The sequence below is a fragment of the Arthrobacter sp. CAN_A2 genome, from assembly GCF_015752045.1.
In the GTDB taxonomy this organism is placed as follows: Bacteria; Actinomycetota; Actinomycetes; order Actinomycetales; family Micrococcaceae; genus Arthrobacter_D.
This window is the reverse complement of the sequence record NZ_JADOUS010000009.1, coordinates 115,344-166,455: the sequence shown is the minus strand read 5'-3', so window position 1 is coordinate 166,455 and position 51,112 is coordinate 115,344. Positions and strand designations below refer to the sequence as shown.

Annotated in this window: 54 protein-coding genes and 1 pseudogene (1 of these 55 running past the window's edge); 24 read left to right on the top strand and 31 right to left on the bottom strand. The window is 67.8% G+C overall.

Annotation, left to right across the window (positions count from 1 at the left end; translation table 11 throughout):
* Positions 1 to 182, top strand: a pseudogene (locus tag IWX63_RS13305) (IS30 family transposase); the annotation flags it as partial.
* Complete coding sequence (locus tag IWX63_RS13300) at positions 163 to 1,209, top strand: MFS transporter (protein WP_199278640.1); 1,047 nt, start codon at positions 163 to 165, stop codon at positions 1,207 to 1,209. The pseudogene IWX63_RS13305 and the gene IWX63_RS13300, both read left to right, overlap by 20 nt.
* A 218-nt stretch (positions 1,210 to 1,427) precedes the next feature.
* Here IWX63_RS13300 and IWX63_RS13295 read toward each other — a convergent pair whose 3' ends face one another.
* The 3 genes from IWX63_RS13295 to IWX63_RS13285 all read right to left on the bottom strand — a co-directional run bounded on the left by IWX63_RS13295 (position 1,428) and on the right by IWX63_RS13285 (position 2,834).
* On the bottom strand, positions 1,428 to 1,748 hold the full coding sequence (locus IWX63_RS13295) for an MmcQ/YjbR family DNA-binding protein (RefSeq protein ID WP_199278639.1): 321 nt from the start codon (positions 1,746 to 1,748) through the stop codon (positions 1,428 to 1,430).
* A 2-nt stretch (positions 1,749 to 1,750) separates the two neighbouring features.
* Entirely contained in the window at positions 1,751 to 2,326 is a 576-nt protein-coding gene (locus IWX63_RS13290; RefSeq protein ID WP_199278638.1) for a YdeI/OmpD-associated family protein, read from the bottom strand.
* Between the two features lie 76 nt (positions 2,327 to 2,402).
* Positions 2,403 to 2,834 (bottom strand): DUF6958 family protein, encoded by a 432-nt coding sequence (locus IWX63_RS13285; protein WP_199278637.1) that lies wholly within the window; start codon positions 2,832 to 2,834, stop codon positions 2,403 to 2,405.
* Between the two features lie 308 nt (positions 2,835 to 3,142).
* Between IWX63_RS13285 and IWX63_RS13280 the strand changes: the two genes are divergently transcribed.
* Positions 3,143 to 3,574, top strand: coding sequence for a MarR family winged helix-turn-helix transcriptional regulator (locus IWX63_RS13280; protein WP_199278636.1), 432 nt, complete (start codon positions 3,143 to 3,145; stop codon positions 3,572 to 3,574).
* 56 nt (positions 3,575 to 3,630) lie between these two features.
* Here the strand turns inward: IWX63_RS13280 and IWX63_RS13275 are convergent, their stop codons facing one another.
* From IWX63_RS13275 to IWX63_RS13265, 3 genes are all read right to left on the bottom strand, one after another.
* On the bottom strand, positions 3,631 to 4,320 hold the full coding sequence (locus tag IWX63_RS13275; protein WP_199278635.1) for a GAP family protein: 690 nt from the start codon (positions 4,318 to 4,320) through the stop codon (positions 3,631 to 3,633).
* Complete coding sequence (locus IWX63_RS13270) at positions 4,293 to 4,802, bottom strand: TetR/AcrR family transcriptional regulator (RefSeq protein WP_199278634.1); 510 nt, start codon at positions 4,800 to 4,802, stop codon at positions 4,293 to 4,295. The genes IWX63_RS13275 and IWX63_RS13270 overlap by 28 nt, the downstream gene beginning before the upstream one ends.
* Before the next feature lie 594 nt (positions 4,803 to 5,396).
* Complete coding sequence (locus IWX63_RS13265) at positions 5,397 to 5,564, bottom strand: hypothetical protein (RefSeq protein ID WP_199278633.1); 168 nt, start codon at positions 5,562 to 5,564, stop codon at positions 5,397 to 5,399.
* Positions 5,565 to 5,625: 61 nt separating this feature from the next.
* Between IWX63_RS13265 and IWX63_RS13260 the strand changes: the two genes are divergently transcribed.
* The 3 genes from IWX63_RS13260 (at position 5,626) to IWX63_RS13250 (ending at position 8,507) form a co-directional block, all read left to right on the top strand.
* The gene (locus IWX63_RS13260) at positions 5,626 to 5,997 is read left to right on the top strand and encodes a 2-dehydropantoate 2-reductase N-terminal domain-containing protein (protein ID WP_199278632.1); all 372 of its coding nucleotides are present in this window, start codon (positions 5,626 to 5,628) and stop codon (positions 5,995 to 5,997) included.
* A 163-nt stretch (positions 5,998 to 6,160) separates the two neighbouring features.
* Positions 6,161 to 7,369 carry a cysteine desulfurase-like protein gene (locus tag IWX63_RS13255; RefSeq protein WP_199278631.1) on the top strand — a complete coding sequence of 403 codons (1,209 nt, stop codon included), beginning with the start codon at positions 6,161 to 6,163 and terminating at the stop codon, positions 7,367 to 7,369.
* An 805-nt stretch (positions 7,370 to 8,174) separates the two neighbouring features.
* A complete protein-coding gene (locus IWX63_RS13250; RefSeq protein ID WP_199278630.1) occupies positions 8,175 to 8,507 on the top strand; it encodes a hypothetical protein in 333 nt (110 codons plus the stop codon).
* Positions 8,508 to 8,558: 51 nt separating this feature from the next.
* Here the strand turns inward: IWX63_RS13250 and IWX63_RS13245 are convergent, their stop codons facing one another.
* The 3 genes from IWX63_RS13245 to IWX63_RS13235 form a co-directional block, all read right to left on the bottom strand.
* Positions 8,559 to 8,972 carry a hypothetical protein gene (locus IWX63_RS13245; protein ID WP_199278629.1) on the bottom strand — a complete coding sequence of 138 codons (414 nt, stop codon included), beginning with the start codon at positions 8,970 to 8,972 and terminating at the stop codon, positions 8,559 to 8,561.
* 308 nt (positions 8,973 to 9,280) lie between these two features.
* Entirely contained in the window at positions 9,281 to 11,032 is a 1,752-nt protein-coding gene (locus IWX63_RS13240; RefSeq protein ID WP_199278628.1) for an alkaline phosphatase D family protein, read from the bottom strand.
* A complete protein-coding gene (locus IWX63_RS13235) occupies positions 11,029 to 11,217 on the bottom strand; it encodes a hypothetical protein (RefSeq protein ID WP_199278627.1) in 189 nt (62 codons plus the stop codon). Before IWX63_RS13235 ends, IWX63_RS13240 begins: the two co-directional genes overlap by 4 nt.
* 82 nt (positions 11,218 to 11,299) lie before the next feature.
* On the opposite strand from IWX63_RS13235, the gene IWX63_RS13230 reads away from it, so the two are divergent.
* The 4 genes from IWX63_RS13230 to IWX63_RS13215 all read left to right on the top strand — a co-directional run bounded on the left by IWX63_RS13230 (position 11,300) and on the right by IWX63_RS13215 (position 16,635).
* Complete coding sequence (locus IWX63_RS13230) at positions 11,300 to 11,977, top strand: hypothetical protein (protein ID WP_199278626.1); 678 nt, start codon at positions 11,300 to 11,302, stop codon at positions 11,975 to 11,977.
* Positions 11,978 to 12,307: 330 nt separating this feature from the next.
* On the top strand, positions 12,308 to 13,072 hold the full coding sequence (locus IWX63_RS13225) for an IclR family transcriptional regulator (RefSeq protein ID WP_199278625.1): 765 nt from the start codon (positions 12,308 to 12,310) through the stop codon (positions 13,070 to 13,072).
* Positions 13,073 to 13,399: 327 nt separating this feature from the next.
* The gene (locus IWX63_RS13220; protein ID WP_199278624.1) at positions 13,400 to 14,770 is read left to right on the top strand and encodes an FAD-binding oxidoreductase; all 1,371 of its coding nucleotides are present in this window, start codon (positions 13,400 to 13,402) and stop codon (positions 14,768 to 14,770) included.
* A gap of 80 nt (positions 14,771 to 14,850) precedes the next feature.
* A complete protein-coding gene (locus IWX63_RS13215) occupies positions 14,851 to 16,635 on the top strand; it encodes an L-lactate permease (protein WP_334685864.1) in 1,785 nt (594 codons plus the stop codon).
* A gap of 52 nt (positions 16,636 to 16,687) precedes the next feature.
* Here IWX63_RS13215 and IWX63_RS13210 read toward each other — a convergent pair whose 3' ends face one another.
* From IWX63_RS13210 to IWX63_RS13190, 5 genes are all read right to left on the bottom strand, one after another.
* Positions 16,688 to 17,029 carry a GlcG/HbpS family heme-binding protein gene (locus IWX63_RS13210; RefSeq protein ID WP_199278622.1) on the bottom strand — a complete coding sequence of 114 codons (342 nt, stop codon included), beginning with the start codon at positions 17,027 to 17,029 and terminating at the stop codon, positions 16,688 to 16,690.
* Between the two features lie 134 nt (positions 17,030 to 17,163).
* Positions 17,164 to 17,589, bottom strand: a complete 426-nt coding sequence (locus tag IWX63_RS13205) for a GlcG/HbpS family heme-binding protein (RefSeq protein WP_334685863.1) — start codon at positions 17,587 to 17,589, stop codon at positions 17,164 to 17,166.
* Positions 17,586 to 19,772: a malate synthase G gene (locus IWX63_RS13200; protein ID WP_199278621.1), complete on the bottom strand. Its 2,187-nt coding sequence runs from the start codon at positions 19,770 to 19,772 to the stop codon at positions 17,586 to 17,588. Before IWX63_RS13200 ends, IWX63_RS13205 begins: the two co-directional genes overlap by 4 nt.
* Before the next feature lie 456 nt (positions 19,773 to 20,228).
* Positions 20,229 to 21,293 (bottom strand): glutaminase A, encoded by a 1,065-nt coding sequence (gene glsA / locus IWX63_RS13195; protein ID WP_334685862.1) that lies wholly within the window; start codon positions 21,291 to 21,293, stop codon positions 20,229 to 20,231.
* Positions 21,293 to 21,538, bottom strand: coding sequence for a LapA family protein (locus IWX63_RS13190; protein ID WP_199278620.1), 246 nt, complete (start codon positions 21,536 to 21,538; stop codon positions 21,293 to 21,295). The genes glsA and IWX63_RS13190 overlap by 1 nt, the downstream gene beginning before the upstream one ends.
* A 249-nt stretch (positions 21,539 to 21,787) precedes the next feature.
* Here IWX63_RS13190 and IWX63_RS13185 point away from each other — a divergent pair, with 249 nt between their 5' ends.
* Positions 21,788 to 23,188, top strand: a complete 1,401-nt coding sequence (locus IWX63_RS13185) for a hypothetical protein (protein WP_199278619.1) — start codon at positions 21,788 to 21,790, stop codon at positions 23,186 to 23,188.
* Between the two features lie 35 nt (positions 23,189 to 23,223).
* The gene (locus IWX63_RS13180; RefSeq protein WP_199278618.1) at positions 23,224 to 24,201 is read left to right on the top strand and encodes a helix-turn-helix transcriptional regulator; all 978 of its coding nucleotides are present in this window, start codon (positions 23,224 to 23,226) and stop codon (positions 24,199 to 24,201) included.
* On the opposite strand, the gene IWX63_RS13175 is transcribed toward IWX63_RS13180, so the two are convergent.
* The 6 genes from IWX63_RS13175 to IWX63_RS13150 form a co-directional block, all read right to left on the bottom strand.
* Complete coding sequence (locus tag IWX63_RS13175) at positions 24,166 to 25,185, bottom strand: hypothetical protein (protein WP_199278617.1); 1,020 nt, start codon at positions 25,183 to 25,185, stop codon at positions 24,166 to 24,168. The two genes, IWX63_RS13180 and IWX63_RS13175, sit on opposite strands and share 36 nt — an antisense overlap.
* A 193-nt stretch (positions 25,186 to 25,378) precedes the next feature.
* Entirely contained in the window at positions 25,379 to 25,951 is a 573-nt protein-coding gene (locus IWX63_RS13170) for an MOSC domain-containing protein (RefSeq protein WP_199278616.1), read from the bottom strand.
* Positions 25,952 to 26,737: 786 nt separating this feature from the next.
* Complete coding sequence (locus tag IWX63_RS13165; protein ID WP_199278615.1) at positions 26,738 to 26,908, bottom strand: hypothetical protein; 171 nt, start codon at positions 26,906 to 26,908, stop codon at positions 26,738 to 26,740.
* A gap of 454 nt (positions 26,909 to 27,362) precedes the next feature.
* Positions 27,363 to 29,243: a heavy metal translocating P-type ATPase gene (locus tag IWX63_RS13160; protein WP_334685861.1), complete on the bottom strand. Its 1,881-nt coding sequence runs from the start codon at positions 29,241 to 29,243 to the stop codon at positions 27,363 to 27,365.
* Positions 29,244 to 29,402: 159 nt separating this feature from the next.
* A complete protein-coding gene (locus tag IWX63_RS13155) occupies positions 29,403 to 30,044 on the bottom strand; it encodes an NADPH-dependent F420 reductase (RefSeq protein WP_199278614.1) in 642 nt (213 codons plus the stop codon).
* A gap of 145 nt (positions 30,045 to 30,189) precedes the next feature.
* Positions 30,190 to 30,459, bottom strand: coding sequence for a BON domain-containing protein (locus IWX63_RS13150; protein ID WP_199278613.1), 270 nt, complete (start codon positions 30,457 to 30,459; stop codon positions 30,190 to 30,192).
* 179 nt (positions 30,460 to 30,638) lie between these two features.
* Here IWX63_RS13150 and IWX63_RS13145 point away from each other — a divergent pair, with 179 nt between their 5' ends.
* Both IWX63_RS13145 and IWX63_RS13140 read left to right on the top strand, forming a co-directional pair.
* Positions 30,639 to 30,920 (top strand): hypothetical protein, encoded by a 282-nt coding sequence (locus tag IWX63_RS13145; RefSeq protein ID WP_199278612.1) that lies wholly within the window; start codon positions 30,639 to 30,641, stop codon positions 30,918 to 30,920.
* Positions 30,921 to 31,042: 122 nt separating this feature from the next.
* Positions 31,043 to 31,351 carry a hypothetical protein gene (locus IWX63_RS13140; RefSeq protein WP_199278611.1) on the top strand — a complete coding sequence of 103 codons (309 nt, stop codon included), beginning with the start codon at positions 31,043 to 31,045 and terminating at the stop codon, positions 31,349 to 31,351.
* A gap of 133 nt (positions 31,352 to 31,484) precedes the next feature.
* Here the strand turns inward: IWX63_RS13140 and IWX63_RS13135 are convergent, their stop codons facing one another.
* The gene (locus IWX63_RS13135; protein WP_199278610.1) at positions 31,485 to 31,799 is read right to left on the bottom strand and encodes a hypothetical protein; all 315 of its coding nucleotides are present in this window, start codon (positions 31,797 to 31,799) and stop codon (positions 31,485 to 31,487) included.
* An 11-nt stretch (positions 31,800 to 31,810) separates the two neighbouring features.
* The gene (locus tag IWX63_RS13130; protein WP_199278609.1) at positions 31,811 to 32,260 is read right to left on the bottom strand and encodes a pyridoxamine 5'-phosphate oxidase family protein; all 450 of its coding nucleotides are present in this window, start codon (positions 32,258 to 32,260) and stop codon (positions 31,811 to 31,813) included.
* A gap of 245 nt (positions 32,261 to 32,505) precedes the next feature.
* Between IWX63_RS13130 and IWX63_RS13125 the strand changes: the two genes are divergently transcribed.
* Together IWX63_RS13125 and IWX63_RS13120 are read left to right on the top strand one after the other, a co-directional pair.
* Positions 32,506 to 33,588, top strand: a complete 1,083-nt coding sequence (locus IWX63_RS13125; protein WP_199278608.1) for an NAD(P)-dependent alcohol dehydrogenase — start codon at positions 32,506 to 32,508, stop codon at positions 33,586 to 33,588.
* On the top strand, positions 33,585 to 34,508 hold the full coding sequence (locus IWX63_RS13120; protein ID WP_199278607.1) for a universal stress protein: 924 nt from the start codon (positions 33,585 to 33,587) through the stop codon (positions 34,506 to 34,508). The genes IWX63_RS13125 and IWX63_RS13120 overlap by 4 nt, the downstream gene beginning before the upstream one ends.
* Here IWX63_RS13120 and IWX63_RS13115 read toward each other — a convergent pair.
* A complete protein-coding gene (locus tag IWX63_RS13115; protein WP_199278606.1) occupies positions 34,438 to 34,887 on the bottom strand; it encodes a pyridoxamine 5'-phosphate oxidase family protein in 450 nt (149 codons plus the stop codon). The genes IWX63_RS13120 and IWX63_RS13115 overlap by 71 nt on opposite strands.
* Positions 34,888 to 35,029: 142 nt before the next feature.
* Between IWX63_RS13115 and IWX63_RS13110 the strand changes: the two genes are divergently transcribed.
* Complete coding sequence (locus tag IWX63_RS13110) at positions 35,030 to 36,712, top strand: GAF domain-containing sensor histidine kinase (protein WP_199278605.1); 1,683 nt, start codon at positions 35,030 to 35,032, stop codon at positions 36,710 to 36,712.
* On the opposite strand, the gene IWX63_RS13105 is transcribed toward IWX63_RS13110, so the two are convergent.
* Positions 36,660 to 37,349, bottom strand: a complete 690-nt coding sequence (locus IWX63_RS13105; protein ID WP_199278604.1) for a response regulator — start codon at positions 37,347 to 37,349, stop codon at positions 36,660 to 36,662. The genes IWX63_RS13110 and IWX63_RS13105 overlap by 53 nt on opposite strands.
* A 205-nt stretch (positions 37,350 to 37,554) precedes the next feature.
* Between IWX63_RS13105 and IWX63_RS13100 the strand changes: the two genes are divergently transcribed.
* Together IWX63_RS13100 and IWX63_RS13095 are read left to right on the top strand one after the other, a co-directional pair.
* Positions 37,555 to 38,049, top strand: a complete 495-nt coding sequence (locus IWX63_RS13100; protein WP_199278603.1) for a universal stress protein — start codon at positions 37,555 to 37,557, stop codon at positions 38,047 to 38,049.
* Positions 38,046 to 38,912, top strand: a complete 867-nt coding sequence (locus IWX63_RS13095) for a universal stress protein (RefSeq protein WP_199278602.1) — start codon at positions 38,046 to 38,048, stop codon at positions 38,910 to 38,912. Before IWX63_RS13100 ends, IWX63_RS13095 begins: the two co-directional genes overlap by 4 nt.
* Position 38,913: 1 nt before the next feature.
* On the opposite strand, the gene IWX63_RS13090 is transcribed toward IWX63_RS13095, so the two are convergent.
* From IWX63_RS13090 to IWX63_RS13070, 5 genes are all read right to left on the bottom strand, one after another.
* A complete protein-coding gene (locus IWX63_RS13090) occupies positions 38,914 to 39,813 on the bottom strand; it encodes a hypothetical protein (protein WP_199278601.1) in 900 nt (299 codons plus the stop codon).
* Complete coding sequence (locus IWX63_RS13085; RefSeq protein ID WP_334685860.1) at positions 39,810 to 41,357, bottom strand: DUF4389 domain-containing protein; 1,548 nt, start codon at positions 41,355 to 41,357, stop codon at positions 39,810 to 39,812. Before IWX63_RS13085 ends, IWX63_RS13090 begins: the two co-directional genes overlap by 4 nt.
* A gap of 75 nt (positions 41,358 to 41,432) precedes the next feature.
* A complete protein-coding gene (locus IWX63_RS13080; protein WP_199278600.1) occupies positions 41,433 to 41,651 on the bottom strand; it encodes a hypothetical protein in 219 nt (72 codons plus the stop codon).
* A 206-nt stretch (positions 41,652 to 41,857) separates the two neighbouring features.
* Entirely contained in the window at positions 41,858 to 42,994 is a 1,137-nt protein-coding gene (locus IWX63_RS13075; RefSeq protein ID WP_199278599.1) for a lycopene cyclase family protein, read from the bottom strand.
* Positions 42,995 to 43,084: 90 nt separating this feature from the next.
* Positions 43,085 to 43,594 carry a universal stress protein gene (locus IWX63_RS13070; RefSeq protein WP_199278598.1) on the bottom strand — a complete coding sequence of 170 codons (510 nt, stop codon included), beginning with the start codon at positions 43,592 to 43,594 and terminating at the stop codon, positions 43,085 to 43,087.
* Between the two features lie 247 nt (positions 43,595 to 43,841).
* On the opposite strand from IWX63_RS13070, the gene IWX63_RS13065 reads away from it, so the two are divergent.
* From IWX63_RS13065 to IWX63_RS13055, 3 genes are all read left to right on the top strand, one after another.
* On the top strand, positions 43,842 to 44,057 hold the full coding sequence (locus IWX63_RS13065) for an AsnC family protein (RefSeq protein ID WP_199278597.1): 216 nt from the start codon (positions 43,842 to 43,844) through the stop codon (positions 44,055 to 44,057).
* Between the two features lie 76 nt (positions 44,058 to 44,133).
* On the top strand, positions 44,134 to 44,352 hold the full coding sequence (locus IWX63_RS13060; RefSeq protein WP_199278596.1) for a hypothetical protein: 219 nt from the start codon (positions 44,134 to 44,136) through the stop codon (positions 44,350 to 44,352).
* Positions 44,353 to 44,363: 11 nt separating this feature from the next.
* Complete coding sequence (locus IWX63_RS13055; RefSeq protein ID WP_199278595.1) at positions 44,364 to 44,828, top strand: Clp protease N-terminal domain-containing protein; 465 nt, start codon at positions 44,364 to 44,366, stop codon at positions 44,826 to 44,828.
* Between the two features lie 156 nt (positions 44,829 to 44,984).
* On the opposite strand, the gene IWX63_RS13050 is transcribed toward IWX63_RS13055, so the two are convergent.
* A complete protein-coding gene (locus IWX63_RS13050) occupies positions 44,985 to 47,372 on the bottom strand; it encodes an ATP-binding cassette domain-containing protein (RefSeq protein ID WP_199278594.1) in 2,388 nt (795 codons plus the stop codon).
* Positions 47,373 to 47,537: 165 nt separating this feature from the next.
* Between IWX63_RS13050 and IWX63_RS13045 the strand changes: the two genes are divergently transcribed.
* Positions 47,538 to 48,194, top strand: a complete 657-nt coding sequence (locus IWX63_RS13045; protein WP_199278593.1) for a peptide deformylase — start codon at positions 47,538 to 47,540, stop codon at positions 48,192 to 48,194.
* An 18-nt stretch (positions 48,195 to 48,212) separates the two neighbouring features.
* Here IWX63_RS13045 and IWX63_RS13040 read toward each other — a convergent pair whose 3' ends face one another.
* Positions 48,213 to 50,264 (bottom strand): S9 family peptidase, encoded by a 2,052-nt coding sequence (locus IWX63_RS13040; RefSeq protein WP_199278592.1) that lies wholly within the window; start codon positions 50,262 to 50,264, stop codon positions 48,213 to 48,215.
* Between the two features lie 69 nt (positions 50,265 to 50,333).
* On the opposite strand from IWX63_RS13040, the gene IWX63_RS13035 reads away from it, so the two are divergent.
* On the top strand, positions 50,334 to 51,112 hold the 5' portion of the coding sequence (locus tag IWX63_RS13035) for a putative RNA methyltransferase (protein WP_199278591.1). It continues 112 nt past the right edge of the window; the window shows 779 of its 891 coding nt (coding positions 1–779); its start codon is at positions 50,334 to 50,336; its stop codon lies off the right edge, out of view.

The window sequence follows — 51,112 nt, the reverse complement described above, 5'->3', positions numbered from 1 at the left end:
AGAACACCAACAGGCTGATCCGCGAATACCTACCCAAAGGCGTCGAGATCACCAGCCACCAGCCCTACCTCGACGCCATCGCCGACGAGCTCAACGACCGACCCCGAGCCACCCTGGGCTACCTCACTCCCCGGGAAGTCTTCACTCGACTACTCACCGACAATGTTGCTTCCACCGGTTGACACCAAGCTGGCCATGGTTGTTTATGCCGTACTGCGTTCGGGGGAGTGGGGATGGGTGCAGCCCAAGCCCGGCGCCCCAACGGTCCTGGGTCTGTCCCCCGTGGTGTGGCTGCTGATCGCCGGGATGCTCGTCCTGTATATGTTTCTGCGCAGGACATCGCATCTTGCCGCAGTGGGCGGCGAGCCGCTGGTCGACCCCGGACTATTCCGGAACCAGCGTCTCACCGGCGGCCTCAGCATATTCTTCGCTCAATTCCTCGTGCAGGCCGGGGTGTTCTTCACCATTCCTCTGTTCCTGTCCGTGGTGTTGGAATTGAGCGCGCTGGAGACCGGGATCAGGATCCTCCCGCTGTCCGTAGCATTGATTCTGGCCGCAGCGGGAATCCCGAAGGTTCTGCCTCATGCAAACCCGCGCCGTGTCATCCGGCTGGGGCTGATGCTGATGATCGTCGGCATTCTCATCCTCGTGGGGGGCATGGACCCGGGGGCCGACGCAGGCATTGTTGCGATCCCGATGCTGCTGATGGGCTTTGGGCTCGGGGCGCTGTCGTCGCAGTTGGGCGCCATCACGGTCTCGGCGGTCCCGGACTCGCAGAGCGCGGAAGTCGGCGGGCTGCAAAATACTGCCACCAACCTTGGGGCCTCCCTGGGGACCGCGCTGATCGGATCGGTGCTCATCGCGACCCTGAGTACCTCGTTCATGGCCGGCATCCAGAATAATCCCGCTGTTCCGAGCTCGGTGCAGGAGGAAGCCTCGGTCCAGCTGGCCAGTGGCATCCCGTTCATTTCCGATACGCAGCTCCAGGAAGCGCTGGACAATGCCGACATCGACCAGGAGACCGCTGATGCCATCATGGCTGTCAACTCGGACTCCCGGCTGGAAGCCCTGCGGATGGCGCTGGCTCTGGCCGCCCTGCTGGCGACCGCCGCACTGTTTCTGACCGGACGCCTCCCCGAAGAGGCCGTCGGAGTGCCAGACCAGGCCCCGCGCCGCGCGGAGCCCACCGAACCCGCCAAGCCCCACTAAGTCTCCATTCCCCGACGGCGACCGATGGGCAGGGACCGCATCGTCGATCACTCAAGAGCATCAGAGGGTTGACCGTTTCCGGCTTTCGGGCCACCCGGACCGGGGTCGGAGGCTCTGGGGCTCGGCTATCACCTGAGCTACCGGCCCGGGAGTCAAGCCCGTTCCGTGCGACCCATGATGCGCTGGGCGTTCTCGGCACGACGCTTCAACCGCCGGTGTCAGCTGCCGCCCGCGAGGCGGTAGGACTCGGTCAATAGTTCCTCGAGTTCGTCGCGGTCGATTCTGCTCAGGACCACGAGGACCTTGTCGTGATCTCCTCTGCCGTAGGGGTGCACGAGGAATGTGTCTGGCTGCGAACCGATGAGCGCGCGGCTTTCGGCGGATCTGATGCTCAGGGTCCCTTCGTCGTACATCCGGGCGAACATGGTGCGGGCGAACCAGGCGGGACGCCGCCAACTGACCTTCTCGACCACGTCGTGGAAGGCGAGGCAAAGTGCCCGGACATCGGATTCGATCAGAGGCGTCGGCACGTCTGGCATGGTCAACTCCCCGGCAGTTTTTCCCCGCGTGCGGCAAGGCCGGCCATGGTCGTGATGCGCTTGGCCCTCGTCGTCGGGGTTCTCGCGAGTTTGATCCACCGCAGGCTGAATCGCTTACTGGCCGGTGGGATGATGGCGAAGTAGTCCGCTGCACCCGGTCTGGCCGCAAGAGCTTCGGCGAGGTCCTGCGGGATGACGAGGTCATCGACGTCGTCCATGAACGTCCATAGACCGCTCGCCTTGCCCTTCTCGACCGACCGGACCCCTGCTGGGTGCATGCGGCCCTGCTCGGTGAGGGCAGCGACACGTTCCTTGTAGCTGCGGGCCCAGTGCTGCGCGCGCCGCGGGGTGATCAGCTGCATGGTCCGCTCGTCGTCGAGCTTCCTTGCGATTCCGTCGATCCACCCGAAGCACAGGAGCTCGTCGAGGACCTCGGACTTCGACACGTAGCGGGCGCCGGCGTCCTTCTTGAATGTCACCACCCACACGCCCGCCTCCTGACCGTGATGTTCGGCCAGCCAGCGACGCAAGTCCTCAGCTGACTCCACCTGCACCTTCTCGAAGCTTTCCGTCTTCACCACCACAGCTGATACAACTCGCCGTCATCGCTCACAAAGCCCGTCGTGGGAGCAGCTGACGAAGAGTGAAAATACTTCATGGGGATGATCTCCTTCCTCCGGATTGGGATTCGTATGGGTCGCTGGGCTTGGTGGGTGTTCTGCGGACGCGTTGGGGCGAGCTCTTGGGGACTCGCTGGACGAGTCCACGGGCTTCGAGGTCCACCTTGGTATAGCGGACGTAGTTGGAGAGCCGTCCGTTGGGGAAGGCCGGGTGGGACCCGAGTCTGGCTTGTGCTTCGTTGACGATGACCTGCAGGGGCACGGTGCCGTCGTCGGCGGCGAAGCCGTCGATCGTGGTCAGGATGACGTCGACGAGCAGCTCGTACTGTTCGACTGCGATGGTCCAGCCGTCCAGGCCGTCGGGCCTGGTCGCGTTGAACATCTGCACGCGGCCACGCTTCCGGGCGAGTCCATCTTCGGCCCATGCCCGTGGGGTGACGGCTGCCGAGTGCGGGTCAGCGGACATGTGGGGCCTCCACGAGGTCCTTGAGTTGCTGCAAGTCCTTCACGTGCAGCGGCTGGATCGAGCGCCGCAGCAATCTGTTCGCCAAGGGTTTGATGATGAGGGGTACGGGAGGTTCATCCCGTCACCGTCAACCCGGCAGGTGAACCCGGTGGCTTCCGGCCACGCAGACCACTGCATCAGGGTGTGCTGATCACGAACGGCCTGGTAGACGCTGTCCCTGGGTGTTTCGATCGTGATGGTCTCGGTCCACTGCATGACACTCCTCGAACCAAGTAGTCAATAGATTTGACTGTAATATAGTCGAGCTGATGGACTTTGACACTCAGGATCCTTTGCTTCTGGCCTGCAGGGCACTCGGGGCGGCCTTCGACGCGCATGACGCACTCGTTGCCCAGCACCTGGGGGTATCACGGACCGAGCTCAGGCTCCTCAATCGGCTGGAGGGCGGGCCGAGTTCCCAGGTTGACCTCGCGCACCACCTGCACGTCACCCGCGCGGCGGTGACCATTATCGTTGATCGGCTGGCTGCCGCAGGTCTTGTCGTCCGCGCCCCGTCATCGGCGGATCGCAGGGTCAACCTCGTGACACTGACAGCGAAGACATGGCAGGTACTGGGCCAGCACTATCGCCCTGCCGGCCAGCGTGTCCTCGCACTCACCGAGACGATGTCGGTAACCGACGCGGATCGCCTGACAGGCCACCTCAAAGCAATCACGGCTGCACTCGGTTCCGGCCCCTGAACATGAGCCCGCTGCCGCCGGAGGATCCTTCACGGCGATTGTTTCGCGCTGTGTGATCAGGGCCGGAGGGCGAGGGTGAGGACTGCGGCGGCGAGGGCGAAGAAGGTGAGCGCTGCCGGGATGGAGCGTTTGATGGTGCCCGTGGAGAACCGGTCCAGGACTTTCCGGAGGCGTGTCCTGACCTTGCTGCCGTGGGCCATGCCGAGGGCGAGCAGGATCAGGCACGGGATGCAGTAGACGAATGCGTAGCCGGCGAGGACGGACAAGCCGACGGGGATGGCGACGTCCGCGGCGACCATGCGTTCGATGGCGATGAAGTAGGGAAACGCGTTGGGCAGATCGGCGCCGGTGATGATGATGCCGAGCGGGAAAGCCGTCCACACCCCGAACCAGGGTGGCAGGTCGATCCCTTTTCTTTCCCGGTCCTTGAAACGGCGGAACCCGGCGACCGCGACGGTGATGGCCGCGATGAGGAACACTGCGCGGCGGAGCCAGACGAGTCCTTCGCCGACTGCGTCCGCAGCGGCGCTGGCGCCGAGGAGGATCACCATGTTGAGGGCGAAGACCGTGCTCATCGCCCCGAGGACGAACGTCACGGCCGATCCGACAGGCCGATGGCTGACGGTGAGCAGGATGAGGGTGATGACGACGATGGTCGCAGGGTTCAGTGAATCAGCCAGGGCGAGGCCGACGATACCGGCGAGCAGGCCACCGCCGATCACTTCGTGGACCGGCGATCCAGCCACTGCAGGATCGAGTCGACGCTGGGCACAGCGTCGTTGTCGGTGAGGCTGTTCAGCAGCATCCCGTCACCCAGGAGGCGGATGATCGAGGCCGCCACCGGGTCTCCTGCTTCGACGGCGAACAAGTGTTCCCACCGCCGGGCGGCCTCAGCCGCCAGTTGCAGAAGCGTATCGGTCGACGAGGTCCGATCGGTGAGCAGGATCGACATCGCCCGGTAAAGAGCCGCCTCCTCAGGGGACGATGACAGGCGCAACCAGGTCTCCACCACCGTGCCGCGCTCGGCGGCCGCCGACAGTGCCTGGTCCAAGTCCTGCATCACCTGCACCGCGATGCCTTCCACCAGGGCGGTGCGTGAGGTGAAGTGGTGCATCAGGCCACCCTTGGACACCCCCGCCTCGCGTGCGATCACGCCCAGTGACGGCACCGACCCGGTTTCGATCGCCAGTCGTCGAACGGTCTGCAGGATGTGTTCCTTGTTGCTCACGCATCCACGCTACCACCAAACCCGACCGACCGGTCGGGTTGAAAAAAGATTCCCAATATCCTCGCCGAATCACAGAAGGGTCGGCTGCCTAGCGCGATCTGAAGTGCGACCCGGGGGTATCCCGGGGGAGCGGTTGATGGGAAGAAGAAAGATACTCGGCGTGCGGCAGTAGCAGTTGCACGAAGCGCTCGATGGTCCCGTCCCTGTTCGCCTCCGGTCTTACCGGAGCGGTGATCTGTTCGAGGATGAAGCCATTGATCGCGGGGTGGAGGAGTCCGCTTCGGAGTCCGCTTCCTTCCTCACCCGCGATGACCTGATGAAGGGAGCGTGGGAGTTTGTGAAGAGGTTCTACGAACCCGGAAGAATCGGGGACGACTTCCCTGATCTCGTGCCGGCTCGTATCCGCCGCCTGGAGGGCTGCTGACGGATCGCTGTGGGAACGACCTATGGGGGTCAGTCACATGACCCACCCGGAACGACCGACCCGTTGGTACGGCCACCGGCGTGGACAAGCGAGAACGTCAGTCGATGGTCAAGACTCGGATCGCCCGCTCGAACAGCCCTACCGCGATGGCTTCGAGCGCAGCTTTGTGATCAGCATCGCTGTCCTTCGGAGACGGAATGACGGCTGATATTCGCGCTCACGATGAAAGTCTTCACTTCGCCGGTCGGTTGCTTGATCGGCGCGTGGACGATTTGTACCAGGCTTACGACATCACGGCGCAGCTCGAACTGGGTGTCGACTACCTTGTAGCTACTCATCCGGCCATTGTTCAGCACACACGATCCGCTTTCGAACCGCCGCACGTCCTCGTCAGAGGACATGAGCGACACCGAACGGTACCAGTCACGACGGTCGCTCACCGTGCAGATCATGGTGATGTGTGAGGGGTTCGTCCTGTTGTTCGCCATCACGGAGAAGGAGGTCATCACGACAGCCGACACGGCGCCCGTCTTCGATCTCGTGCTCATCACGGTAAGGGGGACAGCCTTCTCTGCCGCAGTCATCGACGTCCACCCGTTCGTCGACGTGAACGCGCGCATCCTCCCGATCTTCAACGGCCTGGTGCATAACGACCCCCTCCAGGCGGCATATCGGACAAATGGACGTTCATCGCCGCTTGACCGGACCTGGATCGTCCTTCACCACATCGCGGTACCGGGAACTCACCGCAGGACGGACATCGGAGGCTGACAACATCCTCGGCGACTACGTACTCCGGGCCCACGGCGCTGCAGCAACCCACTCCGCTCCTCGGCCTGACACTCATCGCGATTGGAGCGAACCTCTCGAACTGATCCACGACGGCTCTCGCGCGCCGTTTTCCGTATCGACCGTCACCTGAGAAAGTAACGACATGACCTTGGACATCGCGGCCTTCCGCACCCATTTCCCCGCACTGCTCACCGGCACCGCATATTTCGACGGTCCCGGCGGAACGCAGGCCCCCACCGTCGTGGGAGCCGCGATGGCCGACGCCATCACCGGGCCGCTGTCCAACCGCGGCTTCGGTATGGGCTCGGAGAGCAACGCCGAATCGGCGGTCGGCGGATTCCGGGCGGCGATGGCTGACCTGCTCGGGGCGCATCCTCGCGGCGTCGTCTATGGGCGGAGCGCAACGCAGCTCGCCTACGACTTCTCCCGCCACCTCGCCAAGACCTGGCAGCCGGGTGACGAGGTCGTAGTGTCACGCCTGGATCATGACTCCAATATCCGCCCCTGGGTGCAAGCAGCCGCCTCGGTCGGCGCCACTGTGCGCTGGATCGATTTCGACCCGCACACCACGGAGATCGATGAAGCGTCCGTCGCGGCCGCGATCACCGAGCGCACGAAGCTGGTAGCGATCACCGCCGCGTCGAACCTGCTCGGCACCAAGCCGCCGGTGCGCCGCATCGCCGATGCCGCCCACACGGTCGGCGCACTGGTCTACGTGGACGGAGTGCACTACACCGCTCATGCGGCGGTCGACGTGGAGGCGTTGGGATCTGACTTCTTCGCCTGTTCGCCCTACAAATTCCTCGGGCCTCATTGCGGTGTTCTGGTGGCCGACCCGGATCTGCTGGAGTCACTGCAGCCGGACAAGCTGCTGCCGTCCACGAACGAGGTTCCTGAGCGGTTCGAGTTCGGTACCCTCCCGTACGAGATTATGGCAGGAGCCACGGCGGCCGTGGATTTCCTCGCTTCGATCGCGCCCGGCGCCGCAACCGGCCGCCGTGCGCGCCTTCTCGAATCCTTTCACGTAGTCGATGAGTACGAGCTGGCGTTGCGCTCCCGCATCGAGGCAGGGCTGACCGAACTGGGGGACGCCGTCACGCTGCACTCAAGAGCCCAGGATCGGACACCGACACTGCTGGTGACGTTCCCGGGCCTGTCCTCCGTGAACGCCTACCGCTTCCTTGTGGAACGGAACATTCTCGCGCCGGCCGGCTCTTTCTACGCGTACGAGGCTTTCCGTCGCCTCAATCTCGAGGACAGCGCCGCCCTGCGAGTCGGTTTGGCGCCGTACAACAACGAGGACGACGTCGACCGCCTACTGGCCGCGCTCGGCGAGTTCGTTGCTTCATAGCGTGGGCGGAGGGTCTTCGCGTTGCACGGATCGTGCGCCGCTGCCGGCGACGACGGGCAAAATGCCGCCGGTTCGGTCATTTCGTGCAACGAGGGTTCCATGGACGGTTGTTTCGTGAACGCGCTACATCTGCTGAGCGGCGGCCCGCAGCGCTGTCACGACGGGTGCAGTTCCGTCTTCCGTTGCGAGCATTGCTGACAGTTGGCGTGCTCGTGTGGCGTAGGCCGGCGTCGTGGTGGCCTGCGTGATGGCGTTGGCCAGCCGTTCGGTGGTGAGTTCCTTGTAGGGGACCGGTTGCGGGCCCGCGCCAAGGGACGTGATCCGTGCGGCCCAGAACGGTTGGCGCGCTGACCGTCGGCACACCGGCGCGCAGCCCCGCCGCGGCGGTCCCCGCTCCCGCATGGTGGACGACAGCGGCCATCTGCGGGAACAGCCATTCGTGCGGCACGTCTCCGATGCTGATGGCATCGGGCCCGGAGACACCTTCCACGCCCTGGAGTACCGCGCGAACCCCTGCACGGTGCGCGGTGTCGAGCATGAAGTCGGCGTCCAGGGCCGCGCTGCTACCGAAGCCGATGAACACCGGGGGCGGTCCGTCCGCGATGAAGTCCACCAGTTCTGCAGGTGGCCGCCAGCCCGGCTCGACGTCCGGCCACCAGTAGCCGGTCATGGTGAGTCCGGACCGCCAGTCCGCCGGGCGCGGGAAGATCGTAGGGCTGAAGCCGTGAAGAACGGGACTGTCGGCTTTCCTTCGGCCACGGTCGGCCGCGGACCAACCTCCCTGGGCAGTACACCTAGCACGTCCATGGACGAGGCGTACGCCGCAGTCGACGAGGTGTTGGGGTGCGATGCCGGGCCGGCAGGTGAGCCGATCGTGCCGGCAGACGGAGGCGCGCTGACATCCGAACAGAAGTTGTGCTCGGAGAACGTGCAGATAGATCTGTACCCGGATGAGGACTCCCTCCAGAAGGCCCTCGAGATTTGGAGTGGCTCGAATCAGGGTGAGGTGCACCTCGCCCGAGGCAGTAACTGGATGGTGGCTGATATAACCGACGTGGCAACCGGCGAACCGACGACCTGGGACATCGAAGGGCTAGCAGATGAACTGAATGGGGAGTACTCCGTAACCGGCGCATAAGCACGCTCGACGGTCGCACAGGGATCGGCTACCGGCGCGCGCCGGTCGAGATCAGCCCTGCGGGATGTTCCTGGGTGGGGGCTCATCCTTGTTTGACGGCTTCTGCGTCCCGAGGATCAGGAATGTGATGCCCACACTGAAGAACGCAATCCAGGACGTCGTCCCGGAAAACATCATCGCAATTGCAAGAACAAGGAATACGATCCCGATCGGCAGAAACGCTTTGCCCCCGCCCCGCATTCGGCTGTTTGACTTCGACACTGGTTTTCCTTCACCGTTCATCTGGCCGACGCTACGTCGGTAACCGGAGGCGCGCAATGTTGCGGGCATCAAGGTCACTGCGGCAGAGCGCACTCCACGAGATCCTCGTGCGACACGACGCTGGTCGGTCCTTTGATACTGAGACACCGACTCGATGAGCATTTCGCCGAACGACGCCTCCTGAGCGTTCAAGATGCGTGGCATGGTGGCCGCCAGTGTGAGATCTAGAAGCCGACACTCGATTCGCCTTGTTGTCCGGCGTGGGTGACGTGCCAGAGGACATCGGGTCGGCAAGCCATCCCTCTCCGCGGGGACAACCGCGGATTTCGAATTCTGCGCATAGCGATACGCAACTGCGACGAGTTGGATCCGGCGATTTGTCCCGATAGTCGGCATCGGTAATCCCGCAGGGGTGCCACCCGAGGATGAGTCGAGAGCGCCGGTGGAACAGGTACTGAATGGCTTAGAGACACACGCACTCGAACCAGGGGACACGGCGCTGGAGGCACTTCCTACTTTCGCCGTCCTCTCCGTGCCCGAGTGCCCTTGGACGTCGAGAGCGCGGCCTCGGGCACAGCTTCCCCTCCCGACACATTTTCGGATCCACGCCGCGGCACTGTCATGGCGGCCACCTCCTCGAGCCGGGGGTGGAGATGGTCGTCGCCGTCCACCGTCCCCGCCTGCCACGACAGCGTGAGCCCGTCCGCGGTGTCCTCGAGCGACGCGAGGTTGTTGTCGAACCATGGTCCCCTGATGTTCCGCCAGCGGAACGGCGGGTTGGTAACCTTCACGGAGCGCGCCACGAAGGCCCCGAGAGGTGCCGCCACGGCGTAGGAGAGGATGGCGGTGGAGGAGCGCAGGAGCCGCGGCAGCGGATTGCGGATCGGGGAGCAGACCACCTGGAGGATGCGACTGCCCGACGTCCTGTCCACTTCCGCGACGTACGAGAAGTGGACGTCTCCCGACAGGAAGGTCACCGTCTCCGGTGCCCGGCCCCGGTTGCCGTCCGCCACGTCCGTCGCCATGAGGGCCACGGCACGGAAGCTGTTCTGGAAGGCGGCCCAGTGTTCGAGATCCATGCCCTGCCGTAGCTTCTCACCCAGCCGTGCGCCCCGCGCGCCCCACGCACCCTGTGCGAGGGCCTCGTCCCACGACTCGATGTGATGCAGCCCCAGCGGCAGGAGGAACGGCAGCGAGGTTCCCACCAGCAGGTGCCGGAATCCGCCCACCATCCTGTGATCCAGCCACGCCGTCTCCTCCTCGCTGAGCAGGGCCCGCGCATCGGGCGTGAGCACGCGGGATACGCGGGAGTCGACCACGATCAGGCGCGTGTCGTCGAAGTCGCGGCAGTAGCTCCAGCGGTAGCTGGCCGGGTCCTTGTCCGCCCGGTCGGCGAAGGCGTCGAGCTCCTCGCTCAGGTCGAGCTCGGCGGCGTCGTGATGGTTGACGATCCGTTGCCAGATGCGGTCCTCGGCGCGCCCGTCCGGTGACAGGTTGCCGAGGTGCTGGTACACCCAATATGACGCCAGGCCCGCGACGATCCGATCCTGCCACCAGGAGGTGGCCTCCATTTCCTGCTTCCAGGAGGTGGAGGCGTTCCAGTCATCGCGGATGTCGTGGTCGTCGAAGATCATGGCACTGGGAAGGGTGGACAGCAACCAGCGGTTGGCACTGTCGGACCAGGCCAGGTTGTACAGGTGGGCGTACTCCTCGTAGTCCTTCAGCTCGGCGCCGGGGTCCTCCCCGATGTCCCTCCGCCCGCGGATGAACTGCTGCATCTCCTCACTGGTGGAATCGGCGTACACCTGGTCGCCGAGGAAAAGAATCAGGTCCGGCCGCGGCGAACTGTCGTCCTTCATCCGGTTGAGCGCGTACGCACGCATGGCATCGATGCCATGGGTCCGATTGCCCTCCTTGGTGTGGGGGACGCTCGTGCGGCAGGACCCGAAAACCAGTCGCAGGGGCTTCCCCGGGGTGCGCGTCGCAATGCTCGACGGCGGGAATTCTGGAACCGATGCCGGGTCCGGCCAGGTCTGGTGTCCGTCGATCTCCACCGTGTAGGGGGTGACGCTTCCCGGCTCGAGTCCGTCCACCTCGACGAGCGCGTAGTGGTGCCCGTGGACCGCGAACGTGCGTGCTTCCCAGGATCGCTGGGCGGCCCGGACGACGACGTGTTCCGCGGTGCCGACCTCCACCCAGATACTTGCCGAGGTTTCGTCGACGTACCGCAGCATGGGGCCAAGGACCAGGGGAGTCGGTGTCATACGTATGTTCTACCCTTCTGCCCTCCGGCCCGCAGGTCGATGTCGAAAAGCCTGCCTTCGTGGTGGTCTGAGCGGTCCATGGCGATGCCCTCCGCCCAGGCGTCCATGATGTCGAGGAACCGGACGACCTCCTCGGAGTAGGCCTGGAACCTCGGTGTCGCCGATCGGATCCTCGAGGAAGACATCCGATGCGTCGGGTCCGGTCCTGGTGAATCTCATCCGGCAGAGGTGAGTCGCGGCGGTCAGGTGTCGCCGTACGTTCAGCGCATGACTGACATGAGTGAGACGACGACGATCCGGGTCGAGGGTATGCGTGCCTATCCGCAGGGGGAGTTGTTCTTCCTGACGAAGGCGAAGGATGGTTTCGATGCCCTGGTGTACAACACCACGGGACGCGGACCCTGTCCGGACGAGCAATTCGCGGCGATCGACGTCGAGGCGCTGGCGGCGGAGCACGGGTGCGACCAGGTGTGGAGGAACCCACGCCGTTTCTGGATGATGGACGTGCTGACCATCGACCTGGTGGGTGAGCCTGCCACCTTCGGTGGCGTGCCGTTCAACCTGGTGGCCAGGATGCACATGCCGGCCGGGTTCGACCCCGGCAAGGACCAGTCCGCCTTCGCCTATCACCGGGCGAAGATCCAGCGGGTGAACGTGTACGAGTTCCTCGCCGGCCGACCCGTGTACCTGCTGCGTGACCCCGATGAAGTCACCTGGGTGATGCAGACGTACACCAACCACGTCGCCCACGACCTCACCGAGAGCGACCTGTCCGGCCTCGGGAACCGCCTGGACCTACCCGCGGGATGGGAATTCCGCACGGTGACCCTTTCGGAGGACCTGGCCATCACCACGACAGGTGTGGCGGACATCGTCCCCGACGGACTCGCCAACATGTATCAAGGACTCATCAACGGGGTCGGCACCTTCGACCCGTGGCGCTGAGGGGTCCGCAGGTGAGGTCGACACCCGGATAGACGTGAGGTGCGGAGGACCTGCACCAGATGCGACTTCGCCCGGACGCACGGACGTGCCGCGATCAGGGTGCTGGCCTGCGATCGGCTTGCTGAGCAGCGCACCCGGTCCCCACCGCGTGGAACGACGGGCTCGACGACGTTCTGCGGGTCATGGGCCCAGTCGGGGTTGTTGCACATGAATCGGAACGGGACCATCCTGTAGTCCTTTCGGTTGCGTTCATCGTCCGGGAGAATTCCACGATATGGATATGCTGGCATCAGACATCAGTTACGCGCAGGACACAGGTCAGGAGCAGGGATGACGGAGGCACCGGTCAAGAGTGGAGGCGTACAGTCCGTCGAGCGTGTCTTCGAACTCCTCGAGCTGATCAACGACGCCGGGGGCGAGGTCACCTTGAGCGAGCTCGCAGCTTCCACCGATCTTCCGCTGCCCACCATCCACCGATTGCTCCGCACACTGGTCGGCAAGGGCTATGTCCGTCAGCTGCCGAACCGCAGGTATGTCCTCGGCCCGCGACTGATCCGTCTTGGGGAGGGCGCGAACAGACAGTTCGGCGCCCTCGCTCGCCCGCAGCTCAAACACCTGGTCGATGCTCTCGGGGAGACGGCCAACATGGCTGTGCTGGACTCCGACATGGTCGTCTACATAGCGCAGGTGCCGTCGCCGCACTCCATGCGGATGTTCACAGAGGTCGGCCGCCGTGCCCACACCCATGACACGGGGGTAGGAAAGGCGATCCTGGCCCAACTGGATGACGAGGCGGTGCGACGGATCGTCCACCGTGCAGGCATGCCCACGCCGACGACGAAGAGCATCGCGTCGATCGATGCACTGCTCGACGAACTGGCCGTCGTCCGCAGGCGGGGGTACGCAGTCGACGACGGCGAGCAGGAGCTCGGCGTCCGGTGTTTCGCCGTTGCCGTGCCCGACTCCCCGACCCCGACGGCCATCTCCGTCTCCGGCCCCATCTCGCGGGTGGATGAAGATTTCGCCCAACGTGTGGTTCCTCTGCTGACCACTGCCGCACAGGCCATCTCCGGCGATCTCAACGTCGCCGACTAGGTATGGCAGGGCACCGGACCCTGCAGCCCTGCAGGGTCCGGGTTCGTATCCGGGGGAATCTCCCACGCGGTCGAACGGTCCTCCCTGGACGCTCGTCGCGCCCATCGACCGCTCGGCGACGGTGGGTGGCTCGGACCATTGACATCCGCCACCTTCACCCCTAGCGTTTTCGTCAGATAGAAGCCATATTCCGTGATGCGGAAGTGGCTGCTATGAATGCTTGCCACCCCTGGCTGCGAGGGTCCGTCCTTGCAGGCGCGGTCCGGTGGCCTCGGCCCCTGACAGGCGCGGCCCATGGCAGACGCACTACGTCAAAGGAGACGATCGATGATCAGCAATACCGTCGCCCACAGCCTGCCCGAGGTTTTCACAGCGCTACCCCGGTTCACCCGGGATCCCCGGGAGCTCGCGCTCGTCCGCACCGACCGGTCCGGCTATGTGCCGCCGACCCTGCCGGACGGGGTGGTCCAGGCCGAGTCGGTCGAGGACGTGATGGAAACGCTCAAGCTGGCGAACAAGCATCGCATTCCCATCGTCCCGCGCGGAGCGGGAACCGGTCTTGCCGCAGGTGCCGCCGCCAGGGCCGGTGAGATCGTCCTCGATGTGCGGCGGATGAACCGAATCCTGCGTATCGACCCCATCGAGCAGATCGCCGTCGTGGAGCCGGGGGTCCTCAACGCCGAACTCAATGCAGCGGCCGCGCTGCACGGCCTGTTCTACGCTCCGGATCCGGCCAGCACCGCCATCTGCTCCATCGGCGGCAACATCGCGACCAACGCCGGCGGAATGCGTTGCGCGAAGTACGGGGTGACCCGTGAATCGGTGCTCAGCCTCACGGTGGTCCTGGCTGATGGCCGTGTCCTGGTCACCGGCACCCAGACCATCAAGGCCGTCACCGGCTATGACCTGAACGCACTGTTCATCGGCTCGGAGGGCACCCTCGGCGTCGTCGTCGAGGCGACGCTCCGGCTGCGCCCGGCGCCGGTAGCAACCGCCACCCTCGCCGCCTACTTCGAGACCGTGGAAGCAGCGGCGGCGGCCGCCTCGGCCGTGGTCGCGGCGCGGGCTACCCCCTCGGTGCTCGAACTCGTGGACGGACCCACCCTCGGCGCGATCGATCGCGCCACCGGAACCGACCACCGCCGGCGCGGTGAGGCTTTCCTGCTGGCTCAGACCGATGGATTCGGCGCCGGGATCGAGCGCGACGTGGTGTTGAGGGCCATCGAGCCCTTCGCGGAATCGGTCATGATCGCCGACGATCCGGCGGAGGCGGAAGCCCTCATCCAGGCGCGCCGGGACGCGATCCCCTCGCTCGAGAAGCTGGGCCGGACGTCCATCGGCGACGTCGGGGTACCCCGCAATCGGCTTGCGGAGATCGTGACGGGGATCCAGCGCATCTCAGAGGACACCGGCGTCGACCTCTACACGGTCGCTCACGCCGCGGACGGCAACCTGCACCCGATGATCGTCGTCGACGAGAACGAATCCATCACGGATGGCGCGCCGAAACTGGCGATGGGCCGGATCTTCGAGCTCGCCCAGAGCCTCGGCGGCACCCTGACCGGCGAACACGGGGTCGGGCTGCTCAAGCGCGACTGGTTCACGGCGGAGGTCGGTGAGGTCTCGCGCGACATCCAGCACCGGATCAAGCACGCTCTCGACCCGCAGAACATCCTGAATCCGGGCAAAGCCATCTGACCTCGGGCACCCTGCCCACCAGCTGTACCTCATCCCTGCCCTACCACGGTCAGAAAGGCCTTTCTGTGGACAATCTCGCTGTGCTTAGTCTCTTGGCGCTGTCACCCATCCTCCTGGTGGGCGTGCTCCTGGCCGGGTTCCGCTGGCCCGCGAAATACGCGATGCCCGTCGGCTACGTCGTCGCCGTCGTCGTGGCGCTGGTGGTGTGGCGCGTGAGCTTCAACGGGGTGATGGCCGCGACCATCGAGGGCCTGATCGTCGCCGTGACCCTTCTCTACATCGTCTTCGGCGCCCTCCTGTTGCTTTCAACGCTCACCGTGGGAGGAGCGATGGCGACGATCCGGGCCGGTTTCGACAACATCTCGGCCGACCGACGGGTCCAGGCCATCATCATCGGGTGGCTCTTCGGCTCGTTCATCGAAGGCGCCTCGGGTTTCGGTACCCCGGCCGCCGTGGTGGCTCCCCTTCTGCTGGCGATGGGCTTCCCCGCGATGGCCGCCGTCATGGTCGGCCTGATCATCCAGAGCACCCCGGTCAGCTTCGGAGCGGTGGGCACGCCCATCCTCGTGGGTGTGGGCAACGGCCTGGGCGGCGACCCGGCGGTGGCCGAGCGCGCGAGTGTTCTCGGGCTGACGATGCCTGAGTTCATCTCGGAGATCGGCTTCAGTGTGGCGGTCATCCACGCGATCGTCGGCATCCTGATCCCGCTGATCCTGGTGACCATGCTCACCGGCTTCTTCGGCCCCGAGCGGCGATTCCGCGACGGGCTCGTGGTCTGGCCGTTCGCCGTCTACGCGTCCCTCGCCATGACCGTCCCCTACGTCTTGGTGGCCCGGATCCTCGGACCGGAGTTCCCGTCCCTCTTCGGCGGCCTCATCGGGCTGGTGCTGGTCATGTTCACCTCGAGCCGCGGCTTCCTGATGCCGAAGGACACCTTCGACTTCGGCCCCCGCGCGTCCTGGCCGGAGCGCTGGATGGGTACCATCGAACCTGCCGCAGCGACCGAGATCTCGACCCGGATGAGCCTGGTGCGGGCTTGGGCGCCGTACGCCCTCATGGCGGTCCTCCTCGTGGCTACCCGGGTCATCGCACCGTTGAAGGAGTTCCTGACAGGGATACAGATTCCCTTCGCGGGAATCCTCGGCACGGAAATCACCACGAACATTCAGCCCTTCTACTCACCGGCCTTCCTCCTCATCCTGGCGTCGGTCTTCGCCTTCCTGCTGCATCGTATGAAGGGCCCCCAGATTGCTCAGAGCCTGGCGATCTCCGGACGCCAGCTTGCTGGTACGGCCGCGGCGCTGCTCTTCGCCGTTCCGCTTGTGCGGGTCCTCATCCAATCGGGCCCGGCCCTCAACGAGTCCGGACTCGCCAGCATGCCGGTGACCCTCGCGGAGGGTGCCGCCGCGATCTCGGGCAGCTCCTGGCCCCTGATCGCACCGTGGATCGGAGCGCTCGGAGCCTTTGTCGCCGGGTCCAACACCGTGTCCAACCTGACGTTCGCCCAGTTCCAGTTCTCGACCGGCGCGGGGATCGGCGTTCCGCCTGAATTGGTGGTTGCTGCCCAGGCCGTGGGCGGAGCCGGCGGTAATCCGGTGGCCATCCACAACATCGTCGCTGCCGCGGCCACCGTGGGCCTCCTCGGTCGCGAGGGGGACCTGCTGAGGAAGACCGTCCTCGTGACGATGTACTACTGCGCCATGAGCGGCGCGATCGCGTACATCTTCATCTACGGGCTCGGTTTCAATCCTGGCACCATCCTCCTGGCACTGCTCATCGTGGGCCTGGCCCTGCTGGCCCGGGTCCTGATGCGCAAGAACGTACCTCTGGAGGAGCAGAGCCGCGTCGGGTCCCCGACGGCGTGAGCTCGCAGTCATGAGGGTGACCAGGGGGCGCCGCGACGTGTGACACCTCGGATCACTCCCGCAGCCCGAGCGCGGGAACAGATCGGGCGCGAGAACGACGAGAGGAGGGAACCGGAGTGATCCGGTTCCCTCCTCTCGTCTGTGGGACGAAGCGTCGGGCCTGGGCGCTCAGGCCGACCGCCGCGGCGGTGATGGAGGACGCCTGCTGCTCCGCGCGCTCCATGACGGCCCGCGACCCCATGCCGAGGGCCAACGCTCCGTAGGCCTTGCCGTGCGCGATCTCGAAGCGGTTGCTCGACGCGCCGTCCTGGCGGGCAGCGGCGGTGACGTGACCACCGGCGTCGAGCACGACGACGGTCAGCGGCTTGAAGCCGCGCTGCCGGCCCGCGTCCATCTGGGGGCGCGCCGACGTGTGACACCTTCGATGACTCCCGCGGCCCGAGCGCGGGAACAGCTCGAGCGGAGAACGACGAGGGGGAGGGAACCGGAGTGATCCGGTTCCCTCCCCCTCGTCTGTGGGAGGAAGCGTCAGACCTGGGCGCTCAGGCCGGCCGCCTCGATCGCCGTCGACGCCGCAGTCTCGTCGTTGTCGGAACTGTCACCGCTGATACCGACGGCACCCAGGACCGTACCGCCGTCATCGCGGACCAGGACACCACCGGGGACCGGGATGAGCCGACCTCCCAGGGTGGCAGACGCGGCGGTGATGAAGTACGCCTGCTGCTCCGCGCGCTCCATGATGGCCCGTGACCCCATGCCGAGGGCCAACGCTCCGTAGGCCTTGCCGTGCGCGATCTCGAAGCGGTTGTTCGACGCGCCGTCCTGGCGGGCAGCGGCGGTGACGTGACCACCGGCGTCGAGCACGACGACGGTCAGCGGCTTGAAGCCGTGCTGCCGGCCCGCGTCCAGGGCGTCGGCGATGATCGATTGGGCGATTGTCAGTGTCAGGGTCATGATGCGGTCCTCGTCATGGTGTCGGTGTGCTTGTGCAGGGAACGCCGGCGATGCAGGATCGGCTCGGTGTACCCCGAGGGCTGCGCGGCGCCGTCGAGAACGAGCTCGCGGGCTGCGAGGAACGCTTCGGTATCGAAGGCCGGGGACATGGGCGTGTAGGTGGGATCGGCGGCGTTCTGCTCGTCGACCACCGCCGCCATCCGGCGCAGGGAAGCCTCCACGTCGTCCTCGGTCACGACGCCGTGCAGGAGCCAGTTGGCAATGTGCTGCGAACTGATCCGGCAGGTGGCGCGGTCCTCCATCAGCGCCGTGCCGTGGAGGTCCGGCACCTTGGAACACCCGACGCCGTCGTTGACCCACCGCACGATGTAGCCGAGCGTGCTCTGGATATTGTTGTCCAGCTCGTTGCGGCGGTCCTCTGCGCTCCAGCTTCCCGGATCACCGACCGGGATAGTGAGGAGCTGCCGCGGCGTCGAGCGGCGCTTCCCGGCCAGCTCCGCCTGTCGGGCGTCCACATCGATCTCGTGGTAGTGCATGACGTGGAGGGTCGCAGCCGTGGGGGAGGGGACCCAGGCGCAGTCCGCTCCGGCGAGCGGATGAGCGACCTTCTGTACCAGCATGTCGGCCATGTTGTCCGGAGCCGCCCACATGCCCTTCCCGATCTGGGCCCGCCCCTTGAATCCGCACTCGAGCCCGACGTCGACGTTGGCGTCCTCATAGGCCCTGATCCAGCTGGAATTGCGCATGTCGGCCTTGCGGACCATGGGACCAGCGAGCATCGAGGTGTGGATCTCGTCGCCGGTACGGTCCAGGAATCCGGTGTTGATGAACGCGACGCGGTCCCGGGCTTCCCAGATGCACGCCTTCAGGTTGGCGGAGGTGCGGCGCTCCTCGTCCATGATGCCGATTTTCAGCGTGAGCGGTTCGAGACCCAGCACGTCCTCGGTCCCGGCCAACAGGGCGCAGGCGACGGCGACCTCGGCAGGCCCGTGCATCTTGGGCTTCACGATGTATACCGATCCGGCCTGTGAGTTGTGCCCGGCATGTGCGCCCCGAAGGTCGTGCACGGAGCCGAGGCCGGTGAAGAGGGCATCGAGGATTTCCTCGGGCACCGGATCGCCGGCAGCATCGAGCACGGCGTCACTGGTCATCAGGTGGCCCACCTGGCGGATGAGAAGCAGTGAACGGCCCGGCAGGGTCAAATCGGAACCGTCGGTCGCCGTGTAGAGGCGGTCGGGGTTGAGTCGCCGGGTGTAGCTGCCCGTACCCGTTGCAATCTCAGCGGTCAGGGTTCCCTGCATCAGCTGCAGCCAGTTGCGGTAACCCGACACCTTGTCTCCGGCATCGACAGCTGCCACGGAGTCCTCGAGGTCCATGATGGTCGTTATCGCGGACTCGAGCACGATGTCCTTCACCCCGGCAAGGTCGCGGGAGCCTATGGTGTGGCTCCGGTCGATCTGGATCTCCACGTGCAGTCCGTGGTGTGCGAGCAGCACCGACTCGGGCGCGTCCGGTGTTCCCCGGTAGCCGGCGAACTGCCCCGGCTCTGCCAGCGCCGTCGGACCGCCCGGCGTCTCCGCGACCAGAGCCCGGTCCGCTATCCGGTATCCGGTGACATCGGCATGGGACCCACCTGCCAGCGGAAGGTACTGATCCAGGAACTCCCGACCGCGTGCGACAACGGCGGCACCCCGGACCGGGTTGTAGCCGCGCGTCTTCTCGCGGCCCTCGTCCTCGTCGATAGCGTCGGTGCCGTACAGCGCATCGTAGAGCGAGCCCCACCGGGCGTTCGCGGCATTGGCGGCGAACCGGGCGTTCAGGAGCGGGACCACCAGCTGCGGGCCCGAGACCGTCGCGATCTCCGGGTCGACGCGATCGGTCGTGATGCTGAAGTCTCCGGGCTCGTCGACCAGATAGCCGATCGAGCGCAGGAATTCCTCGTAGGCGTCCTGATCCAGGGGTGTGCTGTCGGCCGAGCGGTGGTACTCGTCGATCTGCTGCTGCATCCGGTCCCGGGTGGCCAGGAGTTCCTGCACCCGTGGCGAGAACTCCGTGATGAGAGCGGCGGCGCCCGTCCAGAACGCCTCGGCCTCGAGCCTCGTGCCGGGCAGGGCTTCATCCCGGACGAAGGCGTAGAGCTCTTCGGCGACATTGATCCCGTTGGTCTCCACGTACTTCGGCATACTACCTACCCTCTTGCTTCTCATGATGCGGAAAATAAATATCAATATGTAAAATTTAGTCAGCGCATTCCGGGCTGTCAATGTCGAGGCCGGCCGCCGGCCCGGTCATGTGCCACGCGGACAGGGCCGAAGCGGGGGCGACCGCACCAGCACGGTGTCCGGCAGCACCCCGAACGCCGCCACGAAGGCGATCTACGCCAGGAACACATTCGGGATCACCCCCACCGCCGGGAAGCGCGCGGCCAGTGCTACTCCCTGGGCCAGCAATACGCGACCACCGCCGCGATGGACCAGGAGCGAGTGTCGGCCCTGAGCCTCCGTCGAAGATCGTGGCGATGTGGTTGATGACAGGTGCGCCACCCGGTGTGGCGCACCTGATTCGCCCGGACCGATGGTGTCGGCGTCGACGTGGAGTCGGGTCCTGCGCAGCGCCGGGCGCATCCCGCCGCCTGCGGCTCAGGGGGTCTGCGTCCCGGGCGCTGGGGCAGGCTCCGGAGCGGACGCGAAGACGTTGAGGCCGAGACTCCGGGACAGGCTCCGGATGGCGTGCTGACCACGGATGCTGTTACCGGCGGGGTCGAGTCTCGGCGAGTAGGTGGCCATCCCGCCCTTGCCCGGTGCCACCGTGACGATGCCGCCGGACACGCCGCTCTTGCCCGGCAGCCCGACTTCGTAGAGCCAGTCGCCCGAGCGCTGGTACAGCCCGGAGGTGGCCATGACCGCGAGGGTGTCCCGGCAGACGGAGGGGTGGACGACCCGCTCGTGCGTCAGCGGATTCACGCCACCGTCGGCAAGGGTCGCTCCCATGACGGCGAGGTCCATGGCCGAGACGAGGAGCGAGCACTGCCGGGTGTAGATGTCGGTGGTCAGCAGGGGATCGTAGGACATGTGCCCATAGCTCCTCAGCAGCGCAGCGAGTGCACGGTTCCGGTGATTGGTCGCCGCCTCCGATTCATAGACGTCGACGTCGAGCAGGAGCCGGTGACCGGCGAAACGGGACATGCCCTCCTGGAGGAACTGCCACTTCGCTGCGGCGGAGTCCCCGGGGGCGAGGGTGATCATGACGAGCGCCCCGGCATTGACCATCGGGTTCCTGGGGCTCCCGCCATTGAGTTCGAGCGCCATCACCGAGTCGAACGGCAGCCCCGTGTTGTTCACCCCGACGGCCTCCCGGACGGTGGTGTGGCCGATGGCCTCGCACACCAGGGCGAAGGTGAAAGCCTTCGAGATCGACTGGATGGAGAAGGCCTCCTGGGCGTCGCCGATGGAGAAGGAGGTTCCGTCCACCCCGCAGACGCTGATGCCGAAACGGCTCGGATCGGCGGCGGCGAGCGACGGGATGTAGTCGGCGACCGTGCCGTCGTCGAGCGTGGCATAGGTCGCGTGGGCGTCCCGCAGCAGGCCGCTCACCGTGCCGCGGGCCGGGAGGTGTCCCGTCGAGGTGAAGCCGGTGCGGTCGGCCGGGTCGGTGGCGCGTGCCGGGTTGAGCAGGTCGAGGTCGCCGCTGTCCCGGGATACCACTAGGTCGACCGCCGGTGGAACAGCCACCCGACGGCGATACCGACGACCGTGGCACACGCGAGGGTGATCCACAGGGGGAGCGTCACCGTGATGAACAGCAGCGAGACGTTCGCTTCCTGCCTGTTCTGGGCGATGAAGATCACTGCGAGGATGGCGAGGGCGATCGCGATGATCTGGCGGACGGTGACCCGGCGCCTCCCCTGCTGCGCCGCGTTTGCACCCTTGACCTTGTTCCGGTCGGTCATGACGATCCCTCTTCTCGATGGGTCGTGGCCCGCCCTCTCGCCGGGCCGACCGGCTCCCAGTATGTCCCGCTGCCTCAGGCGCTGATCGGCGTCGGACGCCGATTTGCCGTCATGCTGGCGCGAATCACCCGTGCCGGGTGTGGGCGCCGCCGGTCGCGTGGAAGAAGCTGGCCGGAGTCGCGCGGCGGGCGGATCAGCAGCGGTGGGTGGACCACCGACGGCGGCCCGCGCAAGGTCAGGAGCATCCCCATGAACCTCGGCAGCATACCCGGCGCCTCGACGGCGCGGCAGGTTCGGGACGGCGCAGCTCCGCCACCGGTCCCGGACCCGGGGGACGGCCGGTCGGGCGCCGGGCCGGTGTCGCCCGTGAGGGTGGAGACGGAGGCCGCCGTCTTCGCGGCGGCGGTGACGGCCGCGAGCGCTCTCGCGGCAGCGATCCTCTTCGACGGCACGCCGCCTCTGCTCTGGGGAGGTACCTCGATCGGTCTCACCACGGCAGTGGGCGCCTTCACGACCGGTCTCGTCTTCGGGCTCGTGGGGTACTGGCGGTCGAAGAACCAGCCGGGCCGCGACTGGTGGAAGGTGCTGTCCCCCTGGCGGGTCCTCCTGGACGGGGTGTCGGTCGCGCTTGTCCACGCCGCGATCGCCGCGATCGCGACGATCGGCTACCTCCTGCTCCAGCGCAGCTTCGACGACCTGCGTATCGAGCCCGTCGCGGCGGCCATGATCGTGGGTTTCGGCTGCGGGCTTGCCGTGTACTGGATCTACACCTCGGTCTTCGCCCTCACCCTCCGGAGGCTGTACGGCCTCTTCGTCGCCCTGGTGATGCTCAGCGTGGTGGCCAGCATGGCGACCGTCCAGGACCGCACATGGTGGGAGCACAACTTCAGCAGGCTCGGCGACCCGAGCGAGAGGTCGGGCGGGCTGTTCAACGTGACCCTGGTGGTGGCGGGCTTCTTCCTCACCACGTTCGCCTCTCATCTTCAGCGGGAGCTGCGACGCCTGCACGAGCGGCAGGTGCTCGACCACGCATGGAGTGCAGGTGTCACCTTCGCCAGCATCACGGCGAGCGGAATCCTCCTCGTGGGCGTCGGGGTCTTCCCGTCACACGGCCGAGGGCTGCTGCATATCTCATGTGCCGTCGCCATGACGATCTCCTTCGCGTCACTGATGATCCTCAGCCCGGTGGTGTTCACCGGGCTGCCGGCGTGCTTCCACATCGCGACCTATGGGTCGCTGGCTGCCCTCATCGCGTGCACGGTGCTGTGGAGTCCCGTCGGCTACCTGAACCTCACCGCGTTCGAACTGTGCACGTCGGTCATCATCTTCTGCTGGATCGCGCTCCTCGTCCGCTTCCTCGACGCGCTGGCCATGACGGTGCCGCCCGCGGCTGCCGGGCTGGAGCCCGACGGCGGGGATGAACAGCTCGGCGGGGCCGGGCTCGACGATCCGGTGACGACGCTCCCGTTCGACGTCGGTCCCGCCGGCCTGCCTGATCTGATCGGGACCTCCCGCCATGCCGTCGGTCCTGCTGTCGGTGCTGTCTCCGGGATGACGCGGGCCGGTCTCCCGATCAGCCCCCTTCCGGTGATCTCAGCACCCGGCAGGCGGGGAGCACGGAGGATGCATCCCGACGGGCCGTTCCGGTGATCCGTGGAGGTGCGACAGAGGGTGCCGACACGTGGGTGGACGTCCCTCCACGGCTGCTCGAATCCCTGGTGCTGGACGCCGTCCGTATCGCACGTCCGGGAATGACGGGGAAGCCGTCGTTCGTCCGCGCGGGTCTGGTGGCGCAGGTGCCCCAGGGGGAGGAGTTGGTCTTCGGCGGGCGGGCCCGCCGGGTGGGAGACATGATCGTGGCGACGACGACCCAATCCGCGCTCAGGCTCTCCGTGGCCGGGCCCGATCTGCAGGGTATGACCTACCTCGGCTTCCTGGTGCGTGGACGAGCGGAAGCACTGGTACCCGATGCTGCCCCCCTGGGCATCCGCCAGGGCGAGGCCATCATCCTCGCCGAACCGCTCGACGTCGTCGTGGAGAGCAGGGCACCCGCACGCTGGGTCCACGTGCTCGTCGGGACGCGCAGGCTGCGCGAGCGCGGTGTCCCGGTCACCGCCGGCCTGTGCGGGAAACGTGGAGGTGCGCTCGCCGGGCCCGTTGCCGCCTTCGCCTCCGCCCTCACGGACGAACCGGAGGAATCCGGTCCGGTCAGTGACATCGTCGCGGCCAGGGTCCTGGAGAACCTCGTGGTCGCGGTGTACGGGGATGCCCACGGGGAGGCGGACCCGCGGCTGGAACAGCGCCGCCGGGTGCGCCGCGCGGCGATCGACCTGATCGATGAACGTTTCAGCGATGCGCTGCTGACTCCGGCGGCCATCGCGGATGGCGTCGGCGTCTCGCTGAGGCACCTGCAGCGCTGTTTCGAGGGAAGTGGGACCACCATCGCCACGGAGATCAGTAACCGGCGGACGGAGAACGCCTCCATGCTGCTCGCGGCCCCGGCCTCCCGCGAGTTGACGGTCAACGAGGTCGCTCGGCGGTCGGGCTTCTCGTCCGCCTTCGAACTGCGCTCGAGGGTCCGCGCGAGGTTCGGCGTCCCGCCGTCGGAACTGCGACGGTCCGGGCCGTCAGGAAGCCAGCCCGTCTTCGTCGCTCTGCCGTGACGCGTCGGGCGGAGGCCAGGAGGTCCTCCGCGCTGCGCGGCTGTCGGCCGTGCGAGGTGCGCCGAGGCAGCCTTCGAGAGCGGCCCGCAGCTGATCGGTCGAGGAGAAGCCCGCGCGTACGGCGATCCTCAGGTTCGAGCGGTCCGGGCCGGTGAGTGTGGGAACGAGGAGTGCGGCGTGCTCGCTGCGAGCGCGCCTGATCTCGAGGGCGAGCGTTGAGCCCGAGCCCTCGAAACTGCGCTGGAGGTGCCTCAGGGACACATTCAGTTCCCGGGCGATTCCCGCCGGTCGCAGCGCCGGATCCGCGAACCGCAGGTCGACGATGCGTACGGCGCGGTCACGGAGGAGCGTCCTGAGTGCCGCACCGTCCGTCCTCGGCGGATCGGACTCGAGGAGTGCGCCGGCCAGGAGTTCGACGAGGCCGCGTTCGGCCGCCCTGGACGTCGTCGGATCCCCGGGTGCGGGAGCCGTGCGCAGTAGCGCGTACGCGAACTCCCCGAGCGGAGTGGAGAGGGATCTGCCCGGGCAGATCAGTGCCCGGCCCCGCGGCAGGCGTAATCCTCGTGCCGCAAGGACGTGCGCGGGCAGGCGGAGGAGGAGGATCATCGCGTTGTCGTTGTCGTTGTCGTCGCCGTCGTGCCTGATGCGCACGTCTCCGGGCACGACGGCGAGTGCGCCCTGCGGGAGGACGAGCAGGGGCCCGGCCGGCGCGCCCAAACTGATGGACGCATTGAGCGGGATGACAGCCTGGAGCCTCCGGCCTGTGGGGGCCCGTGCCTGCAGGGCGGGGATGCCCGAGGCGGCCAGGCAGGTGATCGTCGTCTCGCCGATCGTCCGTGACCGGTCCGCGATGCTGGAGGCAGGGGTGGGGCGTGCTGGGGGAGGGGCGCCCGCGCTGCCCGGCTCGGGGTCCTCAGGGACCGGGAGTGCCCCCGAGCAGTCCTCCTGAGGGGTTGGCCGGGAGAGTGCTGCTGCTGCGGGCACTGATCGGCTCCTTCCACGGAGCGTTCCCCGGTGCCGCTACTCGCAGCGCAGCTTGGGATCGCGACCGCCGGTCCTGTCCCGGTGGCTTCTTCCCAGAGTGCGACGGCGGACCGTCCCCGGGATCACCTGCCGAGGGTGAATGACACCCGGCGCCGGTCCACCCGACGTCAGACGAGGCAACGCCGGGGCGTGGCTACGGCAGCCGGGAGGGCCTGAGCACCGATGCCGCCTGCGCCCGTGCCGGGTCCAATGGCACCGGGCTGACCAGGACCGCCGATCCCCGGTGAAGGGTTCCGCTGCTCAGCGGCCGGCACCGAAGGCCGCCCCGCCCCCGCATGGACTGATGGGCACCCGGCGCCAGGACCTGGTTCATCCAGGCACAGGGGTGGGCGTGCCGGCCTCCGTGGAGAGCGACGCTCCCGCCCGCACTCTCGAGGACGAAGTCCTGACCGATCAGCGGTGTGAGCTCGGCGCCCCGGAGGACCACGTTGCGGCGGGGAAGCAGCGGATCGAAGGGGCCCGCCCCGAGCTCCGCCGCGATGGCCTCGAGCGACTCGATGGGGAACAGCGTCACGGCGGCATCCATGTGTGCAGCCTTCCCGAAGAACCGGTCGCCCACGATCCCCTTGCCCGCCACGACCTCGGCGCGGTCCGCATCGGCGGTGGGCACGTCGGCGGCTCCCTCCCGGGCGCGCCCGAAGTAGGCGTGCCCGGGCGAGACGAGCAGGTGCAGGATCTCGACGTCGTACCGGAACTCATGCGTCATGGTCCCAACGCTAGCCGGTCGCGCTCGTGGACTTGCCCGCCTCAGGCACCCGGACGGTGCAGCTCACGCTCACCGTGGACCGCCCGGTAGCCCAGTGAGCGTCGCCACGCCGTCCCGCGGATCCCGGGGGGGGGGTGGGGGCAGGGCCGTGCGGATGTGCCGCAGGGACGAGCCGGTGAGCTCGGTCGAGGCGTTGCCGACCATCGTCCCCGACGCGATGTCGACCAGCGACCGGTCACGCTGCGCCGACACCGGCCGGAGCAGCGTCCCCTCGACGTAGGGGAAGTGGCCGCGCTACAGCTGCGTGAGGTGCGAGTCCGCTGCCGCCAGGTCGGTGAGGAGGCTGAAGAGCTGCCGCAGGGACACCCCCCGATCCGCCGTACTCCTCGGGGACGCGCAGTGCGCCGAACCCCGCAGCCTTCACGGCCGCCACCTCGTCGGAGGGCAGGACGCGCTCCTGCTCCCGGCGCGGGGCTCCGGTGGTGGTGGTGTCGGAGAGCGGACGGAACCGTTCCCTGAGGGCTGCCGTCGGGGGCGGGGCGTCCGGCGGTCCGGGCTCGCTCGTCCGCGGCTGATCGGTGGGCGTGGTGGCACTGTGGACTCCTGGGCGTAGGACGGTGTGGTGGGCGGGACGATGTCGGCGGGTCCCGTGGCGATCCGCAGCGCATCGAAAGGCTGGGCGTCGCAGCCGAGGTTGGCCCCGTTGCGGTAGCGTGCGCCGGGATGCTGGTCGAAGAGCCGTGTCGCTCCCGGGCCGAACAGGCGCTCGCGGAACGTCGATTCCTCCTACGACCTGCGGTACAGGCCGCGCTTCTGCACTTCGGGGACCACGAGTTCGATGAAGTCCTCCGCCGTGCCCGGGGTGAGGAACTGCCGCAGGTTGAACCCGTCGAGATCCGTACCCTCGACCCATCGCTCGATCTCGTCGGCGACCTCCGTGGGTGTGCCGATGGCCACGAACGGGCCGCGATCGAAGCGCGTGATGCGCTCGAGTGCCTCGCCGACGGTTGTTCCGGCGGGGTGCCGCCTGGTGCTGGGCTGCGGGTCGCGCCCGGGACGGTCCTCGCGAAGGTCTTGATGTGGTCGGCGCCGCGGCCGTTGGCGACGGCGAGCCTGCGCAGGTCGGCCTCGTTCTCCCGATAGGCAGCGGCGTCACGAACGTGCGGCTGATTCCGGGCAGGGGGGATTACGGATGCGTTCATGGGTGTTCTTCAGGGAACCACCCACGAACATGGGGTTGGTGCGCGGCCTAGTCGGAGCTTGGCGGCCGCATCCCTTGAAGCTGGAATCACTAGAGGCATGACATCGGGTGCTTCGGTCAACAAGAAGTAATCTGACTCCGAATGTGTACAGGACACACGACTCCCGTCCTGACGATGCCGGGGAACAGCGCAATGGACGGGAATCCGTCCTACTTGCGGGGGGCGCGTGCCGCGCGCAGTGCGTAGAGGATCGTCAGGAGGTCGATACCCTCCTGCCCGAACGCGCCGGCCAGTGGGGGGACGAATCCCAGGGCGGCGCCCATCATCAGCACGAGGCTCAGCGCGATGCCGATCCCGATGCTCTGCAGCGCTATGCGCAGGGTCCGCTTGCCGATGAGCACGGCCTCGGTGACTTTCGCGAGGTCGTCGACGGTGATGATGACTTCCGCCGATTCACTGGCCGCCGTCGATCCCCTCGCCCCCATGGCGATGCCGACGTCGGCGGCCGCGAGCACCGGGGCATCGTTGACGCCGTCGCCCACCATGATGACGGGGCGCTCGGGCAGGTTCCGGACGATCTCCACCTTGTCTCCGGGCAGGCAGTCGGTGTGGATCGTGGTCACTCCCGCCTCCCGTGCGATGTGGCGCGCGGTGGCCTCGACGTCTCCGGTGAGCATGAGCACGTCCTGCACGCCGAGCGCCACGAGCGAGCTGACCGTGGAGGGCGCAGAGCTGCGCAGGGCGTCCCGCAGGAGGATGAACCCGGCGAAGCGCTCGCCGACCCCCACGTAGACGGCGGTTTCCCCCGGCGACAGGGGAGGGTCCGGCACGCGCCCGACGAGGCCTTCCACGAAACGCCGCTTTCCGACGGCGATCATGGTCCCCGCGACCTCCGCACGTACGCCGTCTGTGGCGAACTCCTGGGCCGCGCTCGCAGGACGGAGTGCCAGTCCGCGGCGCGCGGCCTCGGCGGTGATGGCCGCGGCAAGCACATGGGTGGAGTACTGCTCGGCGGAGGCGGTCAGGGCGAGTACCTCGTCCTCGGTGAGGGATCCCGCCGTCGGTGCGAGGACGATCTCGCCCACCAGCGGCGTGCCGGATGTCAGGGTGCCGGTCTTGTCGAAGGCGACACTCCGGGCCCGCGCGAGCTGCTCCAGTGCCTGGGTGCTCCGGATGATGATGCCGGCGCGGGCGGCCCTGCTGATCCCCCCGAGGAACGCTACCGGCGCGGCGATCAGGAGGGGGCAGGGCGTGGCAGCGACCAGGACCGCTGCGGCCCGGGTCGGATCGGAGCTCAGGAACCACGACAGCGCGGCGAGGGCCAACGCGAAGGCGGTGAAGGGGACCGCGAACCGGTCGGCGAGCCTGACCGTCGGCGACCGGCTGGCCGACGCCTCCGCGACGAGCGCGACGATCTGGCTGTACTGCGATTGCGCCGGAGTCGCGGTCGCCCGCAGCGTGAGCGCGTCCGCCCCGTTCAGGGATCCGCTGAGGACCTGCGCGCCGCGCTGATAGTCGACGGGCATGCTCTCACCTGTGAGCATCGACTCGTCGAGTGTCGCGGAGTCCGTCTCCAGTGTCCCGTCGGCGGGGACGACCTCCGACGGTCTCACGAGCACGAGGTCGCCCACCTGGAGATCGTCGATCGGAACGTCCTCGATCGAGCCGGCCTCGGGCCCGCCGTCGCCCGTTGCATGCTCCTGGCCGTCCTCGGTGATCCGGTGGGCCGACCGGGGTGCCCGCTCGAGCAGTGCCCGGAGCTGGGTCTGGGCGCGCGCGGATGCGAACGCGTCCAGGGCCTGCCCGCTGGCGATCATCAGCACGACGACGATGCTCGCGTAGTACTCGCCGGTGACGGCGGTGGCGATGATGGCCATCAGCGCCAGGAGATCAACGCCCCAGTGGCCCTTCCGGATGTCCCTGAGCATGCCGTAGGCCTGCACGGTCGCGACGGCAAGGGAGTAGGACGTCGCAGTGATCTGCGCGGCGGCGCCGGCCCCCGCCACATCGAGGAGGATCGTCACCACGATGACGACGCACGTGAGGACGACCAGCCAGGGGAGCCTCGGGAGGGATGTCCTGCCCTGCACTCCGGGCGCCCCCGACGGCGCCTTCCGTGTTTCTCCGGGGAGAGGCGGCCGCGGAAGAGTCTGCGCCGGGTCGGGCCCCGGTGTGCCGCCCGAGCGGGCGGGAGTATCAGCGGGCACGGCGGCCGTCGTGCCCGGCTGGCCGCGCGCCTCCGAGGGTGGTCACGGAAGGATCTTCAGCGCGGTGTCCCAGTTGAAGTGCGGGTGAGCATCGCCGACCTGCAGTCCCATGATCAGGAGCATCATCGCCTCGAGCTCACGTGATCGGCGCAACGGTCCCACGTCGACGGGGCGCAGGCCCGAACTCGCCACGAGCCTGCTGACCACGGCCTTGGCGTCCTCGGAGTCTCCGGCCAGGAAGACGTCCAGCGGTTCACCGGCCACCTTGCCCTCCTGGAGAGTGCCGGCGAACACCGTATTGAAGGCCTTGACCACATCGGCCCGGCCACCCAGGAGCTCCGCGGTCTGCTCTCCGGAGGACGTCCCGGTAGGTGTGAGGAGGCGATCGAAGCCGGCGACGTCGACGGGGTTGCTGATGTCGACGACGATCTTCCCGTCGAGGCCGGAGCCGTATTCGAGGATGAGCTCCCTGATGTCGGGGTAGGGGATGGCGAGGACCACGACGTGGCCGTCGATGGGTTCGCCCGGGTAGCCTCCCTGGGCGCCGGGTCCCAGTTCTTCCACCAGGGCCCGTGTCTGTTCCCCGTTCCTCCCGAGGATCCTGACCTGGCATCGGGCGTGGAGCATCCTGAGGCCGATACCCCGGGCCATCCTGCCGCTTCCGATGATCGTCACTGTGCTCATGTCTTTCTGCCTTTCCGACAGGCCGCCCGGTAGCGCGGCGAGGATCCAGCGATGCAGCATGCGCGTCAGCCTAGGCGGCGTCCGGAAGGGCGTGCAGGGGCCTTAGGTCCTGATCAGTGGACGCGTCCGGCCACGCCCGAGGTACTCACGCGAGGCCGGGTGAGATGGTCAGGTTGTTGTAGACGGCGCGGACTGTCGGATCGCACCAGCAGGCGAAGCCGGCGCGAGACCTGTCTTCTCGGCGCAGGGCCACACCGGAGAGGACCACGGTTCCCTCCGTCACTGTGATGTCCAGGCTCGCGCAGTCGGCCGCGCGGCGCACGGCGTGGCGCAGAAGATCCTCGAGCGAGCCGGGATCGATTGCCCCGCGCACTCCTTCACCCGCGACGGGGTGGCTGTCGACAGACATCGTCATCTGTCCACTGTGCGCCGTGCGGCGGGTCGTCTGCAGGGTCCAAGGTCCTCTTCCTGCCGTCTGGTTCACGAATTCGCGCGGCGGACGACGTCGGATGGGACTTTAGGCCCTAGTAGTCGGTTGGCGACTCACGTGTGATGTTCGTGCAAGGCGAGACAACGATCCGAGAGGTTCGCACAGTGACCAACATCAGTTCAATATGGACGAGGATCGATCCAGCCGTACAGCAGTGGGTACTCGCGAATCCGGGGTGCGTGGTCCTGCCGCGTACCCTGGTCAACCGGGTGGAATCGACCATCGGCGAGAGCCTGCATGCGGACGACCACGGGGAATACTGGTTCACAGGGGAAGAGCTCGTGTTCCTGAAGGCGCGTCGTCGGGCGCAGGAACTCGGCGGGTTCACCGCCGGTGGGCAAGCCGGCATGCGACGGGACGAGCACGCAGAAATGCTGGACCGGTGAGAAGGCGTCCGGTCGCATCAGCCGGCGCGACCCATGGATCTGCGAGGACCGCGTATCGCCGCGGAGCCGCAGGGACAGGTGCGCTCGGCGCGGAGACGGACGAGACGATGCGGCGGCGCGCCATGGCGATGCACCCATCGGCCTCCAACCGGAAGCTGAAGATCCTCGTCAGCGCGGATGCCGAGGCGCACATGGTGCAGATCCTCGTGCACGGTTGTGTGTCAGCGGTCAATCTGCACGCCCTCGACCTCGTGGTGAGAAGGGCAGCCACCCTGTCACCGGGAACGAACGTGGTCCTCGACCTGAGTGAGGCCCAGGCGTGGGACTCGGTCCGGGACGACCTGCAACCTCGTTCGATCACCGCGCGCCTCACGGCGCAGGGGGCCGCGCCGGCTCCCTTCCCCCTGGGGGTCATACCTCCCGCACCATAGCGCGCGGGACGGCAGACGGGTGCACCCTGGGCTCAACGGCGAGCGCGGGGTGCACCGAGGCGGGCGGAGATCCATGGAGCGGATCGCGCCCCCATCCGGTGGTTTACCCTTTGGGTCGCGTCCCTCAGGTGCATCAGAACCAGCCCGGCGGGCGCCAGCTCGCCGGAACCTCGTGATCGCGGCTGCGACCGCAGCGGGCGCAGCAGTACCTCGCCCGGGCGTGCCGGGTGCGGCCGTTGGGGAGGATCACCTGCTCGGAGTACGTGGAATAGACGAGCGCGTCGTCCGAACCGCAGGCCAGGCAGACCGGGACCAGTCCACGAGGACGTTCGTCCTTGAGTGCCCGTTCACGGATGGCCCTCGTGTCCAGCATGCGTTTTTCAGCGTCCGACGGCACCGGGGGGTGGACGACGAACGGCCGCTGGCTCCCGGTCCGGATCGTCGACATGGTCATCAGCGCTAACGGGCGGTCGACAGGCGACGACCACGCATCCGGGTCGGGGTCATCTCGTAGAAGAGGTCGCGAAGACCGGGTGCCCACGGCTCCTCCGACACTTTGCCCCACAGGGTGGTCAGGAGGGCCGGATCCTCGACGCGGATGGCCGGTCCGTTGGCCAGGACGGTCCACCCACTCTGGGTAGTCCGATCGGTGAGGTCGACCTGGAACCCGGCGTGCTCGAGGTAGCTGCTGGCGATGGTGCCGTCCGCCCGGGTCCGGAAATACAGATGCTGGTCGAGCACGAAGTAGTTGACCGGGAAGATGTTCAGGAACCCCTCATGGAAGAAGCCGAGACGGCCGAGCGACTGCGTCGTCGCCAGCGCCCAGCACTGCGACGGTGTGAGGGCTTCCGACGCATGGAGGGCGCCGGGCATGTCCCAGTAGCTGTCCTGACGGGGCGGTGTTGACACGGTGTCGTCCTTCGTCCGTAGTGGCGGTCCAAGCACACCGTCGTACCGGGTGATCCCGGGACGGAGGGGTGCCTCCTGTCGACGCTACAAACACTTCGAGGTCCGTATCAGGGTCCAAAGCCCCTGATCAGCGCTCGCTGGATCTGTGATCGTGGGATCGTGCCTCACCTGCCCGCGACGCCGCATCATCATGGACGCCCTGCGGGTCACCCCGCCGGCTGTCATCGCCCCCAGGAAGGACCAGCGTGAAGGCACTCCAGTACAGGACCATCGGTTCCGCCCCGGTGCTCGTCGACGTCCCGACCCCCGTCCCGGGCCCCGGTCAGGTCCTGCTGCGCGTGACGGCCGCGGGTGTGTGCCATTCGGACCAGTTCGTGATGGACCTCCCCGAGGACCAGTACATCTACGGGCTCCCGCTCACCCTCGGCCACGAGGGCGCGGGTACCGTCGCTGCCCTCGGCGAGGGCGTGAGGGGGCTGGAGATCGGGGAATCCGTGCTGGTGTACGGTCCCTGGGGATGCGGTCGCTGCTATCGCTGCTCCCGTGGCGAGGAGAACTACTGCGAGCATGCAGCCGCGGAGGGGATCAGCCCGCCGGGACTCGGTGCACCCGGCGCCATGGCCGAATACCTCCTGATCGACGACTCCCGCCACCTCGTCCCGCTGGGAGATCTCGACCCTGTGGCGAGCGTGCCGCTGACCGACGCCGGGCTGACTCCGTACCACGCCATCAAGAGGAGCCTCCCGCAACTCATCCCCGGATCCGTGGCCGTGGTCATCGGTGTCGGCGGACTGGGCCACGTCGCGGTGCAGATCCTCCGGGCGATCAGCGCGACCACGGTGATCGCCCTGGACACCGCGGGGGACAAGGTGGAGCTGGCCCAGGCCGTCGGCGCCCACCACGGCTTCGTCACCGGTGGGGAAGCCGCGGAGATGACCGCCCTCGAGGAGGAGATCCGCGCCCTGACCGGAGGGCGGGGTGTCACTGCGGTCTTCGACTTCGTGGGCATACAGGCGACGACGGATCTCGCGTCCCGCCTCGTGGCGGTCGCCGGTGAGGTCGTCATCGTCGGGGTGGGACCGGGTACGGTGAACATCGGGTTCTTCTCCACGCCCTGGGAGTCGTCGGCCCGCGCTCCTTACTGGGGCTCGCGTCCAGAACTGATGGAGGTCCTCGAGTTGGCACGCTCCGGCATGATCCACGTCGAGACCGAGCGCTTCAGCCTGGACGATGCGCCCCACGCCTACGAGCGGCTGAGAGCCGGAACCATTCGGGGGCGAGCCGTCATCGTTCCTGATCACGACCAGCACGGTGAGGATGCATCATGACCACGGTCTTTCCTGATGCGACAGCAATCAAGCCCTCGGTCCAGCGCTCTGAGCCGATGCTCGTGGCGATGCGTGATCCTGCGGCGGATCGGACCGCGGTGGAATGGGCGGCCGCCCGCGCTGCGGCCCTCGATGCCCCGCTCACCGTGCTGCATGCCATCGCGGACCCGTCCCTGATGCCGCCGGGTCGCCTGTACGGCGACGAGGTGATCGCCGGGCGTGTGATGGTCAGTCGCGAAGCGTCGCGCGTCTCCCACCGGTATCCGGGCCTGCGGGTCAGCACGTACCTCCACTGCGGCGACGTCGTCGAGGCACTGCTGGGGCTCTCCACAGCTGCGCCCATGATCGTCGTGGGCGCCGACCGGAAGGATCCGTCCAGCGGGGAGTTCAAGGGCTCCGTCGCACTGCAGGTGGCGCTGAACTCGGCGACGCCCGTCGCCGTCGTGCCTCCGGGGTACGGCTATCAGACGGGTTCCGGCCAGGCCAGAGGGGGAGTGGTCGTCGGTGTGGACGGCTCGGACGTATCCCGTATCGCCCTCATGAGAGCGGCCGAGGAGGCCCAGTCGGCGGGCATGGCCCTCACTGTGGTGACTGCACTGGGATCATCACCCCAGCGTATGGCGGTCGGTGCCTCGCCGATGCTGCTGGCGGTGCGCACGCGCTACCCGGACCTCATCGTGAGCTGGATCGTCGACGATCTGCACACGCCCGTCGAGGCCCTTGCGCTCTATGGCGCCGGCTCCGATCTGCTGGTGATCGGCCGCCACGGGAGCGGCGCGCGATCAGCGATGTCCCTCGGCTCGGTCACGCACACGCTCCTCCTGGAGCCACCGTGCCCCACCCTGGTCCTCACTCGTCGTGAGCTCGAGCCGGCTGAGGATTCGCCGACGCGTGCAGCGGAGCGAATGAACGTCCACTGATCGTCTCCGGCACCAGTCGCATGAACCGGTCCTTGCGGCCCATCTCCCACGGATGGAGAGGCAGGGTGACCGTGTCCAGGAGTTCGCTCGTCTGGCTGATGGTCGCCGCGTGTCCCTGAACGATCACACTCCACACCAGGGCGCCATCGTTGAGGAAGCCGTCCGTCTCGAACGAGACGGGGGCTTTCTCCGAGAACCGGGACTTCGTCCCCTCGGAGGTGCGAAAGACGATCGTGCCGTGTTCCACGACGAAATTGACCGGGAAGATGCCCGGGATACCCTGTATGCACAACGCAAGGCGTCCGAAGGGAGCATTCCGCAGCAATTTCCAGCATTCGTGCGCTGGAAGGATTTCCGTAGGTGTATTCTCGGCTTCCATAGATCGACACTACGAAGCGACCCGCGGGCCGGATAGGGACCTCTGACCCCTCTTCTCGGTCGCGCGGTCGGGTCTCGTCAGGACAGACGGATTGTGATTTCCAGGGGGCAGGACATCACGTCGACAGTACGGAGTGCGGCACGTGGTCACTTATTCTGACGAATCTCCCATCGGAGCACCCCCACGGACGACGGCGCTGGCCGGGATGGAAGACCTCCTGGCGGCCTTCGCGGCGATCGCGGACGACCTCGGTCTCGACACCGTTCTGGAACGCGTCATCTCGGCAGCCTGCCGGTTGGTCGACGCCCGGTACGGCGCCCTCGGAGTCATTGGCCCGGACCGTACCCTGGGTCATTTCACCACTGTGGGGATGGAGGACGACGAGATCCGGCGGATCGGCCAGTTCCCGACGGGGCACGGGATCCTCGGCCTGCTGATCTCCGTGCCGCATTCCATCCGCCTCTCCGATCTGCGCGAGCATCCGCTCGCCTATGGCTATCCCGCTGGTCACCCGCCGATGAAGTCCTTTCTCGGAGTCCCGATCCGCATCCACGACCGTGTCTTCGGCAACCTGTACCTGACCGAGAAGAACGGGGGCGACGACTTCTCGGCCGCCGACGAACAACTCGTGGTGGCGCTGGCCTCCGCCGCGGGGGTCGCGATCGAGAACTCGCGACTCTTCGATGAAGCGAATCGGAGGACCCGGTGGCTCGAGGGCGGGCTGAACGCCGTGCGGGAACTCCTCGGTCAGCACGACGAATCCCACCACGATCTGGACATCCTCGCCACTCACGCGCTGAACGCCTCGCAGAGCATGCTTGCGGCCGTCCTCAGAGACTTCGGAAACCAGCGGGGAGTTGGCTGCGAAGCAGTGGACGGCGTCGAGGTGGACGCCCTGCTCGGCCGGCCGAGCATTGACGCGACGCTGCTCGACAGGCTACCGACCACCCTGACACCCATCGTGCTGGACGCGGACGAGTTCGCACAGGTGCTCCCCGGCGCCCCGGAGGGCATGATCGGGACGGCGCTGTGCAGCAGGCTCCCCGGCGACGGCGACCGCCGGTTCCTCGTCGTCGGCCGGTCATCGGGCGGATCGCCGTTCTCCGACGTCGACTACGAGATGATGACCACCTTCGTGTCCCATGTGTCCCTGGCCCTCGAACTGCTGCGGGTCCATCGCCAGCGGGAACAGGAGGCGGTCTTCGGCGACCGGGACCGGATTGCTCGCGACCTGCACGACCTGGTCATCCAGCGGCTCTTCGCGGCCGGGCTGAGTATCCAGAGCCTGCGCAAGTACACCCCGGACGCCGAAGCCCTGAACCGGATCTCCGCAGTGACGACGGAACTGGACGAGACCATCCGGGAATTGCGCGACACCATCTACTCGCTGCGCACGGTTCCACAGATCACCCCGACCTTCACCTCCACGATCTTCTCCCTCGTCGCCGATGCCTTCGACGGCCACGACCTCGCGCCGGTTCTCCAGCTGTCAGGCCAGCTCGACGCGGCGCTGGACGATGAGCGCGCCGACCACGTCAGGGCCGTATTGCTCGAGGGGCTGTCGAATGCGCTGCGGCATGCCGACGCGCAGACCATCACGGTGACGCTGCGAGCGATCGGCGAACACCTCGAGTTGAAGATCGCCGACGACGGCCGCGGGTTCGAGAACCCCACCCGCAGCAGCGGTATGACCAACATGAAGCGCCGCGCCGAACTCTGCGACGGCACGATCTCCATCATCAGTGAACCGAAGGGGGGGACCGAGGTCCACCTCAGGATCCCTCTGAACCCGACTGAGCCGGCTGACCTGACGGGCGGGAGATGAACACTGCCGCCTGGGTGCGGCGCTGGAACCCCAGCTTCGACAGCAAGGACGACACGTAGTTCTTCACGGTCTTCTCAGCCAGGAAGAGTTCCGTGCCGATCTCCCGATTGGTCAACCCGGCGCCGATGAGGGCCAGGACCTTCTTCTCCTGGCTCGTCAGACCCGCCAGGCGCGGGTCCTCGGCCGGGGCGTCCCGGAGTCCTGAAGTGATCCGCTCCGTCACACCGGCCGCGAACAGGGATTGACCGGACGCCGCCCGGCGGACCTTCTCCACGAGGTCGGATCCGAGGATCTCCTTGAGGATGTACCCCGACGCACCCGCGAGTACAGCGCCCCTCAATGCCTGCTCATCGTCATAGCTCGTCAGGATCACGCACGCCAGGGAAGGGTCGATCGAGCGCACATCGCGGCACACCTCGATCCCCGTGCCGTCGGGCAGCCGCGCATCGAGGATCGAGATGTCCGGCGACAGGGCAGGAATCCTCCGGGCGGCTTCCTCGGCGGACCCGGATTCTCCGACGATCGAGAAACCCTCGCTCTCCAGGAGTTCGCGCAGCCCACGCCGCACCAGCTCATGATCATCGAGGAGGAACACCGTGGCCTCCTGCGGATGCCCACCGGTCGCGGGGTAGTCCATGTCCAACCTCCGACGTCGTCGACGCGCCCGGCGCTACCGGGCCGGGTGCCTCGTGTTCAAGCACTATCATCACCCGGTATCGCGCACGCGGTCAGGGCACAACGGCCCCACATCGGGTGGGCCTTTCGACCCTACCCGGAGTGTGAGGGCCCGGAGACGATGACGGGGCGCACGTTCACCTGTGGCGAAGGAGCAGAACCCCATCATGGACACGACCCCCTCACCCCGCAAGCCCCGCGTCATCGTGGTCGGCGTCGATGGGTCGGAAGAGTCGATCGCCGCACTCAGACTTGCCGGCAGCCTCGTACCGCTCGCCGGTGATGCCATCAAAGCCCTGACGGTGTGGCAGTACCCCATAGGTTTCGGCACCTTCGCCCCCATCACGTGGAATCCTGACGAACTGGCCGAGACGGCGCTCGACGACGCGCTGTCGGCGGCGTTCGGGGATGAGCCACCGTGCCCGGTGGCGCGCCGGGTGCTGCAGGGGCCCACAGCCCAGGTGCTCATCGAGGAGAGCCGGAAGGCGACGATGATCGTCGTCGGTTCGCGGGGTCACGGCGGGTTCGTGGGACTCCTCCTCGGATCCGTGAGTTCCGCCGTCGCGGAGCGATCATCCTGCCCGGTCCTCATCGCGCACGGCGCCCTCCGGTCCTCCGACAGTGAAGCCGCCGCCCCGCAACCCGCTTCCGCTACGGCATGACTGCCAGGACGGGGGGCAGCGCTGGGCTGCGCCAGGGCAAGCCGGTGATCGTCGGCTACGACGGTTCCGACGAATCGAAGAGAGCGCTCCTGTGGGCGTCCCGCTATGCCGGCGTGGCGCAGTTGCCCCTCATCGTCGTCCACGTGTTCATTTGGCCGTACTTCACCGAACGGCTGGGGCCGGTCGCGGGCGTCGAGGACAGCGGACTGCGCGGGGAAGCACAGCGGATCCTGGCAGAAGGACTCGAGCTGGCACGACGCTCCGAGTCGGACCTCGAGGTGCACGACCGTCTGGTGACGGGCGCCCCCACCAGCATCCTGACGACGCTCTCGGACGAGGCCTCCCTCCTCGTCACCGGAACCCGGGGACTCGGCGGCTTCTCCGGGTTGCTGATCGGATCGGTGAGCCTCCATCTCGTCTCCACCGCATCCTGCCCCGTCGTGGTCGTCCGTGATGCCCGTCCCACGCACGACACCGTCCTCGTCGCGGTCGACGGATCTCCCGAGAGCGACAGGGCGGTGATGGTGGCGGCCCAGCTGGCCGGCACCCTGCACAAGTCACTCCGGCTCCTGCACGTGGGCGCCCCCCACCGGCATGGGGTGACGGACGTCTTGCCGGAGGAGCAGGAGCAGGACCCGGTCCTCGAGCAAGCCTTCGCCCTGCTCGGCGAGCACACGGGTCCGACCGCAGCCCGGGACCTCCTCCGCGCTGATTCCGTACCCGGCTGCATCGTCGAGGAGACCAGGAGAGCCGCCTGCGTCGTCCTCGGGGCCAAGGGCCGCAACACACTGGGCACCCGGCTCGGCTCCACCGTCCACGCTGTACTGCACCACGCCGACGGCAACGTCGTCGTCGTCCGGTAGTTCAGGCCCGAGAACGGACCCTGGTGCTCGCAGCCAGGGGCACGATCACTTCTGGGTCACGTCGGAACGGCACCTCGAGGGCTGCCCGCAGGAACCAGCGGACCCGCACCAGAGGTGAGGTCACCGTCGGAGCGGGGACAGCGCGGGCCGTGAGGGTGAACGGGACAGCCGATCCCCTGGCGGCGTGGGCCGGAAGGCGGACCTGGTCGATCACCGTCTCCTCGACGAGGAAGTTCCCCGGGTACTGCCCCTCCTGGGGGCGTTGCCCGGCCCAGTACATCACTTCCTCCTGCATGACGATGCTGATGTTCAGGGTGCGCGCCCTGGACTCGCTGACGGCCACGACGCCGGACAGCTCCGCCCCGGGATGCACGGAATGGGTGGACAGCTCCGACACGCGCAGATCCGATGCCGCATGACGCCCCTCCGTCGACGGGATGCCGGGTTCGACGTCTGCCGTGGTTCCGTCCGACTGGACGATCAGCGGATGGGTGCGGACCACATCCCCGTTGCCGTCGGAGGACACCCGGACTCGCACCGACCAGCCGGACAACGCGAGCTTCCCGTGAAGGGTAGGGACAGCGTCGGCGGGCACCATCAGCTGGCTCGCCTCGAAGCATGACTCGCCTTCTCGGAGGGTGATGCCGGTGCTGACCAGCGTGCTGCCGATGTCCTTCGAACTGCGCTCGGCGGCATGGTACGTCCCGCCGAACTGGTTCCCCCGCATCTGAGTGAGTTCCAGCGAGTGCACGAGGGTGAATTGGACCGAGGTCACCCGCACCCGGCGGGTCGCGTGGATCTCCACACTCACGGGAGTGCTGTGTCCGAGGACTGCGGTGCCCTCCGCGCCACGCTGCAGGAGGGAGAGATCCATGATCTCGTGGGGCTGAGTGGGCGTCATGGTCGATGGGCCTTTCCGTCGTGATCAATGGGTGGGAGATCTCGCGGCTCGTCGGAGCGCATCGTCCGTGCCCCGGCCTCCGCCTCTTCGGGTCCCTGGTCCAGGCGGAACGGCGGATACTCGTCACGGAGCAGGAACACGTAGGCGGCTACGCGATACGTCCAGCGGTGGATGCCCATGACCAGGCCGAAGAGCGGTGCGGGGTAGCGTGCCGTGAACAGGAGGGTGATCCCTGCGATGAGCGCCAGCAAGCTCAGGAGCGACGGCGCGGAGGTCCTGATCACGTCGCCGGCGCCGGGGACGACGACGACGGTCGTGGACCAGGCGCCGGTCAGGGCGGCGATCACGAGCAGGTGCGGAAGGGCCAGCAGCCACCACTTCACGAGGACGAGGCCGCGGTGGAGCCCGGACGGGTAGGGGACCTCGAAGTGGGCCGGATAGTCGGGAACGCGGGCGAGGGTGAAGGGCGGGTACAGGTCTGTTCCGAGTGCAGCGGCATAGAACTGCACCCGCCACGTCCAGCGGAAGACACCCACGGAGAAGGCGAACAGGCCTGCCGGGTAACGGCCGGTGAACAGGATGACAAGCCCGGCGGCTACAGTGTTCACGAGGCATGCGACCCACAGCAGCCCCAGCACCAGCAGATGCGGGATGACGAGGAACCACTTCACCAGCCACAGCCATCGTGAGAGCCGGGGTTGCAGGTAGCCCGTGAGCCGAGCCGGATGGGGCAGGAAATCACGCACCGGGTCACCCGATGCGGTGCGGTGGAAGTCGGTCGGCAGCGTCCCCTGCCGGTTCCGGGTGGCAGCCAGGGAGGGCTCGAGTCCTTTCCCGAGCGCGTTCGCTCCGAGGAGCATGAGCGGGACCCCGACCAGCACGAGGAGGCCTGCCACCAGGAGCAGCGTCAGGCCGACGGGTGCGAAGAGGCTCGACCGGAAGCCCGCCTGCAGGTTCACGACGCCGGCCTGACTCCCGTCGGCGTTCATCACCACCACCGCCCAGCTCCCGGAACGTACGTCCACGGAGATCACCTGGGTGCCGGTGCCGGAGGCTGATGCTGTCCAGAACGTCTGTTCGGTGGGCGGAGCCGGAGCCGAGGAGCCCGGGATGTCGCGGTACCCGGCGCGGAAGGGGTCGGTCCGTACATCGATCAGTTCCGTGTGCTGCACGGATGACAGGTATGCATCCACGTCGGCCTGCCTGGCCACGCCGACGAAGACCGCCTCGGTGCTCGGTACGCCGGTGGCGCTGAGCTGGACCGTCGCGATGCCCGCAGGGACCTCGCTCGCCCCCGCGTCCAGGTGGATGTCCTCCAGCTGGGTGGTCAGTGCATAGGAGTCGTACTCGAAGCGCTCCGTGGAGGTGCTCAGGAACTGCCCCTCCCGTTGAAAGGCGGCCAGGGCGCTGATGACCGCACCGCCGAATGCGAGACCCCCTGCAATCGACACCAGCAGGGCACCCAGGAGGACCATCACGAGGGGGCCTGCCCGCATGGGCGTCCGAGCGGGCGGGGGAGTGGTCGTCAATGAACTCGAACTCATGGCGGGCGTCCTCCGTGGTGGTGCCTGGATCGGGAAGGGGTAACCCTCACTCCGGCACGGGCGCGAGCTTCTGGGTCACTCCTTCGACGGGAGAGGGTGCGTTTCCCGGTACTTCTGGATATGCAGGGCGAGTTTCCGCTCCGCTTCCCGCCGACGCTCCATCAGCCGTTTGAGGTCGGATCCGGTGGGCATGAGACCGATGGGCCTGAAATTCTCTTCTTCCGTGGAGGGGTCGAGGTGGATGGGGGGAGGAGCCGCGTTGCGTGGGGCGATCGGGTGCTCTGTCGAGCTCATGAATCTGTCCTTCGATTGCTCGTGAAGTGGTCGCCGACCGGCTGATGCTGTCCATGGGCTTCTCGCCGGCGTCGCACGACGGCCACTCCCGAAAGGGTTGCGTCTCAGTGTCCTGCCGGATGAGGAAGTCCTCTAGGGACTTTCGTCACCATTGCCGCAGTCGCGGACGCTGCGCGGGCCTGCGGGAGACCGCCCGCGCCCGGGCGTCAGAGCCAGAGGCGAGGGCGCAGGAGCATCCGGACCGGCATGGATCCGAGAAGCTCCCGCTCCTGCAACGGGGTGGTCCGTTCGTCGAGGAAGTCCAGGATCAGATCCGCGTCCAGTGAGGCGAAAGCGGCCCGCATGAACCGGACGGCCGAGTCGGGGTCGTGGAGCCACATCCGGAGGACGGGCTTGTCGTAGAAGTGGAAGCGCCGCGACGACCTGGGGCTGCGCGGCGAGCCGGTCGCGGCGAGCGATGAGGCGACACGCTCGGCCTGGTGCAGTATCCGGGTGAAGCCGTACCCGGTCGTGGCCTTGATGATCCCGGAGGCCGTGCCGACGTACAGGTGCCGGCCCCGTGACGATGGGCGATGGAGGCCGAGCGGGATCGCACCCCGTTGGACGGTGATCGTGGAGAAATCGCTCACTCCGCACGTCCTGCGCAGATAATCCGCGGCCGCCGCTTCGAAGGGCCAGCCCATGGCCGGTGCATCACCGCGTGTGATCCTCGTGGTCTCCACGAAGGCCTCTCGGGTCGACACAGGCAGGAGGCAGTGGAAGCGGACAGGATGCTCCCCGGCGCCTGGCCCGAAGTCCATGAAGGTTGCTACTGACGGGTCGAACGATTCCTGGGCGGTCCGGACCCGCCGGATCTCACCGGTCATGAGCAGGGGAGGAGTCGCCCCGGACGGCGGGGCGGTGCTGTCGAAACAGTGCGCGGCGGTGAACGATCGGCCGTCGGTGAGCACGACCGAGACCCGATCGCCGTGAGCGCGGATCCGAGCGGTGTGGGCGTCGAGTCGCGTGATGCGTGGATCGGCATCGATCACCTGATCCAGGCAGTGGAAGATCCTCTGCGAGGAGGTCAGTGACAGCGTATGGCGGTCGAGCGACAGGGTGCGCAGGCCGGCAGTGGTATCGACGGCGAGCGTCGTATAGCTCGCTGCCGGGGTGAGCGGCAGGGGCAGCACGCCGTCGTACCAGTAGACGATGGAGCGGTGGTGGTACCGACGGCTGTCGTCGACGAGGAGGATCCGTGCGTCGTCGAGGCCCGGTTGTTTGCCGAGGAAGTAGGCGAGACTCCGACCGGCGAGACCCCCGCCGGCGAGGATGATGTCGAAGTCCGCTGGTTCGGGACTCACGGTGATCCGCGTCCGTGATCACCCGGCGGACCCGCTGCTCGCCCGGGCCCGGACGCACCGTCGATGCCCGGGGGAGCCGTGACCGGAGCCTCAGGCGTCCGCGTCTTCAGCCACCTTGTCCTCTGCCACCTTGCCGTGAGCCGCGTCGTCCTCTGCCGCAGTGCCTTCGGCACCCTCGTGGACGACGAGGACGGGACAGTGGGCATGGGAGACACAACTGGCGCTCACCGAGCCCAGGAGGAGTCCACGGAAGGATCCGTGACCTCGCCGGCCCACGATCAGCAGTGCGGCGTCGCGGGAGGCCTGGACGAGGGCCTTCCCGGGGTGGGCGAACACCACGGTGGTCTCCAGACCGCGCGGGACCTTCTCGCCGTAAGCCTTGCTGACCGCATTCTTGAGATGGATCTTCGCGGCGTCGGCGAATTCACTGGTGCCCAGTGGAACGTATCCGGGGTACTCGGCCGGATAATCCCACGCCGCGACCGCCAGGATGGTCGCATCGAGGGCAGGTGCCAGGCGCGCGGCGTACCTCAACGCCTCGACGGACTGCTGCGAACCATCGACGCCGACGACGATTCGGGAGGCGGCTGCTGTGCTCATGGGTTTCTCCTCGGGGCTCGCTGCGATCAGGCCAGTCCTGCTGCCTGAAGCGTGCCTACCGGGGGGGAACGCACGATAGGGTCTTTCGTCCCATGGGGGAAGCGGGGCAGACCGGTTCTGCTGGTCGGAGAGGGGTTCTCGAAGAGTTACTTGACATAATGTAGATTATCGGCGCTTTACCGTGTCCTGCCGGAAGGGGGTGGCAGCACCATTGTTCCCACCTCCATGTGTCAACTATTATTTACGGATGGAGGTGGACAGGATGACGTCACTCGTCGGATCGATGGACGGCAAGGGACCGGCCGAGGCATTACGGATCCTCGCCGAGCTCCAGCGGGAGGTGGCACGCCGTGAAGCAGGCCTCGTCCGCAGTGCCCGCCAGGCCGGACTGTCATGGGAAGCCATAGCGCAGAGCCTCGGGGTGTCCAAGCAGGCCGTCCACAAGAAGTACGGCCGGCGGTAGCCGGGACGGATCAGCCCCTACGCTGATGCCATCAACAAATGTTGACAGCCTGACACGATCAACTTATGTTGATGGTGTGGACCTCACCCCGACGCCTCCTCCCGAGAGACCAGCGGACGCACTCGCCGCCGTCGTCGCCCTTCGACGGCTCGCGGCGTCCCTCGAGCGCTCCGCGGTCGACGAGGCCCTGGCCCAGGGGTGGACATGGGCCCAGATCGGTGGCGCACTGGACCTCAGCGCACAGGCGGCGCACAAGAGACTCTCCCCCGGCCATCGCCGACCCGCCGACGACTGAACAGGATGATCATGGGCATCAGGACCGCAGTCTCCGACGTCTCCTTCATGACGTCGCTCTTCACCGCCGCGGAACGCATCGCGCACGAACTGGGAGACCCGGTGATGGGTGCTGAACACCTGGTCATCGCGGCACTGGACCGCGATGACCTCGACCGCTCCGACCTCGCCTCCCTCCCGCTCGACGCACCGCGTCTCCGCGACGCCGTCATCGCCGTGCATGCCGACGCCCTGGGCTCCCTCGGCCTCGAGGGGACCAGCACTCCCATCCACGACCATCCGCGCGGCGTCCTGCACAGTACTGCGACCGCGCAGGCGGTGTTCCAGGACGCCCGCAGAAGCGCCCGGAAACGGCGAGTGGCCCTGCGCGCCGTCGACATCGTCGCGGCGGCCGCACGGCTCGACCACGGGACCACCGCACGGGCCGTCGACCGCCTCGGCATCAGGCGCGCCGATCTGGAGGCCCTCGGGCGGTAGGACGTGGGCGGGCGCCGCGTGCGCCCCGGGACGAGCCCGGACCCTACGTGGCGGCGGGTCGTTCGTTCGGCGGCCTGCATGCCATGACGTCCGCCGCCCGCTACCCCGAGGAGGTGGCCCTGCCGGTACTGGTCGACGCGGTCGGTGAGCGCGGCACTAGGCCTTGACGTACTCGGCCAGGTGCTGCCCGGTCAGTGTCGAGCGGGCGGCCACGAGCTCGGCCGGCGTGCCTTCGAAGATGATCGTACCGCCGTCGTGGCCGGCTCCGGGTCCCATGTCGATGATCCAGTCCGCGTGGGCCATGACGGCCTGGTGATGCTCGATGACGATCACCGACTTGCCGGCGTCGACCAGGCGGTCGAGCAGGCCCAGCAGGTTCTCGACGTCGGCAAGATGGAGTCCCGCGGTGGGCTCGTCCAGGACCAGGATGCCGCCCTTCTCCCCCATGTGGGTCGCGAGCTTCAGCCGCTGGCGCTCGCCGCCCGACAGGGTCGTCAGGGGTTGCCCCAGGCTCAGGTACCCCAGCCCGACGTCGGACAGCCGGTCGAGGATCGCCGCAGCGGCGGGCACCTTCGACCCGCCGGCCCCGAAGAACGCCGCGGCGTCGGACACGGGCATCGCCAGGACCTCGCTGATGTCCTTGCCGCCCAGTGTGTAGTCGAGCACCTCGGCCATGAACCGTTTGCCGTCGCAGACCTCGCAGGTCGTCGCGACACCCGCCATCATGGCCAGGTCGGTGAAGATGACGCCCGCACCGTTGCAGGTGGGACACGCGCCCGCGGAGTTGGCACTGAACAGAGCCGGTTTCACGCCGTTGGCTTTGGCGAACGCCTTGCGGATGGGCTCGAGCATGCCGGTGTAGGTGGCCGGGTTGCTGCGCCGGGAGCCTTTGATGGCCGCCTGGTCCACGGCGACCACGCCCTCCCGCCCGGAGACCGAGCCGTGGATGAGCGAGCTCTTGCCGGATCCCGCCACGCCCGTGACGACGCACAGGACGCCCAGCGGGATGTCGACGTCGACCTCACGCACGTTGTGTGCCGTCGCCCCCCTGATCTCCAGCGCACCGTGCCGCGGCCTCACCGAGGCCTTCAGGGCGGCGCGGTCGTCGAGGTGCCTGCCGGTGAGGGTGCCGCTGCGGCGCAGGCCCTCCAGGGAGCCCTCGAAGCAGACGCTCCCGCCGGCGGTGCCCGCACCCGGACCGAGGTCGACGACGTGATCGGCGATCGCGATCATCTCGGGCTTGTGCTCGACCACCAGCACCGTGTTGCCCTTGTCCCGCAGGCGCAGCAGCAGGTCGTTCATGCGCTGGATGTCGTGCGGGTGCAGGCCGATCGTCGGCTCGTCGAAGACGTACGTGACATCGGTGAGCGAGGACCCGAGGTGGCGGATCATCTTGGTCCGCTGGGATTCGCCTCCGGAGAGCGTGCCCGACGGACGGTCGAGGCTGAGGTAGCCGAGCCCTATCTCGACGAAGGAGTCCAGGGTCTCCCCCAGCGCCGACAGCAGCGGCGCGACCGACGGTTCGTCGAGCGCCCGCACCCAGGCGGCGAGGTCGCTGATCTGCAGCGCACATGCATCGGCGATGCTGATGCCGTTGATCGTCGAGGATCGGGCGGCCTCGCTCAGCCGGGTGCCGTGGCACGCGGGGCAGGGGGTGAAGGTGATGGCGCGGTCCACGAATGCGCGGATGTGCGGCTGCATCGACTCGCGGTCCTTGGACAGCATCGACTTCTGGATCTTCGGGACCAGGCCCTCGTAGGTGATGTTGATGCCGTCGACCTTGATCTTGGTCGGCTCCCTGTAGAGGAGGTCCTTCAACTCACGCTCGGTGAACTCACGGATGGGCTTGTCCGCGTCGAAGAACCCGCAGCCGCCGTAGATCCTCCCGTACCAGCCCTCCATGCTGTACCCGGGGATGGTTAGCGCTCCCCCGGCCAGAGACTTGGCGTCGTCGTAGAGCTGGGTGAGGTCCACGTCCGTCACGGCCCCCATGCCCTCGCAGCGCTGGCACATCCCCCCGGTCACGGTGAAGCTGCGGCGCTCCTTCACGGTGGTGCCGCCGCGTTCGATCGTGACGGCGCCGGCCCCGCTGATGGAGGCGACGTTGAAGGAGAAGGCCTGCGGTGAGCCGATCCGGGGCTGTCCCAGCCTGGAGAACACGATGCGCAGCATGGCGTTGACGTCGGTGGCGGTTCCCACGGTGGACCGGGGATTCGCGCCCATGCGCTCCTGGTCGACGATGATCGCGGTGGTCAGGCCCTCGAGCACGTCGACGTCGGGCCTGGCGAGCGTCGGCATGAAGCCCTGGACGAACGCGCTGTACGTCTCGTTGATCATCCGCTGCGACTCGGCCGCGATGGTCCCGAAGACCAGGGAGCTCTTGCCCGAGCCGGACACGCCCGTGAAGACGGACAGCCGCCGCTTCGGGATCTCGATGGTGACGTCCTTCAGGTTGTTCTCCCGCGCACCCCGGACCCGGATGAGGTCGTGGCTGTCCGCCACGTGCGCTGCCGCATGCTCGACGTCGGTGGTGATCGTGCTCATGGTGCCTCCAGTATCCGTAGGGCCACCCGTGCAGCCCGGTACCCGTGCGGGACGTCACGACGCCCGGACGGGCTCCGGGCGGCACCTCCGATTGTCGGTCCTCCCGGTGGACCGGGCAATGGGCCGGGTGCCCGTCCCTGTCCGCGTCTGTGCTTTGCTGGAGGGATGACCGCTGACGCGCCACGTACCCATGCTGCCACCTCCCTGCCGCGGGAGACGATCGCAGCCCACGTCGAATCCGTGCTCGCCGCGGACCTCCCGCCGATCGTCGCCGCAGGCCACCCGGTCCTGCGCCGGCCCGCGCAGGACTACGACGGGCAGCTCGACGACGACACCCTGGCCCAGCTGATCGACACCATGCGACGCGTCATGCACGCCGCACCGGGGGTCGGCCTCGCCGCACCGCAGATCGGCATCCCCCTGCGGATCGCGGTCCTCGAGGACCAGGGATCCGCCGATCCGCTGGTCGCCGCGGCGCGGTCCCGCGATCCCCTGCCCTTCACCGCTCTCATCAATCCGCGTTACGCAGCCGCTGGTGACAGGCTCGACGCGTTCTACGAAGGGTGCCTCTCGGTCCCCGGCTACCAGGCCGTCGTCGAGCGTCCCCACAGCATCGAGGCGACCTACACGCATCCCGACGGTGGGATCGTCACCGCGGGGTTCGAGGGCTGGCCGGCGCGGATCGTCCAGCACGAGACCGACCATCTCAACGGGAGGCTCTACCTCGACCGGGCGATCCTGCGTTCACTCACCGCCGACGGGGAGCACGGTCGATGGACCCAGCCGACGATCGACGAGGCGCGGCGGGGCCTCGGCTTCTGACCCCGCCGCGCAGCGCTCCTATCCGGCCGCGGTGACCGAGGGGTTCGCCGTCGTGGGCAGGTACCTGGCCCACCAGCGGAGGATGTGGTCGAAACGCTGCCTGCGGTGCCACGGCGACCCCGACCGGGACAGTTCATGCGTCTCCCCGGGGAACACGAGCATCTCCGTCTCCACGCCCTGCTTCTTCAGGGCCGTGTAGTACCGCTGGGCCTGCTCGATCGGGCAGCGCAGGTCCTCCTCGGAGTGGATGACGAAGGCGGGCGTCCGCACGTCGGCGATCTTCGCGAACGGGTTCTGGCCCGCGACGTGCTCCGGATCGGTGCCGGTGTACGCCTCCGAGAAGAACCAGCCGATGTCGGACGACCCTACGAACGACGGCGGATCGAGGTAGCCCCGCTCCACGATGGCCGCCTGGAAGCGGTGGTCGTTCGCGATGGTCCATGCGGTCAGGTAGCCGCCGTACGAACCGCCCATGACGCCGAGCCGCTCCCTGTCCAGGCCGTCGAAGTCGGCGAGCGCGCCGTCGACGTAGGCGAGGACGTCGTCGAGGTCCACGGTGCCCATGGCCTCCTTGATCACCCGTGCGTGGGCCTGTCCGTAACCGGACGCGCCGCGCGGGTTGCACAGCAGGACCGCGTAGCCCGCTGCCGCATACACCTGGGCCTCGTCGAAGTACCCCCAGCCGTACTGGGCGAACGGGCCGCCGTGGATGACCAGGAGCACCGGGTGCGGCCCCTCGCCCTCGGGAAGGACGACCCACCCGTGGACGGGCGTGCCGTCGGGCGCGGAGTAGGTGCGTTCCTGCAGCTCGCCGACGCGCGTGTCGGCACGCAGGGCCGCGGAGAAGTCGGACAGGGTCCGCAGGGAGCCACCCTCGACGACGGCGACGTCGCCGGACGTCGAGGGGTCCGTGTAGGACACGACGACGGTGCTGCCGGTCGATGCGGCGCCGGTGACGACGGTGGGCCCGGTGACGAGGGTCTCGGACACCCCGTCGGTGGAGACGCGCAGGAGCTCACCCATCCCGCGGGAGCGGTTGAACACCAGCACGGAGTCCGGGCCGTCGGGCGTGATCTCCTGGACGTCGCCGAAGTCGATGGTCTCCGGATCGGTCAGGCGCCGGACGCCCTGGGGGTCCTCGAGCGGCAGGACGTACAGGGCCGTGTTGCGGGCGACGAAGTCCAGGCCCGACGGCGAGAGGTCCGAGGCGAGGAAGAACAGCGAGGCTCCGTCGGCGCTCGGGCGCGGCGCTCCGCAGCCGAGGCGCGTGTCCCCGCCCTGGTTGGTGAGCTGCCGTGGATCGCCGCCGTCGAGGGCGATCGAGTGGACGTCGGTCACGAGCGTCGAGTCCGCGTCCGGCCGGAGCGCGGCGGTGAAGAAGATGCGGTCGCCGTCCGCGGAGAATGCGGGCTCCGCATGGTCGGCGTCGGCCGTGGTCAGCCGGGTAGCCCTGGGGACGGCGCCCTCGTCCTCGAGGGCGCCCGGTCCGTCGGCGTGCGGCTGCTTCAGGCGGCCGACCGCCGCGACGAAGGGTTCGGCGTCCAGGTCCGGCACAGCGACGGTGAACAGCTGCGAACGCTTGTCCGTGACGTAGCCGAGGCCGTTCATCCGGTACTTGTACTGCGTGACCAGCCGCGGGTCCTCCAGACCGGCACCGACGCCGTCGAGCGTCCCGTAGCGCCCGTGCTCGGGCACGCGCGCGGCGAAGACCACCCTCTGCGAGTCCGGGGAGATGTCGAACCCGCTCACGCCGAGGGGCTGGTCGGTCACCTGGACGGGCTCTCCGCCGGAGGCGCGGACGGCGAACAGCTGGGGCTTGCCGCCCGGCGCCGCGCGGAGGAACAGGAGGAGTCCGCCGTCGGGCGAGTAGCGCGGTGCGGTGTCACGGAAGCCGCGCGTGAGGCGCCGGCGACGGGGGGAACCGCCGTCGAGCGTGATCTCCCACAGCTGGCCGACGTAGGAGTCGGCGCGGAGGTCCGGGCGGGTCGCTGCGACGACGAGGCGCGTACCGTCCGGGTGGAGTGTCGGAGCGCCGGTGGTGGTCAGGAGTTCTATCTGGTCAGGTTTCACCTCCTGATCAGACCCGAAATAGTGGCCTGAGTCAACGGGTGGCCTGAGGATGCTGCCTAGGATGGAACGATGCCCGCACTCCCCCAGCACCTCCTCACCTGTCCGGTCTGCGCGCTCGCCCTGCAGGACGTCGGCCGCACCCTCGCCTGCGAACGCGGGCACCGCTTCGACGCGGCGTGCCAGGGCTACGTCAACCTGCTGACGGGCAGGGGCTCCCCGTTCGAGGGCGACACCTCCGGGATGGTCGAGGCCCGGGAGGCGTTCCTGGACTCGGGCCACTACGAGCCGCTGCGCCGGTCGGTGGTCGCGGCCGCCCTGCGGGACGCGGAGGCGCCGGCGGTGGCGCTCGACGCCGGGGCGGGTACGGGGTACTACCTGGAAGCCCTCGCCGCGGCGGTGCCCGGCCTCTTCCCCGTGGCGCTCGACCTCTCGAAGATCGCACTCCGCCGTGCGGCACGCCGCCTCCCCGGCGGTGTCAGCATCGTGTGGGACGTCTGGCGACCGCTCCCCCTGGCGGACGCGTCCGTGGGCGTGCTCCTGAACGTGTTCGCGCCGCGCAACCCCGGGGAGTTCGTGCGGGTGCTCGCACCCGGCGGCCGCCTCGTGGTCGTGACGCCGCGGCCGGGCCACCTCGCAGGACTCGAGGAGGTGGGTCCGCTCCTGTCCGTGCCGGCCCAGAAGGCCGACGACGTGCTGGCTGCCTTCGCCGGCGCCCTCGTGGAGACCGGGCGCGAGGACCTCGACTACACCATGTCCCTGCCACGGGACCTCGCCCGCTCGGCGCTCGTGATGGGCCCCGCGGCACGTCACCAGGGACCGGGAGGCACGACGACGCCCCCTGGGCAGGC

Bases quoted from the DNA above. Each gene is read 5' to 3' on its own strand.
- IWX63_RS13300 (WP_199278640.1), top strand. From the start codon at position 163: ATGTTGCTTCCACCGGTTGACACCAAGCTGGCCATGGTTGTTTATGCC.
- IWX63_RS13295 (WP_199278639.1), bottom strand. From the start codon at position 1,748: ATGCCAGACGTGCCGACGCCTCTGATCGAATCCGATGTCCGGGCACTT.
- IWX63_RS13285 (WP_199278637.1), bottom strand. From the start codon at position 2,834: ATGTCCGCTGACCCGCACTCGGCAGCCGTCACCCCACGGGCATGGGCC.
- IWX63_RS13280 (WP_199278636.1), top strand. From the start codon at position 3,143: ATGGACTTTGACACTCAGGATCCTTTGCTTCTGGCCTGCAGGGCACTC.
- IWX63_RS13265 (WP_199278633.1), bottom strand. From the start codon at position 5,564: ATGAGTAGCTACAAGGTAGTCGACACCCAGTTCGAGCTGCGCCGTGAT.
- IWX63_RS13260 (WP_199278632.1), top strand. From the start codon at position 5,626: ATGAGCGACACCGAACGGTACCAGTCACGACGGTCGCTCACCGTGCAG.
- IWX63_RS13255 (WP_199278631.1), top strand. From the start codon at position 6,161: ATGACCTTGGACATCGCGGCCTTCCGCACCCATTTCCCCGCACTGCTC.
- IWX63_RS13250 (WP_199278630.1), top strand. From the start codon at position 8,175: ATGGACGAGGCGTACGCCGCAGTCGACGAGGTGTTGGGGTGCGATGCC.
- IWX63_RS13245 (WP_199278629.1), bottom strand. From the start codon at position 8,972: ATGCCACGCATCTTGAACGCTCAGGAGGCGTCGTTCGGCGAAATGCTC.
- IWX63_RS13240 (WP_199278628.1), bottom strand. From the start codon at position 11,032: ATGACACCGACTCCCCTGGTCCTTGGCCCCATGCTGCGGTACGTCGAC.
- IWX63_RS13235 (WP_199278627.1), bottom strand. From the start codon at position 11,217: ATGTCTTCCTCGAGGATCCGATCGGCGACACCGAGGTTCCAGGCCTAC.
- IWX63_RS13230 (WP_199278626.1), top strand. From the start codon at position 11,300: ATGACTGACATGAGTGAGACGACGACGATCCGGGTCGAGGGTATGCGT.
- IWX63_RS13225 (WP_199278625.1), top strand. From the start codon at position 12,308: ATGACGGAGGCACCGGTCAAGAGTGGAGGCGTACAGTCCGTCGAGCGT.
- IWX63_RS13220 (WP_199278624.1), top strand. From the start codon at position 13,400: ATGATCAGCAATACCGTCGCCCACAGCCTGCCCGAGGTTTTCACAGCG.
- IWX63_RS13210 (WP_199278622.1), bottom strand. From the start codon at position 17,029: ATGGACGCGGGCCGGCAGCGCGGCTTCAAGCCGCTGACCGTCGTCGTG.
- IWX63_RS13205 (WP_334685863.1), bottom strand. From the start codon at position 17,589: ATGACCCTGACACTGACAATCGCCCAATCGATCATCGCCGACGCCCTG.
- IWX63_RS13200 (WP_199278621.1), bottom strand. From the start codon at position 19,772: ATGCCGAAGTACGTGGAGACCAACGGGATCAATGTCGCCGAAGAGCTC.
- IWX63_RS13190 (WP_199278620.1), bottom strand. From the start codon at position 21,538: ATGACCGACCGGAACAAGGTCAAGGGTGCAAACGCGGCGCAGCAGGGG.
- IWX63_RS13185 (WP_199278619.1), top strand. From the start codon at position 21,788: ATGAACCTCGGCAGCATACCCGGCGCCTCGACGGCGCGGCAGGTTCGG.
- IWX63_RS13170 (WP_199278616.1), bottom strand. From the start codon at position 25,951: ATGACGCATGAGTTCCGGTACGACGTCGAGATCCTGCACCTGCTCGTC.
- IWX63_RS13155 (WP_199278614.1), bottom strand. From the start codon at position 30,044: ATGAGCACAGTGACGATCATCGGAAGCGGCAGGATGGCCCGGGGTATC.
- IWX63_RS13150 (WP_199278613.1), bottom strand. From the start codon at position 30,459: ATGACGATGTCTGTCGACAGCCACCCCGTCGCGGGTGAAGGAGTGCGC.
- IWX63_RS13140 (WP_199278611.1), top strand. From the start codon at position 31,043: ATGGCGATGCACCCATCGGCCTCCAACCGGAAGCTGAAGATCCTCGTC.
- IWX63_RS13135 (WP_199278610.1), bottom strand. From the start codon at position 31,799: ATGTCGACGATCCGGACCGGGAGCCAGCGGCCGTTCGTCGTCCACCCC.
- IWX63_RS13120 (WP_199278607.1), top strand. From the start codon at position 33,585: ATGACCACGGTCTTTCCTGATGCGACAGCAATCAAGCCCTCGGTCCAG.
- IWX63_RS13115 (WP_199278606.1), bottom strand. From the start codon at position 34,887: ATGGAAGCCGAGAATACACCTACGGAAATCCTTCCAGCGCACGAATGC.
- IWX63_RS13105 (WP_199278604.1), bottom strand. From the start codon at position 37,349: ATGGACTACCCCGCGACCGGTGGGCATCCGCAGGAGGCCACGGTGTTC.
- IWX63_RS13100 (WP_199278603.1), top strand. From the start codon at position 37,555: ATGGACACGACCCCCTCACCCCGCAAGCCCCGCGTCATCGTGGTCGGC.
- IWX63_RS13095 (WP_199278602.1), top strand. From the start codon at position 38,046: ATGACTGCCAGGACGGGGGGCAGCGCTGGGCTGCGCCAGGGCAAGCCG.
- IWX63_RS13090 (WP_199278601.1), bottom strand. From the start codon at position 39,813: ATGACGCCCACTCAGCCCCACGAGATCATGGATCTCTCCCTCCTGCAG.
- IWX63_RS13085 (WP_334685860.1), bottom strand. From the start codon at position 41,357: ATGAGTTCGAGTTCATTGACGACCACTCCCCCGCCCGCTCGGACGCCC.
- IWX63_RS13080 (WP_199278600.1), bottom strand. From the start codon at position 41,651: ATGAGCTCGACAGAGCACCCGATCGCCCCACGCAACGCGGCTCCTCCC.
- IWX63_RS13070 (WP_199278598.1), bottom strand. From the start codon at position 43,594: ATGAGCACAGCAGCCGCCTCCCGAATCGTCGTCGGCGTCGATGGTTCG.
- IWX63_RS13065 (WP_199278597.1), top strand. From the start codon at position 43,842: ATGGAGGTGGACAGGATGACGTCACTCGTCGGATCGATGGACGGCAAG.
- IWX63_RS13055 (WP_199278595.1), top strand. From the start codon at position 44,364: ATGGGCATCAGGACCGCAGTCTCCGACGTCTCCTTCATGACGTCGCTC.
- IWX63_RS13050 (WP_199278594.1), bottom strand. From the start codon at position 47,372: ATGAGCACGATCACCACCGACGTCGAGCATGCGGCAGCGCACGTGGCG.
- IWX63_RS13045 (WP_199278593.1), top strand. From the start codon at position 47,538: ATGACCGCTGACGCGCCACGTACCCATGCTGCCACCTCCCTGCCGCGG.